Genomic DNA, 56,560 nt, shown 5'->3' with positions numbered 1-56,560 from the left:
CGCTCCTCGGCCATCGCGCCGAACACGTACAGGAACAACAGGTTCCCCAGCAGGTGCAGCCAGCTGCCGTGCACGAACAGCGCGGTGAACGGCGTGGTCAGCGCATGCGCCGACCCCTCCCACAGCTCGGCGGGGATCACCCCCCACCGCTCGAAGTACCGCGCCTGCGCGGCGAGCAGTTCGTCCTCGCTCCCGTAGGCCGCGCCGCCGAACCCGGAGAGCGGGCTGATCAGGAAGATCACCCCGCAGACGGCGATCAGTCCGTACGTGACCGGAGCGCCGCTGGATGCCGCCGCGTCCCGGATCCGCCCGGCCGTGGTCCGCCAGTCGGCCTGCCGCCAATCGATCATGTACAGAGCATGACGTACCGGCGGAGAACGGGACGGAGCGCCTCGCCGTGCCGATGCCTATACGCGAGGCCGTAGGGTTACGCCAGGACTTCCGCAGTTCGACGGCGCACCGCGAGATCCTTGACGTAGACAGGTGGAGTCGCGGCGGCGCGCCCGGCGCGGGCTCCTGGAAACGACGAAAGAGGACGCAAACGATGACGACGGTTCCCCTGCCGACCGACTCGACCCGCTGGCGCTGCACCCTGTGCGGCAACCTCACGCGCTTCGACGTGACCCGTTCCTCCAAGGTCGTGGAGTACGTGCACCTCGACCTGGCCGGTGAGTCGAGTGTCGAGGAGCGGGAGGTCGTCAGTGAGACCATCGAGTCGGTCCGCTGTCGTTGGTGCAACGCGGTGGACCAGATCGAACTGGTGGACAGGCCGGGTGCCGCTTCCTGAGGGAGCGCACCCATCACACATCTATGGGGTGACGGACGGTGGATCAGCCGACCAGCGGCGCCGGACCGGCCGATGAGGCCGACGGCGGTGCGGAGGTGCTCGGCCGTCCGCTGCCCGAGGGTGTCCGGCGGCGGGTGATCGCGCTGGTCTCGGACGCCTTCGGTGGCCTGACCGTCTCCGAACTGCCCGCCCAGCTACGGCAGTACGCCCGGTTCACCCCGACCCGGCGGGCGAAGTTCGCGGGGAACGCGATGGCCGCCGCGCTGGAGAGCGACGCCCTCTTCCGGCAGCGCATCGGAGAGCGGCTCGGCCAGTCCCAGCCCGAGCTGACCGGCGCGCTGGAGGCGGGTTCGCCGCCCGCCGCCGCCGATCCCCTCGATGTGGCCGCGGCCGCCTATGTGCTGCGCCCGGTCGGCTGGGTCAAGCTGGTCGAGTCGGCCGGCGAGGAGGTCCAGCGCGCCGACGCGGAACGGGCCGACGAGGAGACCCGGCGCGAACTGGAGCACCTGCGCGAGGAGCTGGAGCGGGCCCGCGCCCATACCCGCGCCGAGACCGAGCGGCTGCGCACCGAGCTGGAGGCGGCCCGCAAGGAGGCCGAGTCGCTGCACCGCAAGCTGCGCAGCGCCCTGAGCGAGGTGAAGCGCGGCGAGGCCGCCCTGCGCCGCGGCGCCGCCGAGGCCGACGCCGTACGCGCCGAGTCGGCCGCCCAGCTCTCCGCCGCGGAGAGCGAGTCGCGCCGTCTCAAGGGGCGGCTGGGGGAGGCCGAGGCGGCCCTGGAGGCGAGCCGCCGGGCCGCCCGCGAGGGCCGGTCGGTGGAGGACATGCGGCTGAGGCTGCTGCTGGACACCGTGCTGGACGCGGCCTCGGGGCTGCGGCGGGAGCTGGCGCTCCCCCCGGCGACGACGCACCCCGCCGACACCGTGGACGCGGTGGAGCCCGGCCGGATGTCGCCCAAGGACATTGCCGCCAGGGCCCTTTCGGAGACCGATCCGGCGCTGCTCGACCAGCTGCTGGCGCTGCCGCAGGCCCACCTCATCGTGGACGGCTACAACGTCACCAAGACCGGCTATCCCCAGATGCCGCTGGAGAAGCAGCGGTTGAGGCTGCTGGGCGGGCTCTCGGTGCTCGCGGCGCAGACCGGCGCCGAGATGACCTGTGTCTTCGACGGGGCCGAGCTGGCCGCCCCGGTGCTGCTGGCCCCGCCGCGGGGCGTACGGGTGCTGTTCAGCAAGGCCGGGGTCACGGCGGACGAGCTGATCCGTCAACTGGCCCGCGCGGAACCGCCGGGGCGGCCCGTGGTGGTCGTCTCGACCGACCGGGAGGTGGCGGACGGCGTGGCCAAGGCCGGTGCGCGACCGGTCGCGTCCGTCTTGCTCCTCAAGCGCCTTTCGCGCGTCTAGCGGGATATGCGCGACATGTGTGGCATGCCGGATTTCTGGGAACGTACCGTCAAGTCGCCGCTACACGCGGTGGGGTGAGAGTAAAGAAGTGCCTGGTGTGACGAGAAAAATCCTGTGAGGATTTGAACTGATCACAAGATGGTCACTAGGGTCAGGCCTCGAACCTTCGCACGGTTGATCACCCATTGGGGGTGACGGCGAAGGAACCGCCGAGTCCGTCATGTGCACGGAGCCGGGGAATCTTTCCCCCACAGCCCGGTAGGCGGCTCTGAGGAAGAAGGAGCTCGCCTTCGTGGCGTCCCACCGTCGTCCCAAGCAGCCGAGCCGCACCCGCGTGACCGTGCTCACCGCGACCGCCGCCGCGGCCGTGGCCCTGACCTCCCAGGCCGCTCACGCCGACCCCAAGCCGAGCAAGAGCGAAGTCAAGGCGAAGGTCGACAAGCTCTACCACGAGGCCGAGGCCGCCACCGAGAAGTACAACGGGGCCAAGGAGCAGCAGGACAACCTGAAGAAGGAAGTCGACGCGCTCCAGGACAAGGTCGCCCGCGGTCAGGCCGAGCTCAACACGCTGCGCACCGAACTCGGTTCGATCGCCACCGCGCAGTACCGCTCCGGTGGCATCGACCCCTCCGTGGCCCTCTTCCTCGCCTCGGACCCGGACAGCTTCCTCGACCAGGCCTCCGCGCTCGACCAGCTGACGGTCAAGCAGACGGAGTCGCTGCAGAAGATCCAGTCCAAGCAGCGCACCCTCGCCCAGCAGCGCAAGGAAGCCCAGGACAAGCTCGGCGACCTCGCCGACGTCCGCAAGGCGCTCGGCGAGAACAAGAAGAAGTACCAGGGCAAACTGGCCGACGCCCAGCAGCTGCTCAACACGCTGACCCAGGCCGAGCGCGCCAAGATGCAGCAGGACGAGCAGCGTGCCAGCCGCGCAGCCAGCGACCGGGTCGAACTCGGCAACGAGGCCCCCGCGTCCGGCCGCGGAGCCGCCGCCCTGGCCGCCGCCGCCACGCAGATCGGCAAGCCGTACGTCTCCGGCGGCTCGGGCCCCAACTCCTACGACTGCTCCGGGCTGACCCAGTGGGCGTTCGCCCAGGCCGGCGTCTCCATCACCAGGACCACGTTCACCCAGCACAACGACGGCACGAAGATCGGCCGCAGCCAGCTCAAGCCGGGCGACCTGGTCTTCTTCAACAACCTGGCGCACGTCGGCTTCTACGCCGGCAACAACCAGATCCTGCACGCCCCGAAGCCGGGCACCGTCGTCCGCTACGAGTCGATGGACTACATGGGCACCTTCCAGTTCGGCGTCCGTATCTGACGTCACGGCATGCCCGCGGCACACCCGAACGAGGGAATCGCCGCGCACCACACTGACGCCCCGCCCCGCCGGAGACCAAGGTCACCGGCGGGGCGGCGGCGTTGGACCCCTCCGCCGCCACCGGCGCGGTCTTTTGCCGGTGCGTAGTCGCCCGATTACTGTCTGGCTGCCGCGCAGCTCCCGGTCTCCGTCCGCCCGTCCCGGGCGGCAGGGGCTGCGCACTACCGCGTCAGCGGAAGGGAGTGCGGCTACCTGTGGTGTCCCATCGCCGTTCCACACAGTCCGGCTTCACCAGAGGCGTCCGGGTCACGGTCATCTCGGCGGCCGCCGCCACCGCGGCCGCGACGCTGGCCGGAGCCCCGGCGAGCGCCGACCCGAAGGACACCCGGGAGAGCGCCAAGGCCGCCGTCGACCGCCTCTACGGAGAGGCCGAGCAGGCCACCGAGCGCTTCAACGAGGCCGGGGAGCACGTGGACCGGCTGCGCGGCGAGGTGGGCCGCTCCCAGGACGCCACGGCCCGGGGCCAGGAGCGCGTCAACCGGATGCGCGACGCGCTCGGCGCGATGGCGGGCGCGCAGTACCGTACCGGCGCCATCGACCCGGCGCTCGCCCTGCTGCTCTCCGCCGACCCGGACACCTACCTGGAGCGGGCCGCCGCCCTCGACCGGGCCGGCGCCCGTCAGGCGATGACCCTGGACAAGCTGCGGCACGCCCAGCGCAAGCTCGCCCAGACCCGCGCGGAGACCACCCGCGCCCTCACCGAGCTGGAGCGCAACCGGGACGCCGTCACCCGCCACAAGCGTGCCGTCGAGGGAAAGCTCCGCGAGGCCCGCCGGCTGCTGGACTCGCTGCCGCCCGAGGAACGCGCCGGCTTCGACCGGGCCTCCCGCTCCGGCCGCGAAGGACTGCCCGACCTCTCCGGGGTCGCCCCCGGCTCGGCCCGCGCGATGTCCGCCGTGGCCGCCGCCCACCAGGCGCTCGGGAGACCCTACGTCTGGGGCGCCAACGGGCCCTCCGGATTCGACTGTTCCGGCCTGATGCAGTGGGCCTACGCCCAGGCCGGGGTGAGCCTGCCCCGCACCTCCCAGGCCCAGCGCTACGCGGGCCGCATGGTGCCCCTCTCCCAGGCCCGGCCCGGTGACCTGGTCGCCTACCGGGCGGACGCCAGCCACATCGGCATGTACGTCGGCAACGGCCAGGTCATCCACGCCCCCTACCCCGGCGCCCCGGTCCGCTACGATCCGGTCGGCATGATGCCCGTCTCCTCCGTCACCCGGATCTGACCGTACGATCGGCAGGGTGGCCGTACGAGGACGTGAAGCGCGCGGGGGAGGCCCCCGGGGACGGCGGCGTGCGGCGGGCGTGCTGCTCGCCGCGCTCCTGACCGCGTCCGCCTGCACGGCCCCCGCCGACCCGGACACCTTCCTCACCACCGGCGCCCTCGACGCCGCCCTGGAGCGCCGCGCGGCGGCCGTCCTCGCCCACGACCCGGCGGGCTACCTCGACGGCCTCGCGCCGGACGCCGCGAAGCTGCGGGCCGCCCAGCGCACCGAGCTGGACCGGCTCGCCGACGTGCCCCTGAAGTCCTGGACCTACGACGTCAAGGACATCACCGAGCAGGACGGGCAGTGGGCCACCGCCGACGTGGAGCTGCGCTACCGCATCGCCGGGTACGACACCGCCCCGGTCGCCACCCGCCGCGTCCTGGAGCTGATGCGCGACGGCGAGCGCTGGTACATCACAGAGGACCGGCCCGCCAAGGGCTCCTCCGGGCAGCTGTGGCAGCAGGGGGACGTCGAGGTCGTCGAGGGCGAGCACAGCATCGTCCTGGGCGTCGGACGGTCGAAGAACGAGCTGCGCCAGGTCGCCGACACGGTGGACCTCGCCGTACCGGCTGTCTCGGACGCCTGGCCGAGGCCCTGGAACCGCCGGGTGGTGGTCCTCGTCCCGGACTCCGTCGAGGACATGGCGGGGCTGCTGGGCTCGCCGGAGGCCAGCTACCGGGGCATCGCCGCCGTCACCACCGGCGAGGTCGGCGGCACCGGAAAGAGCCCGGCCATCGCCGACCGGGTGATCGTCAACCCGCAGGCGTACGCCACCCTGGGCAGCTTCGGACAGCGGATCGTCCTGACCCATGAGACGACCCATGTCGCCACCCGGACCAGCACCTCCACGGCCACCCCGGTCTGGCTCTCCGAGGGCTTCGCCGACTGGACCGCCTACCGGGGCGAGGACCGGGCCGCCGACACGATCGCCCCCGAGCTGGCCGAGGCCGTCCGCACCGGCATGACCCCCGCCGAACTCCCCGCCGACCCGGACTTCGGCTTCGACGGCGACCCCGCGAAGCTCGCGGGGGCCTACGAGGGCGGCTGGCTGGCCTGCGAGCTGATCGCGGAGCGCTGGGGCAAGGAGAAGCTGATCGCCTTCTACGAGGCCGTGGGCGCGCACGACGGACGGGACGGGGCGGTGGAGCAGGCGATGGACGCGGTGCTCGACACCACCCCCGAGCAGTTCACCGCCGACTGGCGCGACTACCTCGCCACCCGGCTCGGCTGACCCGCACCCGCCAGGAGCGCCCGGTCCCCGGCCGGCGCCCCGCCCCGCGCCCCCGGCACCGTCGACCGCCACAGCCGCCGCGCCGCGATCAGCGAGGCCGCCACCAGCAGCCCGTTCCGTACGAGAAGGAGCGTCACGCCCCACGCGTCGCTCGCCACCACATGGCCGAAGCCGACCGGGAACTCCAGCAGCGTCACCCCCGCCGCCACCAGCACCAGCACGGCCGGAAGCGTCATCGCCGCCCCGCGGAACACCAGGCACACCGCCGCGAGCCCGACCAGCCACACCACGTACTGCGGGCTGATCACCCGACTGGTGACCGTGAACAGCAGCACCGCCGTGAACGCCGCCTCGGCCGGGGAGTGCGCGGCGAACGTCCGGGCCCGCAGCCGCCACAGCAGCAGCCAGCCCAGCGCCAGGACGCCGAGCCCCAGCGCCAGCGTCGACACCAGCCCCACGTGCGGGCCGAGGAACTCCAGCGAGCCGTAGCGCAGCTCCACCCGCCCCTCCCAGCCGAACTGCCGCGCCACGTGGAAGACCAGCGCCCCCAGCGACTCGACCTCGGTGCCCCGGTCCCGCTGGAAGGCCAGGAACGCGAACGCCCCCGGCATCCACAGCGCGAACGCCGCCGCGAGCCCCGCCCCCGTCAGCGCCGCCGACGCCCACGCGGCCCGCGTCGGACGCCCCTTGCGCACCCCGACCAGCAGCAGCGCGGGCCACCCCTTCAGCAGCGCCCCGCAGCCCGCCAGCGCCCCCAGCGCACGAGGCCGGCGCACCCCCGCCAGCAGCGCGGCCACCGCGACCGCCGTCACCATCAGGTCGTAGCGGGCGTAGACCGTCGGACCCAGCAGCGGCACCCCCGCGATCCACACCCACGCACCCGCTGCCCTTATCCCCGGCCACCGCCCCGCGAACAGCAGCAGCCCCAGCACCAGCGCGTCGCAGAGCAGCACCAGCACGAAGAACGCGGTCGCGTACTCCAGGAACGGCAGCAGGGCGGGGGAGAGGATCGCCAGCGCCGCCCCGGGCGGGTACTGCCAGGTGACGTCGTCCAGCGGATACGTGCCGGTCAGCAGCGTCTCGTACCAGCTCCGGTAGATCACCGACACGTCCACGGTGACGTCCGGGCCGGGCACCGTGAACACCTTGAACACACAGGCCAGCAGCCATGCCCGGGTCAGCGCCCACAGGGCGTACGGCCACGGCCCCGCTCCGGTGGGTGTTCGTCCCGTCATCGCCGTCCTCGTCGTCGCTCGTATCCGGCCGGGTTCCAGGCGGCTCATGATGCCGCCGGGAGAGCGCGTCAGCGGTGAAGCGCGGCCGTTCGGTACTGTCGGCGGCGATGGACAAGACCTTGATCGTGACCAACGACTTCCCGCCCCGCCCCGGTGGCATCCAGGCGTTCCTGCACAACATGGCGCTGCGCCTGGATCCCGACCGGGTCGTCGTCTACGCCTCCACCTGGAAGCGCGGCGAGGAGGGCGCGGCGGCCACCGCCGCCTTCGACGCCGAGCAGCCGTTCCCCGTGGTCCGCGACCGGACGACGATGCTGCTGCCGACCCCGAGCGTCACCCGCCGGGCCACCGGTCTGCTGCGCGAACACGGCTGCACCTCCGTCTGGTTCGGCGCCGCCGCCCCGCTCGGCCTGATGGCCCCCGCGCTGCGCCGCGCGGGCGCCCGGCGGCTCGTCGCCACCACCCACGGCCACGAGGCCGGCTGGGCGCAACTGCCCGCCTCCCGACAGCTGCTGCGCCGGATCGGCGACGGCACGGACACGATCACCTATCTCGGTGAGTACACCCGCTCCCGGATCGCCGGGGCCCTCACCCCCGAGGCCGCCGGGCGCATGGTCCAACTGCCGCCCGGCGTCGACGAGAAGACCTTCCACCCGGCGTCCGGCGGGGACCGGGTCCGGGCCCGCCTCGGGCTCTCCGACCGCCCGGTGGTCGTCTGCGTCTCCCGGCTGGTGCCGCGCAAGGGCCAGGACACGCTGATCCTGGCCATGCCCGCGATCCTCGCCCAGATCCCGGACGCGGTGCTGCTGATCGTCGGCGGCGGGCCGTACGCCAAGGACCTGGAGCGGCTCGCGGCGGAGACCGGGGTCCAGGACTCGGTGCGCTTCACCGGTCCGGTGCCCTGGGCCGAGCTGCCCGCGCACTACGGGGCCGGGGACGTCTTCGCGATGCCCTGCCGCACCCGGCGGCGCGGGCTCGACGTGGAGGGCCTCGGGATCGTCTACCTGGAGGCGTCCGCGACCGGGCTGCCCGTGGTGGCCGGCGACTCGGGCGGTGCCCCGGACGCGGTGCTCGACGGCGAGACTGGGTGGGTGGTGCGCGGCGGCAGCGCCGAGGAGTCGGCGGACCGGATCGTGACGCTGCTCGGGGACCCGGAGCTGCGGCAGCGGATGGGGGAGCGCGGCCGGGCCTGGGTCGAGGAGAAGTGGCGCTGGGACCTGCTGGCGGAGAAGCTCAAGACCCTGCTGTGAACACGCCGTACGACGGAGGGGCCCGCACCGGGAATCGGTGCGGGCCCCTCCACGTAACAGCGCTCAGGCGCGGTAGATCGACTCCACCTCGTCCGCGAAGTCCTTCGCCACCACGTTCCGCTTCAGCTTCAGCGACGGCGTGATGTGGCCCGCCTCCTCGGTGAACTGGGCGGGCAGGATACGGAACTTGCGCACCGACTCGGCCTTGGAGACCGCCGCGTTGCCGTCGTCCACCGCCCGCTGCACCTCGGCCAGCAGCTCCGCGTCCTCGCGCAGCGACAGGGCCGTAGAGCCGGCCGGCTTGCCGTGCTCCTCGGCCCAGCGGCTCAGGAACTCCTCGTCCAGCGTGACCAGCGCGCCGACGAACGGGCGGCCGTCGCCGACCACCATGCACTCCGCGACCAGGGCGTGCGCGCGGATGCGGTCCTCGATCACCGCCGGGGCGACGTTCTTGCCGCCCGCCGTCACGATGATCTCCTTCTTGCGGCCGGTGATCGCGAGGTAGCCGTCCTCGTCGAGCGTGCCGATGTCCCCGGTGTGGAACCAGCCGTCGGCCAGCGCCTCGGCCGAGGCCGACTCGTTCTTCCAGTAACCGGTGAACAGGTGCTCGCCGTGCAGCAGCACCTCGCCGTCGTCCGCGATCCGCACGACCGAACCGGGCAGCGGCTGGCCGACCGTGCCGATCTTCTGCCGGTCCCACGGGTTGAACGCGGTGGCCGCGCACGTCTCGGTCAGGCCGTAGCCCTCCAGGACCGTGAAGCCGATGCCCCTGTAGAAGTGGCCGAGCCGCTCGCCCAGCGGAGCGCCGCCGGAGATCGCGAACTCGCCCCGGCCGCCGAGCACCGCGCGCAGCTTCCCGAAGACCAGCTTGTCGAAGAGCTTGTGCTTGAGCCTCAGCCCCAGCGAGGGACCTCCCGGGGCGCTCAGCGCCCGGCTGTAGGCGATCGCCGTGTCGGCGGCCCGGTCGAAGATCTTGCCCTTGCCGTCCGCCTGCGCCTTGGCGCGGGCCGCGTTGTAGACCTTCTCGAAGACCCGGGGCACGCCCAGGATCAGCGTCGGCCGGAACGAGGCCAGCTCGTCGGTGAGGTTCTTGATGTCGGGGACGCAGCCGAGCTTGATCGGGGCCATCACCGAGGCCACCTCGACCAGCCGGCCGAAGACGTGCGCGGCGGGCAGGAACAGCAGCACCGAGCACTCGCCGGTACGGAAGAGGGGCTTCAGCCGCTCCACCACGTTGCCGCACTCCGCGAAGAAGCTGCGGTGGGTCAGCACACAGCCCTTGGGGCGGCCCGTGGTGCCCGAGGTGTAGACGATCGTCGCCGGGTCGTCCGCCTTGGCGCTGTGCGTCCGCAGGTCCATGGTCTCGTCCGAGACCTCGGCCCCGGCCTCGCCCAGTGCCTCCACCGCGCCCGCGTCGATCTGCCAGACATGCGCGAGATCCGGCAGCGCGTCCCGTACGGAGGCCACGGACGCGGCGTGCGCGTCGCTCTCCACGAGCACCGCCACCGCCCCGGAGTCGCCGAGGATCCACTGCACCTGCTCGGCGGAGCTGGTCTCGTACACCGGCACGGTCACCGCGCCCGCGCTCCAGATCGCGAAGTCCAGCAGCACCCACTCGAAACGGGTGCGCGACATCAGGGCGACCCGGTCACCGGGCTGCACGCCCGAGGCGATCAGACCTTTGGCGGCGGCTCTCACCTCGGCCAGGAACTGCGTGGCGCTGACGTCCGTCCAGACGCCGGCCACCTTGCGGCTCATCACCGCGACGTCGGGATGCTGAGCGGCATTGCGGCGGATGAGATCCGTCAGGTTGCCGTCCGTCGGGACCTCGTACAGGGCCGGAAGGCTGAACTCGCGCAAGACTGCTGCTCCTCATCGGGCTCCGGTGCCACGGCTCTGTGTGACGCACCGGCTGCGGTCCAAGAATGGCGGGTGCTCAGTGGGGTGAGCACGACTGGACTGCCCGGACGTTACCCACCGGTACTCGGTTCCGGATAGGGGGTTCCGGCCAGATGTCTTATGCATCACACATATAAATGGCCCTTTCGCGCACAGTAGTCCACTGCCGTCCCGACGTGGAAGTAACCGCAGGTCCGGACGGTCTACCCAGCGACGGAAGCGGCACCCTAGGGTGTTCCCATGCGAGTCAGCGAACCGGACAGCCGGGCCCGGGCCGGGGGATCGACCCGGATCCACGTGGTCAGCGACGTGCACGGCAACACCGAGGCCCTGGCCCGCGCGGGGAACGGCGCCGACGCCCTGATCTGCCTCGGTGACCTGGTGCTCTTCCTCGACTACGCCGACCACTCGCGCGGCATCTTCCCCGACCTGTTCGGCAAGGAGAACGCCGACCGCATCGTCGCCCTGCGCACCGCCCGCCGCTACGACGAGGCCCGCGCCTTCGGCCGCGAGCTGTGGGCGGGCCGCGACCGCAACACGGAGATCCTCGGCGCGGTGCGCAAGCAGTACGCCGAACTCTTCGCGGCCTTCCCCACCCCGACGTACGCCACCTACGGCAACGTCGACGTCCCCGACCTCTGGCCCGAGTACGCCCGCCCCGGCACCACCGTGCTCGACGGCGAACGCGTCGAGATCGGCGGCCGGGTCTTCGGCTTCGTCGGCGGCGGCCTCAAGACCCCGATGAACACCCCGTACGAGATCAGCGACGAGGAGTACGCCGCCAAGGTCGAGGCGCTCGGCCCGGTCGACGTCCTCTGCTCGCACATCCCGCCCGAGGTCCCCGAGCTGACGTACGACACCGTCGCCCGCCGCTTCGAACGAGGCAGCCGCGCCCTGCTGGAGGCGATCCGCGCCACCCGCCCCCGGTACGCGCTTTTCGGCCATGTTCACCAGCCGTTGGTCCGCCGGATGCGCATCGGGACCACCGAGTGCGTCAACGTCGGCCACTTCGCGTCGACCGGAACGCCCTGGGCGCTGAGCTGGTGACCCGGGCGGCCGGGGCGTGGACCGGAGCGCCCCGGGCACGCGATAGCCTGCACAGCGGCAGGCTCCTGCCGAACGCGACCGGTTACACCGCACTGGAGGGCCACGGCGATGGCTGAACACACCAGCTCGAGCATCACGATCGAGGCGGCGCCGGCCGACGTCATGGGCGTGATCGCCGACTTCGCCCGCTACCCGGAGTGGACCGGCGAGGTCAAGGAGGCCGAGGTCCTCTCCACCGACGACCAGGGCCGCGCCGAGCAGGTCCGCCTCGTCCTGGACGCCGGAGCGATCAAGGACGACCATGTCCTCTCCTACACCTGGACCGGCGAGAACGAGGTCAGCTGGAGCCTCGTCAAGTCCCAGATGCTGCGCTCCCTCGACGGCACGTACGCCCTCGCCCCGCTCGGCGGCGGCGAGCGCACCGAGGTCACCTACCGGCTCGCCGTCGACGTCAAGATCCCGCTGCTCGGCATGATCAAGCGCAAGGCCGAGAAGGTCATCATCGACCGCGCCCTCGCCGGTCTGAAGAAGCGCGTCGAGTCCGCACCGGGGAACTGAGGGCCGTGCGTACGGTCCTGGTCACCGGCCTCGGCGGCGCGGGCCGCAGCACCGTCGCCGCGGCCACCGCACTGGCCTCGGCCGCGAGCGGCAGCCGTACGCTGCTGGTCTCCGCCGAGGCCGTACCCGGCTTCCCGGCCGCCCCGGAACCGACCCGGGTCGCCGACGGCCTCGACCACGCCCGCATCGACTCCGGCGAGCACTTCCGCGCCGAACTCACCGAGCTCCAGAAGCGCGCCTCCGGCGTCCTGGACCTGCTCGGCGCGGGCCGGCTCGACGGCGAGGAGCTCACCGAACTCCCCGGCTCCCCGCAGCTCGCCCTCCTGCACACCCTGCGCCGGGCCGCCGAGGGCGACTGGTCCGGCTACGACACGCTCGTCGTCGACCTGCCGCCGCTCACCGAGGCCCTGGCCCTGCTCGCCCTGCCGGAACAGCTGCGCCGCTACCTGCGCCGGCTGCTCCCCGCCGAACGCCAGGCCGCCCGCGCCCTGCGTCCGGTCCTCGCCCAGCTCGCCGGGGTCCCGATGCCCGCGCAGTGGCTGTACGAGGCCGCCGCCCGCAAGGACGCCGAGCTGGCCGCCGTCCAGGCCCTGATCGAGGACGAGGCCACCACGCTCCGCCTGGTCGCGGAGCCGGGCCCCGCCGCCGAGGACGCCCTGCGCGCCGGCCGCACCGGCCTCGCCCTGCACGGACTCAGCGCCGACCTGCTGGTCGCCTCCCGCGTGCTGCCCCGGCACTCCTGCGACCCCTGGTTCGCCGCGCTCGCCGCCCAGCAGGAGAAGTGCCTGGACCACTGGCGCCAGGACGTGGCCGGGGACGTCCCCGTGCATGAGGCCGCCCACCTGGGCCGCGACCCGCAGGGCCCCGACGACCTGGCCGCGCTGGAGATACCCGCCCCCGACGACCGGACGCCCGGCCGGGCCGGCGACCCCTGGTGGACCGAGGAGGACCCGGACGCCGAGGACGGGACCCTCACGTTCACCTGGTGCCTGCCGCTGCCCGGGGCCGCCAAGGAGGACCTGCGCCTGGTCCGCCGGGGCGACGAACTGCTCCTGACCGTCGGCCCCTTCCACCGGATCGTGCGGATCGCCTCCGCGCTGCGCCGCTGCACCGTCTCCGGCGCGGCCCTGGCCGACGGGGTGCTGCGGGTGCGGTTCACACCGGATCCGGCCCTGTGGCCGCGCACCTCCTGAACGGGCTGCGGCCATTCGGGTAACGTCGGTAGTACGTGTACCGCAGGCCGACCGTCGGCCGCCCCGCGTCGCAGGAGTCCGCCATGAGTGAAGCCACCGATCGTCCCGTCGACGGCGACCCGTGGGCCGACGCCTGCGCGGAGGACCTCGCGGCCGAGAAGGCCCGTCGCCGGGCGCAGCACGGCCCCCAGCCCGGATCCGCCGCCGAGGAACTGCGCAAGCTGGTCGACGCCGTCGCCGACAAGGTCTCCTCACTCCAGTCCCCGCTGCTGGGCGTCGCCGCCCAGGGCGCGGTCCAGCAGGCCATCCGCCAGGCGAAGTCCGCCGTCGAACCGGTCATCGAACGCAACCCGCAGTTCTTCGACCACCTCGCCGCCGCGGGCAATGAACTGCTGGCCGCCTATCGCTCCGCGGTCGAGGGCCAGGAGAGCCGCTGGACCCGCACCACCGAGGGCGCGTCGGGCGGCGCGAGTCCCGCCGACCCCACGGAGAAGGTCGCCGACGACCCGTCCGACCCCCGGGACGAGGGCCCCTCCGGGACCGAACGCATCGACCTGGACTGACCGGACGACCGGCCGGTACCCGCCGGACACATCGGCCGGGACCGACCGGCCCCGGCCGGGCCGGGCCACGCCTCGGGTACGGTTGCCCCTAGCGGGGCTCGACCGAAACTGAGGGATTCATGGGACTCACCATCGGCGTCGATATCGGCGGCACGAAGATCGCGGCTGGAGTGGTCGACGAAGAGGGCCGGATCCTCTCGACGTTCAAGGTGGCGACCCCGCCGACGGCCGAAGGCATCGTCGACGCGATCTGCGCGGCCGTGTCCGGCGCGAGCGAGGGACACGAGGTGGAGGCCGTCGGCATCGGCGCCGCCGGTTACGTCGACGACAAGCGCGCCACCGTGCTGTTCGCACCGAACATCAACTGGCGTCACGAGCCGCTCAAGGACAAGGTCGAGCAGCGCGTCGGCCTGCCCGTCGTCGTCGAGAACGACGCCAACGCCGCGGCCTGGGGCGAGTATCGCTTCGGGGCCGGCCAGGGGCACGACGACGTCATCTGCATCACGCTCGGCACCGGCCTCGGCGGCGGCATCATCATCGGCAACAAGCTGCGGCGCGGACGCTTCGGCGTGGCCGCCGAGTTCGGCCACATCCGGGTCGTCCCGGACGGTCTGCTGTGCGGCTGCGGCAGCCAGGGCTGCTGGGAGCAGTACGCCTCCGGCCGCGCGCTCGTCCGGTACGCGAAGCAGCGTGCCAACGCCACCCCCGAGAACGCCGCCGTACTGCTCGGCCTCGGCGACGGCTCGGTGGACGGCATCGAGGGCAAGCACATCAGCGAGGCCGCCCGCCAGGGCGACCCGGTGGCCGTCGACTCGTTCCGCGAGCTGGCCCGCTGGGCAGGCGCCGGACTGGCCGACCTCGCCTCGCTGTTCGACCCGTCCGCGTTCATCGTCGGCGGCGGCGTGTCGGACGAGGGCGAGCTCGTCCTCGACCCGATCCGCAAGTCGTTCCGGCGCTGGCTGATCGGCGGCGAATGGCGCCCGCACGCCCAGGTGCTGGCCGCCCAACTCGGCGGCAAGGCCGGGCTCGTGGGAGCGGCCGACCTGGCCCGCCAGGGCTGAGTACCGCTTCGTACGACGCACGGACGCCCGCCGTCGCCCTCCGGGGCCGCGGCGGGCGTCCGTCGTATCGTGGCCCGCATGGTCCTGACGCCACTGCCCGTCTCCCGTACCGAGCCGGACGGTTCAGCCGTCATCAGAGTGCTGAGCTACAACGTCCGGTCGATGCACGACGACACCGCCGCGCTGGCCCGCGTCATCCGCGCCTGCGCGCCCGACCTGGTCCTCGTCCAGGAGGCCCCGCGCTTCTTCCGCTGGCGCAAGGCCGCGGCCAGGCTCGCGAAGAGCAGCAACCTGGTGGTGCTGAGCGGCGGGGCCACCGCCGCCGGACCGCTGCTGCTGTGCTCGCTGCGGGTGACCGTCGAGCGCACCGAGGACATCCTGCTGCCGCTCACCCCCGGCCTGCACCGCAGGGGCTTCGCCACCGCCGTGGTGCGGATCGCCGGGGCCAGGATCGGGGTGCTGAGCTGCCATCTGAGCCTTCAGCGCGACGAGCGCCTCGCCCAGGCGGATCTGCTGCTGGAGCGGCTGGCGGCGATGGGCGTCGAGCACGCCGTGGCGGGCGGCGACCTCAACGACGTACCGACCGGGAAGGCGTTCCGGCACCTGGCCGGGACCCTCCAGGACTGCCGGGCCGTCGCTCCGTGGGGCGGCGAGCTGACGTTCCCCCCGGACGAACCGCGCAAGCGCATCGACGCGGTCTTCGCGACCCCCGGCGTCGAGGTGCTCGGCTGCGGCGTCCCGACCGGTCTTGACGGTGTGAGCGAGGAAGACCTGAGGGCGGCCACGGACCATCTGCCGGTCCTGGCCGCCCTCAGAATCCCCGCGGGCCGAGGGCTGTCCCGCCGGGAACAGCGGGACAGCCCTTACACGACCGCGCCGCGCCCCGGGTCGCCGTAGGTGTCGTCATCGTCGTCGTGCGGCATCCGGGCCACCAGGGTGGCGAAGCCGCCGATGAAGCCGCCGACGCAGAGCGTGGTGAGCCACCACGTCATCTCCCACTGGAGCAGCACCGCGAGGAGCATCAGGACCGGCCCGCCGATCACCGCGAGCCAGGCGAACTTCGCCGTGACGTCGGCCTCCGGCAGCGGCGGCGGCTCCGGGGGCACGAAATGGCCCTCGTCCCCGTCGTCCGGCTCGCCCTCGCCGTCGTCCTTGGACTCGGGCAGCTCGTAGTCGCGCGGGCCGGCGACGCCGGGCGCGAAGACCACGGAGCTGCCGAGCGGCTTCTTCTCCGGCGGCTTCGGGGGTGTCTTGCCGGACCCCTTGTCCGCCGGATCACCGGCGGAGCCGTCCTTTGGCCCCACCACATTGCGCTGGTCGTCCTCCAGCAGGGCCAGGTCCTCGATCGCCTTGAATGGCTTGGCTCCCGGCGGGTCCGGCGGCTCCTCCCCGTACCCCTCGACGATCGCGGCCCACGCCGCCTCCTCGTCGATCGCCCGCTCCTGCTCCGCTCCCTCCGTCCCCGTCGGCTTCGTCCCCTCCGGGACGGCCGCGGGCTCCGTGGGGCGCGGTTCGCGCTCCTCGTCGCTGCCTGTGCGTTCCGCGTCGTGCTCAGCCACCGGACGTGCTCCCCTTCATCCCGACGCTCGGTGCGAGACGGCCGATGAACCGGTAGCTCTCATCGAAGATCCGCTCCGCATCATGGTCCAACGTCGCCACGTGGTAGCTCTGTTCCAACAGGATCTCCGAGACGTCCGTGGAGGAGATCCGGCTCAGGATCCGCGCGCTGTCCGCGGGCGGCACGACATGGTCCTGCGGGCTGTGCAGCAGGACCACCGGCTGGGTCACCTGGGGCAGCTCCCCGTCGACCAGCCGGAAGAACTTCCGCACCGAGTGCGCGGCGTGCAGCGGCACCTTGTCGTAGCCGACCTCGTGCGAACCCGGGAGCGCGATGTCGTCGGCCAGGCCCTTGGTCGTCCGCACCAGATGACGGGCCACCGGCAGCGCGTACGCGGAGAGGCCGTGCACCTTGTTGGCCGGGTTGACCAGCACCAGGCCACTGATCGCGTCCCCGTGCTTGGCCGCGAGCCGCAGGCTCAGCGCTCCGCCCATGGACAGACCGAAGACGAAGACCTGCCCGCACTTCTCCCGCAGGACCCGCAGCTCCCGGTCCACCTCCGCGTACCAGTCCTGCCAGCCGGTGACCGCCATGTCCTCCCAGCGCGTGCCGTGGCCCGGCAGCAGCGGCAGCGAGACCGTCAGCCCGCGCTCGGCGAGATAGTCCGCCCAGGGGCGCAGCGACTGCGGCGATCCGGTGAAGCCATGACAGAGGAGGACGCCGACCTCTCCGCCCTCGTGGCGGAACGGCTCGGCTCCAGGGAGGACCGGCACCAGGGTCTCCTGTTCGTGGGACGGGGCGGGCGGGCACCTGGGGGAGTGCTTGACGGATGACTTCACCGTACGCGACCGGACCGACACCGACCAGGGCCGTCACGCCCCCCGGGGCCGCCCCGCACGGCCCGCCCGGGGAGCCGGTCCTCCCATGCCGGGCAAAGGCCGCGACGACCTCACAGGTTAAGGTCTCCACCACAGCACACAGGAGGCACAAGAGTTGATCTACGGCGCAATGAAGTTCTCCATCGGCGGGTCCCTGAAGCTCGCCTTCCGGCCGTGGGTGGAGGGCCTGGAGAACATCCCCGAGCGCGGTCCGGCGATCCTCGCGAGCAACCACCTGTCGTTCTCCGACTCGTTCTTCCTGCCGGCCGTGCTGGACCGCAAGGTCACGTTCATCGCCAAGGCCGAGTACTTCACCGCCCCCGGGGTCAAGGGCAAGCTCACCGCCGCCTTCTTCAAGGGCGTCGGCCAGCTCCCCGTCGACCGCTCCGGAGCCCGCGGCGCGGGCGAGGCGGCGATCAAGGCGGGCATCCAGGTCGTCGAGAGCGGCGGCCTCTTCGGCATCTACCCCGAGGGCACCCGCTCGCCCGACGGCCGGCTCTACCGGGGCAAGCCCGGCGGTCTGGCCCGGGTCGCGCTGGCCACCGGAGCACCCGTGATCCCGGTCGCCATGATCGACACCGAGAAGATCCAGCCGCCCGGCAAGGTGGTGCCCAAGCTGATGCGCCCCGGCATCCGGATCGGCAAGCCGCTGGACTTCAGCCGCTACCAGGGCATGGACGGCGACCGCTTCATCCTGCGCTCGGTGACCGACGAGGTCATGTACGAGATCATGAAGCTCTCCGGCCAGGAGTACGTGGACGTCTACGCCACCGCCGCCAAGCGCCAGATCGCCGACGAGGCGAAGGCCAGGGCGGAGGAGGCCAAGCGTGACCGGAAGCAGGCCGCCGCGGGCGACGAGAACGGAACGGAACGGTCCGACGCGTAACCGCGTCGTTCACCGTCCGGGGGGTGTGGGGCCATGGCCAAGCGTGAACGGGTCGTACGGATGTCGGTCGAGCTGCCGCTGTGGCGTGCGCTGACGGGTTACCGCGTCCTGACGATGATCTACGCGGTGCTGCTCGCGATCTTCGGGAAGGACAACGTCGGCCAGCAGAGGTTCGAGCGGCCCTGGGTGGCCGTCGCCTATCTGGCGTTCCTCTTCGTCTGGACGCTCGCCACGCTGCCGAAGGTCCGCTCGGCGGCGAGCTGCACCAAACGCTTCCTCGTTGCGGACCTGGTCGTCGCACTGACCGGCATCCTGCTCACCCCGCTCGCCGACTTCGACTCGCAGTCGTTCGACGGCCCGACGCTGCCGTCGATCTGGACGGCCGGATCGGTCCTCGCCTTCGCGATCAAGGGCGGCTGGCGGTGGGCGGCCTTCGCCTCCACCTTCGTCGCCGTCGCCAACATCATCCAGCGCGGCGAGCCCAGCCGGGACACCTACCACAACGTCCTGCTGGTCTGGGTCGCCTCCATCGCCATCGGGTACGTCGTCGAGGTCGCCCGCGCCAGTGAACGCACCCTGGCCCGCGCCCTGGAGATCGAGGCCACCACCCGCGAACGCGAACGGCTCGCCCGCGACATCCACGACAGCGTGCTCCAGGTCCTCGCCATGGTCCAGCGCCGGGGCACCGCGATCGGCGGCGAGGCAGCCGAGCTGGGCCGGATGGCCGGGGAGCAGGAAGTCGCCCTGCGCACCCTGGTCTCCAGCGGCCTGGTCCCACCGACCCGGGTCTCCGAGGACGCCGCCGAAGGAGCCGTGGTCCGCACGGTCGACGTGGACGACGACGAGGGCCCCGGCGACGGGGCCGCCTGCGACCTGCGCGCCCTGCTCGCCCCGCACGCCGGATCCCGCACGAGCTTCGCGGAGCCGGGCGCCCCGGTGCTGCTCCCCGCCGAGTCGGCCCGGGAGCTGGCCGCCGCCGTCAGCGCCGCCCTGGACAACGTACGGGTGCACGCGGGCCCGGACGCCCAGGCGTGGATCCTGGTCGAGGACGAGCCGGACGAGGTGATCGTCACCGTCCGGGACGACGGCCCCGGCATCCCGGAAGGACGGCTCGCCCAGGCCGAGGGGGAGGGGCGGCTCGGGGTCGCGCTGTCCATCCGGGGCCGGCTGCGCGACCTGGGCGGCACGGCAGAGCTGATCTCGGTGCCCGGACAGGGCTGCGAGGTCGAGTTGAAGGTTCCGAAAGCACCGAAGGTTTCCCGGGGGAAGGCAGGATCGGCCCGATGAGTACGCAGAACGCAGCACAGGACGAGCAGGGGGCCTCAGGCCGGCCCATCAGGGTCATGGTCGTCGACGACCACCCCATGTGGCGCGACGCGGTCGCCCGCGACCTGGCCGAATCCGGCTTCGACGTCGTCGCGACCGCGGGGGACGGCCCGCAGGCGGTCCGCCGGGCCAAGGCCGTGACCCCGGACGTCCTGGTCCTCGACCTGAACCTCCCCGGCATGCCCGGCGTCCAGGTCTGCAAGGAGCTCGTCGGCTCCCACCCGGGCCTGCGGGTCCTCGTCCTCTCCGCGAGCGGCGAGCACGCGGACGTCCTGGAGGCGGTGAAGTCCGGGGCCACCGGCTATCTGCTGAAGTCGGCCTCCACCCAGGAGCTGACCGACGCCGTCCGCTCCACCGCGGCCGGCGACCCGGTCTTCACCCCGGGCCTCGCGGGGCTGGTCCTCGGCGAGTACCGCAGGCTCGCCTCCGACCCCGTACCCGTGGCGTCGAACGAGCCCAAGGCCCCGCAGCTCACCGACCGGGAGACCGAGGTGCTGCGGCTGGTCGCCAAGGGACTCTCGTACAAGCAGATCGCCGAGCGCCTGGTCATCTCGCACCGCACCGTGCAGAACCATGTGCAGAACACCCTCGGCAAGCTGCAGTTGCACAACCGCGTGGAGCTCGTGCGGTACGCCATCGAACGGGGCCTCGACGACGTCTGACCGGCGAGTCCGGGGGCGGAGCCGTATATTCGCGATATCCGGCCCCGCCCGCGGAAACAGATCGGGAGTACCCGTGGAAATCCTGGCCTTCGGTGTGCAGTCCGACGAGAAGCCCCTGATCGAGAAGGCCTTCGAGGGGCTGCACGAGGTCCGCTGCCTGGACGTCTTCCTGAACCGGGACACCGCCCCCATCGCGGCCGGCTACGAGATCGTCTCCACCAGCGTCAACGCCGACCTCGGCTCCCAGGTGCTTCAGACGCTCGCCGCCGGCGGCACACAGATGATCGCCCAGCGCTCCACCGGCTTCAACAACATCGACCTGGAGGTCGCCGAGCGCCTCGCCCTGCGCGTCGCCCGGGTCTCGTACTACTCCCCGTACTCGGTCGCCGAATTCGCCTGGACGCTCGCCATGGCCGTCAACCGGCGCATCATCCGCGCCGCGAGCCGCACCCGGGACTTCGACTTCCGTCTGGACGGGCTGCTGGGCCGGGACATGCGCGGCCGGACCGTCGGGGTGCTCGGCACCGGGAAGATCGGCGAGGCGTTCACCCGGATCGCCCACGGCTTCGGCATGAAACTGCTCGGCTGGGACGTGGCGGAGAACCCGGCCTGCGTCGAGCTGGGCATGGAGTACGTCGACAAGGAGCGGCTGTTCGCCGAGGCCGACCTGATCAGCCTCCATGTGCCGCTGCTGCCCAGCACCCACCACATCATCGACGAGGCCGCCCTCAAGGCGATGAAGGACGACGCGATCCTCGTCAACTCCAGCCGGGGCGGCCTCATCGACACCGCCGCCCTGGTCACCGAGTTGCGCGCGGGCCGCTTCCTCGGCGTCGGACTCGACGTGTACGAGGCGGAGGCCGGGCTGTTCTTCCTCGACAAGTCCCTGGAGGGCATCGACGACGACACCCTCGCCCGTCTGGTGACCTTCCCCAACGTCGTCGTCACCTCCCACCAGGCGTACTACACCGAGGACGCGGTGGGCCAGATCATCGACGCGACCGTCAAGAACGTCACCGACTACCTGGCCCGCCGCCCCAGCGAGAACGTGCTCGTGCCGAGGACGTGAGGCCGCCCCCTCAGCTCGGCACCACCGGCAGCCCCGCCAGCAGCTCCGTCACGATCACCGAGCCCCGCACCGTCAGCACCGACTCCGGGTGGAACTGCACCGAGGCGAAACCGGGACCGCGCAGCGCGTGCAGCTCGTCGCTGTCCTCGTCGCGGCTCACCTCGATCCCGTGCGCGGCCAGCTCGACGGCGGCCGGACCGTCGCACCGCCCGGTGAAGCTGTTGTAGAAGCCCACCGTCTCCGGCCGCCCGAACAGCTCGATCCGGGTCTGCGCCCCCTGGTACGGCACGGCCTTGCGCACGATTTCGAGGCCCAGCTCCGCCGCGATCAGCTCGTGCCCGAGGCAGACCCCCAGCAGCCCGTGCCGGTGGTCCCGCACCAGCTCGGCGGTGATCTCACGGAGCAGCCGCATCTTCGGATCGGTGAGATCGCCAGGATCGCCCGGACCGGGACCCAGCACCACGGGCCCCCGGTGCGCCCGGACCACCTCGCGCAGCCCCGGCTCGTCGAAACGGTGCACCGAGACCTCCAGCCCCGACGCCCGCAGCAGATGGGCCAGCATCGCGGTGAACGTGTCCTCGCCGTCCACCACCAGCGCATGCCCCGAAAGATCCCGGGTGCGCTCCTGCATCCGCAGCCAGAACGGCGCGAGTCCGCCGCGCCGGTCGTCCAGCGCCGCCTGCACCCGGGGGTCCGACGCCAGCCGGGGGCGGTCCGCCTCCGCCCCGGGCCGGCCCGGCCGCACCCCCAGCGCGGCCAGCACCCCGGCCGCCTTGGCATGCGTCTCGGCGACCTCGCTCTCCGGGTCCGAGTGGCGTACGAGGGTGGCCCCGACGGGCACCTTCAACGAGCCGTCCGGGGCGATGTCGGCCGTACGGATCAGGATCGGCGAGTCCAGGGTCTGCGCCCCGTTCGCGTCCCGGCCCAGCAGGGCCAGCGCGCCCGCGTAGTATCCGCGGCCCCCGGACTCGTACCGCTCGATGACCCGGCACGCGTTCTGCACCGGGGAGCCCGTCACCGTCGCCGCGAACATCGTCTCGCGCAGCACCTCGCGCACATCCAGCGAGGACCGGCCGCGCAGCTCGTACTCGGTGTGCGCGAGGTGCGCCATCTCCTTGAGCCGGGGCCCGACCACCACCCCGCCCATGTCGCCCACCGTGCACATCATCTTCAGCTCCTCGTCGACCACCATGGACAGCTCCTCGCTCTCCTTGCGGTCCCCGAGGAACGCCAGCAGGCCTGTCGCGGTGGGCCCCTCGGCCGGGTAGCGGTACGTCCCGCTGATCGGGTTCATCACGACCGTCCCGCCGGACATCCGTACGTGCACCTCCGGGCTCGCCCCCACCAAGGTCCGGTCCCCGGTATGCACCACGAACGTCCAGTACGCGCCCCGCTCGCCCGCCAGCAGCCGCCGGAACAGCGCCAGCGCGTCCGCCCGCCCGAACCCGGGGATCTCGCCCCGGAACGTCCGCCGGATCACGAAGTTCGCGCCCTCGCCCTGCCCGATCTCGTCGCGGATCACCCGCCGCACGATGTCCGCGTACTCCCCGTCCGGCACGTCGAAGCCGCGGTCCTCCACCCGCACGTCATGGGCGGGCAGCGCCGCCAGCAGCTCCGCGAGCTCCAGCTCGTGCGTCTCGTCGGCGACCAGCACGCTCAGCGGGGTGCCGTCGTCGCGCACGTCGAAGCCGCGCTCGGCGATCTGCCGGAACGGCACCAGGGCCAGCGCCGGCGCCGCGCCCACCGGCAGGTCGGCCAGCCGGTCCACCTCCCGCACCCCGCCGATCAGCAGTTCGACGTGATCGTGGTCACGGCCGGGCGTGCGCCGGCGCAGCAGGGCGAACGGCGGGGCGTCGTCGGCCAGCAGCCGGCGGACGAGACCGGAGGCGGAGCGGGATGCGGTCTGCGACATGGGAGCAGGTTCCTTCCAAACGGTCCGTACGGGAATCCGTACGGGTTCACAGGGGGAGGAACGGCTCCGCAACGCAGAAAGGCCGCCCCTCGGGCGGCCTTCGCGAAGTGTCAGCGCGATGAATCAGCGGGCCGCCGGATGAGCGGTCCACCACCAGTTCTGGATCGAGATCTCGATCAGTCGCGTCGACATGCTCCGACCCTAGCGGACCGGTCAGGGCATCGGAGCGCGTGTCTCATCTGTTGAGCGCACGGCTGGACGCCCCTTCCGACCCCGTAATGTTGTGCTCGTGACCGTGAACGCCAATACCTCCGTCGCCGGTGGCAACACCTGGCGAGACCTTCCCGCGGCGCAGCAGCCCGAGTACCCCGACTCCGAGGCCCTGCGCGATGTACTCGCGGACCTCGCGTCGTATCCGCCGCTCGTCTTCGCCGGCGAGTGCGACCAGCTGCGCGCCCGCCTGGGAGCCGTCGCCAAGGGCGAGGCGTTCCTGCTGCAGGGCGGCGACTGCGCCGAGGCCTTCGACGCCGTGTCCGCCGACCACATCCGGGCCAAGCTGAAGACGCTGCTCCAGATGAGCGCCGTCCTGACCTACGCGGCCTCCGTGCCCGTGGTGAAGGTCGGCCGCATCGCGGGCCAGTACTCCAAGCCGCGCTCCAAGTCGACCGAGACCCGCGACGGCGTGACCCTGCCGACCTACCGCGGCGACTCGGTGAACGGCTTCGCCTTCACCGAGGAGGCCCGGATCCCGGACCCCGCGCGGCTGAAGCAGATGTATCACGCGTCCTCCTCCACGCTGAACCTGGTGCGCGCCTTCACCACCGGCGGTTACGCCGACCTGCGCCAGGTCCACGCCTGGAACCAGGACTTCGTGAAGTCGTCCCCCTCCGGGCAGCGCTACGAGGCGCTGGCCCGCGAGATCGACAACGCGCTGAACTTCATGAAGGCGTGCGGCACCGACCCGGCCGAGTTCAAGGCGGTCGAGTTCTACGCCTCGCACGAGGCGCTGCTGCTGGACTACGAGTCGGCGCTGACCCGTACGGACTCGCGCACCGGCGAGCTGTACGACACCTCCGCCCACATGGTCTGGATCGGTGAGCGCACCCGCCAGATGGACGGCGCGCACATCGAGTTCGCCGCCAGGATCCGCAACCCGATCGGCATCAAGCTCGGCCCGACGACCACCGTCGACGAGGCGCTCGGCTACATCGACCGCCTCGACCCCGAGCGCGAGCCGGGCCGGCTGACCTTCGTCGTCCGGATGGGCGCCGACAAGGTCCGCGACAAGCTCCCCGAGCTGGTCGAGAAGGTCACCGCGTCGGGCGCGACCGTCGCCTGGGTGACCGACCCGATGCACGGCAACACCTTCGAGGCCGCCTCCGGCCACAAGACGCGCCGCTTCGACGACGTCCTGGACGAGGTCAAGGGCTTCTTCGAGGTCCACAAGGGCCTCGGCACCCACCCGGGCGGCATCCACGTGGAGCTGACCGGCGACGACGTCACCGAGTGCGTGGGCGGCGGCCACGAGATCTTCGTGGACGACCTGCACCAGCGCTACGAGACGGCCTGCGACCCCCGGCTCAACCGCAGCCAGTCCCTCGACCTGGCCTTCCTCGTCGCCGAGATGTACCGCGACCAGTAGTCCGGCAGCCCGGGAGAATTCCCGGCAGTCGCACCTGTGGGGCACGGATCCATGTGATCCGTGCCCCACAGTCGTATCCGGGCTTTTACGCCGACCGGGCGGCGGGTAAGGTTAGGTTAGCCTCACCGTGGAAATCGGAGCGGCGACCGTGACCGACCCGCAGGGAGGTGAACCGCATGTACGTCTGTTCCTGCTTCGGCATCACGGAAGCCCAGGTCAAGAAGCATGCGGACGCCGGAGCCTGCACACCCCGGCAGATCGCGTCGGCCTGCAAGGCCGGGACGGACTGCGGCGGATGTGTGCGCCGCATCCAGGCTCTGCTGGGCCGGGGCGACTGCCCCCGCCGCGAGCTGCTCGACCAGCGGCAGGAGCCCGCGACCGCCTCCCTCACGCACCCGGCCGCCGCGACCGTCGCGGCCTCTGCCGCGGCGGCGGCCGCCCTCGGAGCGATCCGGGACGTGACGCTCTCCGACGCCGCCTGACCGGCCCGCGATCCCCGGGAACAGTCCCGGCCCCCGCGAACAGCCCCGGTCAGCTCTCCGGCTGCTCGATCAGCTGGGCGATGTAGAGCGGCTCACCGAGCTTCTCGACCAGCTCCAGCTGGGTGTCGAGATAGTCGATGTGGTGCTCCTCGTCCTCCAGGATGGACTCGAAGATGTTCGCGGACGTGATGTCGCCCTTGCCGCGCATCACCTCGATGCCGCGCTTGAGGCGGTCGATCGCCTCCACCTCCACCTGGCGGTCCGCCTGGAACATCTCGGTGACCGTCTGGCCCACCCGCACATGGAAGAGCCGCTGGTAGTTCGGCAGCCCGTCGAGGAACAGGATCCGGTCGGTGAGGATCTCGGCGTGCTTCATCTCGTCGAAGGACTCGGCCCGGGTGTACTTGGCGAGCTTCGTCCACCCGAAGTTGTCCTGCATCTTGGCGTGCAGGAAGTACTGATTGATGGCAGTCAGTTCGGCGGTCAGCTGCTCATTGAGAAACTCAAGGACCTCGGGGTCGCCCTGCATGGCAAAGGCTCCTTCCAACCGGTGATCGATCTGGCGAGTTGGCCAGATCCTCGCACCGCGCCCAGCGGCCGTCCAGTAAGTGCACGCTTAGTACGAGTTGCCCGGATGGGATCCTTCCCTGGTCATGACCACCCCTGCCTGTCTGTCACCATGGAGGCATGGGTCAGCCGGAAAGCCGGGAAAACCGCGAGACAGAGCAGTCCGAGCTTCCGCCGGGACAGCGACTGCAGCGCGGATGGCCGGTCACCCATTACGGGCCCGTTCCCAAGTTCAAGCCCGACCGCTGGGAGTTCCGGGTCTTCGGGGCCACCGCCGACGGCGACAAGCACTGCTGGAACCACCAGGACTTCTCGGCGCTGCCGTTCTCCTCGGTCGTCGCCGATCTGCACTGCGTGACGAAGTTCAGCATGATCGGCGCCGAATGGGGCGGGATCCCCGCCCGTACGGTCCTCGAACTGGCGCCGCCCGCACCCGACGCCACCCATGTGATGGTCTGGGCCGAATACGGCTTCTCGTCGAACCTGCGCCTCGACGACTTCGCCTCCGAGCGCACCCTCTTCGCCACCCACAAGGACGGCGAACTGCTCACCGCCGAGCACGGCTTCCCGCTCCGCCTCGTCGTCCCGCACCTGTACGCCTGGAAGGGCCCGAAATGGGTCCGGGGCATCGAGTACATGACGGCGGACCGGCGCGGCTTCTGGGAGGAGCGGGGCTACCACAACATCGGCGACCCCTGGGGCGAGCAGCGCTACTCCTACCAGGAGGAGCCCGGCGACGGCCCCGAGCTCTAGGGCCTAGGTCGTCTCCCGCGAAGAGCCTTCAGCCGGGCCACGTCCGCCGCGTGCCCCTCCTTGCCGCCGGGCGTCTCGATGATCAGCGGCACGCCTTCGGTCGCCGGATGCGTGAACAGCTCCCGGAAGGGCTCCGCCCCGATGTGACCGGCGCCGATGTTCTCGTGCCGGTCCTTGTGGGCGCCGACGACGTCCTTGGAGTCATTGGCGTGGATCAGCTTGAGCCGCCCCGCGCCGACCGTGTCCACCAGCAGGTCGAGCGTCTGCCGCATCCCCGAGGGGCCGGTCAGATCGTGCCCTGCGGCGTAGATGTGGCACGTGTCCAGGCAGATGCCCAGCTTCGGGTGGGAGTCCAGCGCCTCGAAGTACGGACCGAAGTCCCAGGTCCGCGAGCAGAGCGAGAAGCCCTGGCCGGCCGTCGACTCCAGCAGCAGATCCGGGGAGTCGTCGTGGGTCAGCTCGTCCAGCAGCGGGCGCATGTGCTCGCGCACCTGGGCCAGCGCCTCGGCGCGCGGCCGGCCGCCGGTCGCCGAACCGGTGTGCACCACCACGCCCAGCGCGCCGATCTCCCGGGCCCTCCGCAGCGAGTGGCGCAGTGACTCCACGGACTTCTCGACCGTCGCTTCGGTGTGCGAGCCGAAGTTGATCAGATACGGGGCGTGCACGTACGCCGGGATCGAGGCGGCCTCGCACGCGGCGCGGAACAGCTCGTCCTGGGCCGGATTCCCGGTCGGCGTCGCCCAGCCGCGTGGGTTGGCCACGAAGACCTGCACGGTCTCCGCCGCCAGCTCACGGGCGTACTCCAGGCCGACCTTGGCGAGACCGCCGGCCACCGGGACGTGTCCGCCCACGGGGTTGCGCAGGGAGTGCATCCGGTTCTAGAGCCCCTTTGTCCTGATAGTGATCGTGGACCCCTCCGGGGCCCGTTCGGAGCCGTCCACGGACTGGCTCGCGATCGTGTCGCTGAAGGAGAGGAACGGCCGGTCCACCTTCACGGTGAAGCCCGCCTCCTCCAGGGTGCTGCGGGCCTCGTCCACGTCCCGGCCGGTGACGTCCGGGACGACCAGCATCCGGGGGCCCTTGGAGACGGTCAGCTCGACCGTGTCGCCCTCGGCGGCCTCGACGCCCTCGCCGGGCGACTGCTCGGCGACGTCGCCCTGGGCCTCGGGGGAGTTGATCCGCGCGAGCAGCACGTCGGCCTTCAGCCCCTGGGCCTCCAGCTCGGCGGTGGCGGCCTCGATCGAGAGCCCGGTGACGTCCGGGACGTCGACGGGCGCGCCCTTGCTGACGACGAGCGCCACGGCCGTGTCCGGGTTGCGGTCGGCGCCCGCGCGGGGATCCGTGCGGATCACCTCGCCGCGGGCGACGTCCTCGCTGAACTCCCTGGTCACCATCCCGGGGACCAGGCCCACCTTCTTCAGGGCGCGCCGGGCGTCCGCGAGGGAACCCTCCGCGACATCGGGCACCCGCACGATCTCCGGACCCCGCGAGACGACGAGCTTCACCGAGCCGTTGCCCCGGATCCGGTCGCCCGATGCGGGGTCGCTGTTCACGACCGAGCCCCGCTCGACGGTGTCGCTGAAGACCCGCTCCACACCCTTGAGCCCGAGCCCCTTGTCGGAGAGCCGCTTCTCGGCGGCCTGCTGGGTCTGGCCCAGCAGCGAGGGGACCTGGGTGAACTGCCCGGAGTTGATGTACCAGACGCCCGTCCCTATGCCCAGCGTCAGCAGTACGGCGGTGAGCACCATGACCAGCTTGCGGTGCGGCCCGCCGAACGGACCGCGACGAACGGTCCCGCGCCGGGGAGCGGCGGGCCCTTCGGGCGGCATCTCCAGCCGGCTGGTGCGGTGCACGCCGTCGCCGTCGACCGGGAGGGCCCGCGGGATCACACTCGTACGGTCGTCCGTGCCGTCGTGGGCGTCCGACAGCGCCCCCGGCGGTACGGCGTCGAGCTCGGCGTCGGTCAGCGCGGCACGGGCCTCACGGGACTCGGCCAGCAGCAGCACCGCGTCGTGCGGGCGCACCTCGGGATTGCGGGCGGTCGCGCTCGCCACCAGGCTGTCCAGCGCGACCGGGAGCCCCGGCACGACGGCGGACGGGGCCGGGACGTCGGAGTTGAGATGCCGGTAGATGACCTGGGCGGCGTTCTCGCCGGTGTGGGGCTTGGCGCCGGTCAGCATCTCGTAGAGCACGACCCCGCACGCGTACACGTCGCTGCGGGTGTCGGCGGTGCCGTGCTCGATCTGCTCGGGGGCCAGATACGACACGGTGCCCAGCAGGGAGCCGGTGGTGTCGGTGGCCGTGCCGACCGCTCTGACCAGGCCGAAGTCGGCGACCTTCACCCGGCCGTCGTCCCCTATCAGGACGTTTTCCGGCTTCATGTCGCGGTGCACGAACCCCGCGCGGTGCGCGGCGCCGAGCGCGGCGAGGACCGGCTCCAGGATGTCCAGCGCCGCCCGGGGCTGCAGAGCCCCGCGCTCGCGCAGCACGTCGCGCAGGGTGCAGCCCGCCACGTACTCCATCGCGAGATAGACATACGCGCCCTGGGCGCCCTGGTCGAAGACCGCGACGACATTGGGGTGCGCCAGGCGGGCCACCGACTTGGCCTCACGGATGAAGCGCTCGACGAACGAGACGTCGGTGGCGAGCGCCGGGTGCATCACCTTGAGGGCGAGCACCCGGTCCAGGCGGGTGTCCACGGCCCGGTAGACCGTGGCCATCCCGCCGACGGCGATGCGCGCCTCAATGCGATACCGGCCGTCGAGCAGCTGCCCGACGAGAGGGTCCTGGAGGGTCATGTCCACCCCGAGAGTCTACGAGCCGTGACCGACACCCCGGACGGGCCCGGGTCCTCCCGGGGCCGTTCTGCAGCCGATCCGTGACAGGGACACGCACTGCGGCCGCGTGCCCGGCCCGCCCGGGGCAGTTCAAGCCCCGCCGGCGACCAGTTCAAGCCCCTCCGGCGATTGAGGAGCGGGGTTCGGGGCGGCGCCCCGATCGCGTACGGCCCTCAGAACGCGGGCCGCTCCGGATCCAGCGCCGCCCGCCCTTCCACAGGCGAGGACGCCTCGGCGAAGTGGCGGCGCGGAATCCGGCCCGCCCGGTACGCGAGCCGCCCGCCCTCCACCGCATGACGCATCGCCCCGGCCATCAGCTCCGGCTCCTGGGCCCGGGTCACCGCCGAGGCGAGCATCACGGCGGCGCATCCCAGCTCCATCGCCTGCGCCGCGTCCGAGGCGGTCCCGGCCCCCGCGTCGAGGATCACCGGCACCCCGGCCCGCTCGACGATCAGCTCGAAGTTGTGCGGGTTGCGGATGCCGAGCCCGGAGCCGATGGGGGAGCCGAGCGGCATGATCGCCGCGCACCCCACGTCCTCCAGCTTCCGGGCCAGGACCGGGTCGTCGTTGGTGTAGGGCAGCACGGTGAACCCGTCGTCGACCAGGACCTCCGCCGCGTCCAGCAGCTCGATCGGATCGGGCAGCAGGGTCCGCTCGTCGGCCACCACCTCCAGCTTCACCCAGTCGGTGCCGAGCGCTTCCCTGGCCAGCCGGGCGGTCAGCACCGCCTCGCCCGCGGTGAAGCAGCCCGCCGTGTTCGGCAGGACCTGGATGGAGAGCCGCTCCAGCACCGAGAGCACCGAGCCCCGCACGGTCGGGTCCAGCCGGCGCATCGCGACCGTGGTCAGCTCGGTGCCGGAGGCGATCAGCGAGCGCTCCAGCACCTCCAGGCTCGGGGCTCCGCCGGTGCCCATGATCAGCCGGGAGCCGAAGGTGGCGGGTCCCAGCGTGAAGACGTCGTCCGACATGGTCAGCCTCCCTGGACGGCGGTCAGGACCTCGACGCGGTCGCCCTCGCCGAGTGTGGTGGCGGCCCACTGGCCGCGTGGTACGACGCTCTCGTTGACGGCGGCGGCGACCCCGGAGCGGGCCGGGGTCAGCGTGGCGACGAGGGCGTCCAGGCCCGTCCCGGCGGGAACGGCACGGACTTCCCCGTTCACCGAGACGGAGACGGTGGCGGCGGATTCCGGTACGGCGGGCTGCTGGGTCATACGGGCTGCTCCTGGAGTACGGGGGCGGCGGGTTCGAAACGGCCGGGGGCGAAGGGGCGGGCCGTCTCGGGCAGCTCGCCGGTGGTCAGGGCGTCGGCCATCGCGTCCCCGGTGACGGGCGTCAGCAGGACGCCGTTGCGGTGGTGGCCGGTGGCGAGCAGCAGACCGGGCAGAGCGGTCGGGCCGAGCAGCGGGGCGTTGTCGGGCGACGCGGGACGCAGGCCGGCCCGGGTCTCGGTGAGGGGCAGCTCGGTGATGCCGGGCACCAGCTCGTGGGCGTCGCGCAGCAGCTCGTACACCCCGCCTGCGGTGACCGTGGTGTCCCAGCCCATCTCCTCGCTGGTGGCGCCGACGACCAGCTCGCCGTTCTCGCGCGGCACGAGGTAGAGGTGGCCGCCCCGGACCACGGCGCGCACGGTGCGGCTGAGGAAGGGGGCGTACGCCCGGGGCACGGTGAGCCGGAGGACCTGGCCCTTGACCGGGCGGACCGGCGGTACGAGCTCCGGCGGGAGCCCGGCGAGCCGGCCGCTGAGACTGCCCGCCGCGAGCACGACCTGATCGGCCGCGAACTCCGTACCGTCGCCGAGCAACGCCCCGGCGGCCCGGCCCCCGGCGACGGTGAGCCGCTCGGCCGTCGTCCGGCGGAACGCGACCCCGGCCCGTTCGCACGCGGTCAGCAGCGCGGCGGCGAGGCGTCGGGGATCCACCTGGTGGTCGCCGTCGACCCGGAGGCCGCCCCGGACGCCCGGGGCCAGCATCGGCTCCAGGCGGCGGCACTCACGGCCGCTCAGCCAGACCGACTCCAGGCCCGAACGCTCCTGGAGGGCGTGCAGTTCGCGCAGATGCGCGCGGTCGTCGGAGTCCAGCGCGACGGCGAGCGTGCCGCAGGCGCGGAAGCCGGTGTCCCGGCCGCTCGCCTCCTCCAGTTCGGCCACGAACGAGGGATAGCGGGCGGCGGAGGCGAGGTTGAGCCCGAGCAGCATCTGCTCGCCGTAGTGCAGTTCGGTGACGGCGGCCAGCATGCCCGCCGCGACCTGAGCGGCGCCGCCGCCCGGTTCGGGGTCGGCGACCGTGACGCGCAGCCCCCGCTGGGCGGCCCGCCACGCCGTGACCAGGCCGATGATTCCGCCCCCGATGACGAGGACGTCGGATCCGGAGGTGTTCCCCGAGACGCGCATGAGTGTCCAGCCCCTCCCTTCGCCGGCATGACCCGGAGCAGGTTCGTACGGTCGGAGGCCGTCCAGCCTCCCTCTCAGCCCGGTGCGTCCGGGCTCCCGCGAGTGTTCTACCTTGGCCAGCCTAGACCCCCTCGCCCGCGGCCAGTAAGGGAGCGCCCACCATGGCCCGTTCGCTCGACGGACTCGTCCTGTCGCCCGTCGCCGACCAGGCCCCCGGCCAGGTGGGCACCCGCACCCGCTTCACGTACCACGAGCTGGACGGCCGGATCTGGGCCGAGTACGCGGGCGGCGACGTGGTCCGCGGCCATCTCGTCGGCACCCGCGACGGGGACGCGCTGGACTTCCGTTACGTGCAGCTCAAGCTGGACGGAACGACCTCGTCCGGGCACTGCCTCTCCACGGTCGTCGACCTCGCCGACGGCCGGGTGCGGCTGGAGGAGCGGTGGTCCTGGGAGTCCCAGGAGGGCAGCGGCACCAGCGTGGTGGAAGAGCTCCCCTCGTGAGCTTCTTTCCCGCACCCCCCTGTCTGACGACCCGTCAGTTGATTAAGGTGGACGGGTGAGCGAGCAGACGGAACAGCGGGCGGCGCGGACACGGCACGTCGTGGTCGTCGGAGCGGGTATGGCGGGCGTGCAGAGCGCCGTGGCCCTGCGCGAGGCGGGCTTCACCGGGCCCGTCACCCTCATCGGCGCCGAACCCCACCAGCCCTACGACCGTCCGCCGTTGTCCAAGGCCGTACTGCTGGGCAAGGCCGAGGACTCCGCCTTCGACATCGACTTCGAGGCGCTGGACATCACCCTGCGCCTCGGCCTGGACGTCACCGCCCTGCGCGCCGCCGACCATGTGCTGGGCACCGCCGACGGGCCGGTCCCCTACGACGCCCTGGTCCTCGCGACCGGTGCGGAGCCCATGACCCTGCCCGGCGCCGAGGGCGTGCCCGGCGTCCATCTGCTGCGCACCCTCGACGACGCCGCCCGGCTGCGGCCCGTCCTGGACCGGCAGCACGACGTGGTCGTCGTCGGGGCGGGCTGGATCGGCGCGGAGTTCGCCACCGCCGCCCGCGCCGCGGGATGCGCGGTCACCGTCGTCGAGGCCGCCGCCCGTCCGCTCGCGGGCGCCCTGCCCGCGGAGGTGGCCGCCCCGATGGCCGCCTGGTACGCCGACAGCGGCGCCGAACTCCTCACCGGGGCCCGGGTCGACCACGTCGAGGAGGGGGCCGTCGTCCTCGCGGACGGCCGGGTGCTGCCCGCCGGGGCCGTGGTCGTCGGCATCGGCGCGCGCCCCGCCACCCGCTGGCTGGCCGGCTCCGGGGTCGCGCTCGGCCCGGACGGCTCGGTCACCGCCGACAGCGCGCTGCGCACCTCGCTGCCCGACGTGTACGCGGTCGGGGACTGCGCCTCCTTCCCCTCGGCCCGCTACGGGACACGCCTGCTGGTCCACCACTGGGACAACGCCCTCCAGGGCCCGCGCACGGCCGCCGCCGCGATCATGGCCGCCCTGGACGGGGGGCCGCTCCCCGTCTACGACCCCGTCCCGTACTTCTGGTCCGAGCAGTTCGGCCGCTTCGTGCAGTACGCCGGCCACCACGCGGGCGCCGACACCCTGGTGTGGCGCGGCGACGGGGCGGACGCGGCCTGGTCGGTGTGCTGGCTGCGCGACGGCGCCCTGGTGGCCGTGCTCGCCGTGGGCCGCCCGCGGGACCTCGCCCAGGGCCGCAGGCTCATCGAGTCGGGGGCCGTCCTCGACCCGGAGAAGGTGGCCGACCCCGGCGTACCGCTGAAGTCCGCCGCCCTGTGACGGGCCCGGGACCCGCCGGGCCGACCCCCGTACGGTCGGGCCCGGCTACCGGCTGTCGGTCCTGGATGGCACGCTTGTCCCTGTGACCGAGATTGACGCAAAGACCGATGCTCTCGTCCCCGCCTGGCTCCACCTTCCCGACATCGCGGAAATGCTCGATGTCCAGGTGACGCGCGTACGGCAGCTGGTCAGGGATGGCCAGCTCATCGCCGTACGCCGTGGTGAGAACCGGGCTCTCCAGGTGCCCGCCGCCTTCATCGACGGCGACAAGGTGGTCAAGGGCCTCTCCGGCACCCTGACCCTCCTGAGGGACGACGGCTATTCCGACGAAGAGATGCTGGAGTGGCTCTTCACTCCCGACCCGACCCTGCCCGGCACCCCCGCGCAGGCGCTGAGCGAGAATCGCGGTACGGAGGTGAAGCGCCGAGCCCAGGCGCTCGCCGTCTGACCGACACGACAGGAAGCGGAGCACGGGCCGCCCGGCGCGGCCCGTGCACCGTCACGACCACGGGGGAGTCCGCCCATGTCCACGCCTCGCGAGCAGCTGTCCGACGCCCGGCTCTACCTGTGCACGGACGCCCGCAAGCTCCAGGGTGACCTCCCCGCCTTCCTGGACGCCGTGCTCGCCGCCGGCGTCGACATCGTCCAGCTCCGGGACAAGGGCATGGAGGCCGCCGAGGAGCTGGAGCATCTCGCCGTCCTCGCCGACGCCTGCCGCCGGCACGGCAAGCTCCTCGCGGTGAACGACCGCGCCGACGTCGCCCACGCCGCCGGCGCCGACGTACTCCATCTCGGACAGGGCGACCTGCCGGTCCCCGCCGCCCGGGCGATCATCGGCGCCGACCGGCTGATCGGCCGCTCCACGCACGCCGAGGCCGAGGTCGACGCGGCCGTCGCCCAGGACGGTGTGGACTACTTCTGCACCGGCCCCTGCTGGCCCACCCCCACCAAGCCCGGCCGCCACGCCCCCGGCCTCGACCTCGTGCGCTACGCCGCCTCCCTCGGCACGGCACGGCCCTGGTTCGCGATCGGCGGGATCGACGCGGGCAATCTGGACCAGGTGCTGGACGCCGGAGCGCGCCGTGCCGTCGTCGTCCGGGCCATCACCGAGGCCGACGACCCGGCCGCCGCCACCGCCGATCTGGCCCGCCGCGTCCGGGCGCGCGCGCTCTGATTCATCCCGCGTGCCGATGTGGGACATTTCGGGTACGTGTCCGAGGGATGGACAACAGTCCGGCAAAACGAGACAAAATCAGCCGCTCTGGTTGGGGGAGCGTCCACCCCCTGGTTAACCTCCCCTTATGGCCCTTGGCACACCCTCCACCAGGACGGATCACGCGCGTACCGTGCGTGACCTGCTAGCGACCGGCAAGACGTCGTACTCCTTCGAGTTCTGGGCGCCCAAGACGGAAAAAGGTGAGCGGAACCTCTGGAACGCGCTCCGTCGCGTCGAGGCGGTCCGTCCGAGCTTCGTCTCCGTGACGTACGGCGCCGGCGGCTCCACCCGTGCCGGGACGGTCCGGGCCACCCAGCAGATCGCCGCCGACTCCACCCTCACCCCGGTCGCCCACCTGACCGCGGTGAACCACTCCGTCGCCGAGCTCCGCAATATGGTCGGGCAGTACGCCGACGCGGGCATCAGGAACATTCTCGCGGTCCGCGGCGACCCGCCGGGCGACCCGATGGGCGAGTGGGTGGAGCACCCGCAGGGGGTGAAGTACGCCGCCGACCTCGTCCGTCTCATCAAGGAATCGGGCGACTTCTGCGTCGGTGTGGCGGCATTTCCCGAAATGCACCCCCGGTCGTCCGACTGGGAGACGGACATCGGTCATTTCGTGGACAAGTGCCGGGCGGGCGCGGATTATGCGATCACCCAGATGTTCTTCCGCCCGGAGGACTATCTCCGGATGCGTGACCGTGTGGTCGCCGCGGGTTGCGAAACGCCGGTGATCCCCGAGGTCATGCCCCTTACCAGCGTCAAGCAACTGGAAAAGTTCTCCCAGCTCAGCAACGCGACCGTGCCCGCGTCGTTGAAAGAGCGCATCCTCGCAGCCAAGGACGATCCGGCCGCTGTACGCTCCATTGGCATCGAGTTCGCAACGGAGTTCTGCGCGGAGCTGCTGTCCGAGGGTGTGCCCGGACTGCACTTCATCACGCTCAACAACTCGACGGCTACGCTCGAAATCTACGAAAAACTCGGACTGCACAAGCAGTCGTGACCGGTCGTACCCGCCGCCGACGCGGCTACGGCCGAAGGAGGGGGCGGGCGTGGGCTGGACGGTCCTCTACATCGCTTTCGGTCTGGTGGCCCTGTGGCTGCTCGGCGAGGTGCTGCTGCAGTACAAGGCACGACTGCGCTGGCGGCTCCTCGCCTTCGCCGGCTTCCTCGGCGTGGTGGTCGGGGTGCTGCTGGCCTCCGTTCCGGTCATCGTCGTCGGGACGATCGCCTTCGCCACCGGCCAGACCTTCGTGACGCTGTCCTTCCGGCGCGGCTTCTCCACCGGCTGGGCCATAGGCGGCAGCCCGGGGGAGAGTCGCCGGCGCAGGGGCGGCGGCGAGGGCGCCGCCGTGAAGCAACCCACGCTGGAGGTCTCGGACCTGGAGGTCGCCGCCCCCGGGTACGACCAGCCCCCGGCCGCCCCGCCCGCGCAGCCGGTCTACGAACCGCAGCCCCTGCCCGACGACACCGGCCAGTACGGCGTGTACGGGAACACGGGCTACGACGCGAACGGCAACGCCCGCCAGGACCACGGCCACGAGGCCGACCCCTCGGCCCAGCCGCAGTACGCCGCGTACGACCCGTACACCGGCTACGAACAGCCCCCGGCCCAGGACCCCTACGCCGGTACGTACGACTACGGCACCGACCGGCAGAGCTACGCCGCCTACTCCGACCCTTACATCGGCACCACCAACGGAGCCCCCTCCTACGGCGGTTACGACGCCTACGGCCAGGGCGGCGGTGACGGCTACGACAGCCAGGGCGGGCAGCAGAGCTACCCCGACCCCCACGCCCAGGGCTATGTCGCGGACACCCCGCCCGGCGGCGTCTGGGTCCCGCAACAGCGCGACACCGAGCAGTACCCCCCGATGGAGCCGGAGCAGCCCGCGGCGCCCGCCCCGTACGCCAACGGCAACGGCTACGACACCGGCCAGAACGAGCAGTACCGCTACTGAGGCCGCGCCGCTGCCGGGGGAAGGGCCCGTCGGCAGCGGCACACGCCCAGGCCCCTCCCGCTCAGCGGGAGCCGCGGAAGTTGTCGCCCTCCACGACGAGCCCGGCCACCAGCGTCCCCGACATCCCGGCGTGCGCCAGCCCGCCGCCCGGGTGCGACCAGCCGCCCGCGAGATACAGCCCCGGCAGCCGCGTGAGGTTGCCCGGGTGCAGATACGCGCCGCCGGCCCCGGCCAGCGCGGGCGGCGGCACCGCACCGCCCTCGGCCCCCGTTTCGGCCTCGGTCTCCGCGGGCGTGCGGACCTCGGTGTGCAGGATCCGCTCCCGCAGCCCGGGAACGGCCGCCGCCGCCCGCTCCACCAGGACGTCGGCGAACCGCTGCCGCACCCCGGCGTCCCGCCAGTCGACCGGCCCCTGCGGAGCCACCGTCGCGGTCAGCGTCACCGCCTCGTGCTCCGCGTCCGGGCGGGTCGCCGGATCGTCGGGGCGCAGCACCGTGACCGTGGGGCCCGCGGCGACCCGGCCCCCGAACACCGCCTCCTGCTCAGCCGCCCCGTCGGCGCCGTGGACCACCGTCCGGTGCACCGCGTCCGTATCCCGGGCCCCGCGCAGCGACAGCAGCACCGTGAACCGGCCCGCCGCGCCCGCGCCGGAGCCCGGCCGGACCCTCACATCGCCCCCGCCCCCCACCTGCTGACCCGGCACCAGACCCGGGCGCGGCCGGATGCCGAGCACCACCCGGTCGGCCTCGGCCACCTCACCGTCCGCCAGCTCCACGCCCGCCGCCCGGCCGTCCTTCTCGACGACCCGGACCACCTCGGCCCCGAAGACGAACGTCACCCTGCGGGCCACGCACCGCTCGTACACCGCCCGCGCCAGCTCGCGCATCCCGCCCATCACGTACCAGCTGCCGAAGGTCTGCTCCATGTACGGCAGCAGCGCGGCGCTCGCGGGGGCGGTGCGCGGGTCGAGGCCGTGGGACAGCGCGTACCCGTCGAGCAGGGCGGCGAGCCGTGTGTCCGCCAGCTCCCACGCGCCGATCTCCGCGACCGTTCCCGCCTGCCGGGAGCCGCGCAGCAGCCGTCGCTGCCGCACCGCCGGATACGGATCGCGCCCCAGCACCTGGTGGTCCGCCCGCAGGGGTTCCTCCAGGAGAGGCCGCCGCGACCGGTCCCAGGCGTCCCGGGCGCGGTCCATGAAGTCGCTCCAGCGAGCCCCGGCGCCCGTGCCGAGTGCGTCGTCCAGAGCGGTGGCCACCCCGGCCCGGGAGGCGTTGGGCAGGGACACGGCCGTGCCGTCCGCGAAGAGATGGCGGCTCGCCGGATCGACCTGGGTCAGCGTCACCGACCGCTCCAGCGACTCCTTGCCGGTCTTCACGAAGAGGTCCCGCTGGACGGCGGGGAGGTGCAGCAGCCCGGGCCCGGTGTCGAAGACGAAGCCCTCGTGCTCATGACGGCCGACCGAGCCGCCGTAGCTCGCGGACCGCTCGTAGACCGTCACCTTCTCGCCCGCCACGGCGAGCCGGGCGGCCGCCGCCATCGCGCCCGTCCCGGCGCCGATCACTGCAATTCGTGCCATGCCGGTGACTTTATCGACCGGCGCCGAAAGATCAGCCGGGAGGCCAGGGCCCGCCCGTTCCCGCCAGGCGTTTCTCCTCGCGGCGCTGGGCCCGGCGGCGCAGGAAGCGGCGGATCCGCGAGGCGAGGAAGAGCACGGTGACGATGCCGAGCACCAGCAGCACGGCCGCGATCACGGCGGCCGCCACCGGGTTGAATATGGCGAAGGTGATGACTCCGGCGACCCCGAGGTCCTCGGCGACGCTCATCCCGATGTTGCTGAAGGGCTCCGGGGAGGTGTTGACGGCCATCCGCGTGCCCGCCTTCACCAGATGGCTCATCAGCGCCGTGGACCCGCCGATCGCGCCGGCCGCCAGCTCCGGCAGCGAACCGCTCTCCCCGGCCAGCAGCGCGGCCACCACGGCCCCGGCGACGGGCCGGATCACGGTGTGCGCCGTGTCCCAGACCGAGTCGACGTAGGGGATCTTGTCCGCCACCGCCTCGCAGAGGAACAGGACTCCGGCCACGATCAGGACGTCGGTGCGCTGCAGGGCGGCGGGCACCTCGTCGGACACGCCGGTCGCGCCGAACAGTCCGAGCAGCAGGACCACCGCATACGCGTTGATTCCGCTTGCCCAGCCGCTTGTGAACACCAGGGGGATTACCGACACGCAGGCGATCGTAACGACCCCGCGCCGGACCCGGGTGGGGTGCGGCGCGGAGCCCTGAGTATCCGTACTCAGGGACGTAGATGAGTAGCAGCGCGGATAGGCCCCCACCTGCGAGGACGGCAGAGTGATGACCACGGAAGGGGCGCTGGGCCAGGACCGCCGGCACGGGGCGGCGGAACGGTGCGGTTCCCCCGACGCAACGGGGGTGCACGACGGAGGCCCGGGGACCACGGGGGACATACGGGGTCACGGGGAACGGGTTTCCGGAAGCACGGAAGACGCCGGTCCGGTGAGGTTCGCGGGGGATGCGAACTCCAGCGGCCGGCGTCTTCGGCTTTCCCGGTACATCTCCGGACCGGGACCGGTACGTCCCCGGACCCGGACCCGGACCCGTCCCCGGACCCGGAGTGCCCGGCGGGTCTCAGTGCCCGCTGACCCGCCCGTGCAGCAGCAGGGACAGCGCCGAGTGGACCTCGTCGATCGAGCGCTCCGGCTGGAACGCCTGCCAGTCCAGTGCCGCCACCAGCACCATCCCGACCAGCGCGGCGGCCGTCAGCGGGATGTCGATCTCCTCGCTCAGCTCACCGCTGTCCACCGCCTCCCGCAGCACGTCCTCGACGACCGCGACGGCCTCCTGACGTACCACCAGCAGCGTGGACTGCCAGGCGCGGTTGGTGCGCCACAGCTCGGCCACGTACAGCTGGGTGAAGGCCGGGTAGCGGTCGATGAAGGCGAGACCGGCCCGGATCATCGCGTCCAGCGCCTCGACCCGGGTGCCACCACGTTCCGCGGACTCCTCGGCGGCGGCCCGCAGCGAGGCCGTGAGCAGCCCCACACCGTGCCGGAGCAGCTCCTCGAACAGCTCGGTCTTGCTCTTGAAGTTGTAATAGACCGTGCCCTTGGCGACCCCGGCCCGCTCGGCGATCTCGTCGACGGTGGTCGCCGAGAAGCCCTTCTCGGCGATGAGCGTCACCGCCGCCTCGTAGAGCTTCTGCCGGGTGGCCTGGCGGCGCGTGGTGCCACTGCTTTCCATGGGGCCGATTCTTCCAGGCCCCGCCGCGCTCGCGGGCGCGGCTCCGGGCGCGCTCACAGGCTCAGCTCCGGGTGCAGCCGGCTCAGGCTCCACACCTGCTTGCGGCGGGCGGTGAACGCGGTCAGGGCCAGCGCGCCGACGGTGAACGCCCCCAGCACCGCGCAGCCCAGCCACACCGGGCCGAGGGGGCCGCCCGTGATCAGCCTGCGCAGCCCCTCGACGACGTACGTCATGGGGAGGTACGGGTGGATCGCGCCGAAGAAGCCGGGGCTGGTCTGGACGGGGTACGTGCCCCCGGCCGAGGTCAGCTGGAGCATCAGCACCACCAGCACCAGGATTCGCCCGGCCGCCCCGAAGCAGGCGTTCAGCCACTGCACGATCGCGGCGAAGCAGCAGGTCACCAGGGCCAGGAAGCCGATCGTTCCGGCGGCGTGGGTCATCTGGAGGCCGAGGCCCCAGTGCAGGACGGCCATCAGGGCGCCGACCTGGAGCGTGCCGATGGCGGCGACCGGGAGCCAGCCGGCGAGCGCGATCCGCCAGGAGGAGGCCCCGGCGGCGAGCGCCCGCTTGTTGAGCGGCTGGATCAGCATGTACGCCACCATCGCGCCGACCCACAGGGACAGCGGGATGAAGTACGGGGCGAATCCGGTGCCGTAGTTGGGGGCCTCGTGCAGCGACTTGGAGGCCAGCTGGACGGGGTCGGCCATGACGTCGGTCCGCGCGTCGCGGTCCTTCTTGCCGTAGTCCGGGATCCTGTCGACGCCGTCGTTGAGGCCCTGGGCCAGCTCGGCCGAGCCGTCGCCGAGCCGGAAGAGCCCGCCGTCCAGGTTCTCCGCGCCGGTCTTCAGCTTGCCGACGCCGGTGTCCAGGTCGCCGGCGCCGGTCTGCGCGCCGCCGAGTCCGGTGTGCAGCGACTGCGCGCCCTTGGCGACCTTGTGGGCGCCGGTGTTCAGTTCGTTGACCTTGGCCACGGCCGATGCCAGGTCGTCGTCCAGCGTCGGCGCGCGCTTCGCGAGGTCGTCGGCCTGCTTCTGGAAGGCGGTCAGCTGGGTGCTCAGCTTCTTCAGGTCGCCGTTCTGGTTCGTGACCAGGGTGTTCACATCGGCGGCGATCTTCGCGACGTCGACGGCGGCGACCTTCGCGCGCTCCAGCGGGGGGCAGACAGCGGCGTCGGGCTCCTCGGCCTCCTCGCACCGGGTGCGGTGGATCCCGGTCAGCTCGTCGGCCGCCTCCTTGGCGCCGACGGCGGCGCTGGGCGCGCTCTTCACCAACAGGTCGAGGTTGTGCCGTACGGCCCCGGAGGTGTCGGCGACCAGGCGGGCCGTGTCGCGGATGGACTTCCCGTTGTCCTGGAAGAAGGGGCGTACGTCACCGGCGATCCCGTTGACCTTGTCGGCCAGGACCTGGGTGCCGCCGGCGACCTGGGCGGAGCCCGTGGCGAGATCGCGCGAGCCCTGGTTCAGCTTCACGATGCCGTCGGAGAGCTTCTTGCTGCCCGCCTTGGAGTCCTTGAGACCGTCCGCGAGGTCCTTGGAACCCTTCTTCGCCTTCGAGATGCCGCCCTTGAGGTCGTCGGCGCCCTTGGCCGCATCGGCGGTCTTGTCGTGCAGATCGGAGAAGTTGATGAAGATGCGGTCCAGGAAGGACCGGGAGGCGTTCGTGGAGGCGGCGTTGCGCACCTCTCCGAAGACCGTCCTGGAGATCTGCCCGACGATGTAGTTGTTCGCGTCGTTCGTCCGCACCTGGAGCGCGCCGGTCTCGGGGGAGTCCCCGCCGCTGGACGCGATCTTCCTGCTGAAGTCCGACGGCATCGTCAGCGAGAGGTAGTACGTACCCTCCTCGACGCCCTTCTCGGCCTCGGCGGAGCTCACCTCGTGCCAGTCGAACACCTTGGAGTCGAGCAGCTTCTCGCTGATCTCGTCCCCGGCCGCGACGCGCTTCCCGTCGCTGGTGGCCCCCTTGTCGTCGTTGACCAGGGCGACGGGCAGCTTGTCGAGCTTCCCGTACGGGTCCCAGAAGGAGCACAGGTACAGGGCGCCGTAGAGCAGGGGCAGGAGCAGCAGGGCCACCAGCGCGGCGGCCGGCAGCTTCCCCCGCCCGAACCGCTTCAGCTCAAGCGCGGCCAGCTTCGGCGAACGCATCGGCCGTCTCCTCATCGGTGGTGGTTGCGGGGGCGGTGCGAACGACCAGGGTGTCCTCGGGGGCCTCGCTGCACACGGCGAGCACGGTCGTCCCCGCGTCGGCCACGGAGCGCAGCAGCGCCCAGGCCCGGTCGCGTTCGGCGTCCGAGAGCTTGAGGTCGGTGTCGTCGACGGCGAGCAGCCGCGGCTCGCCGATCAGCGCCAGCGCGACGGACAGCCGCAGCGCCTCCAGCCGCTCCAGGTCCCTTACGGAGGTGCGCCCCGACTTGGGCAGCGTGGCGAGGTCGAGGCCGGCGGTCTCCAGAGCCTTGTCGATCCGGGCCCCGGCGGCGGCCCGGCGTTCGGCGCGCGGACGCAGGAGGGTGCGCAGCGAGGCGCCGTAGCGGCCCTGGAGGAGGGCGCGCTCGTTCAGGTGCTCGGCGACCGTGAAGGCCGGGTCCAGCTCACTGACCCCCGGGACGGGCCCCAGGGCGGCGATCCCGCGGACGGCGGCGGCCTGCTTGGGCAGCCGCAGACCACCGGTCCGCGCGTGGCCCCCGGTGGTGCGCATCCGGCCGGTCAGGGCGAGCAGCAGGCAGGTGCGGCCCGATCCCGACGGTCCCTCGATGGCCACCAGCGCGCCTGGCTCGGCACTGAACGTCACGTTCCGGAAGACCCGGCCGCGCGGTCCTTCCAGTCCCAAGTCCTCGGCGGCGACAGCCGCGCCGTGCGGGCTCTCCACAGACCCTCCCCTTATGTACTGACCAGTCAGTGCAAAAAGGTAGTCCGAACTCGCGCTCGAAGCAAAACGGCAGGTCAGGGCCGCATCGAGACCGATTGTCAGTGGGGCCCGCCACCATGGACACAGGCGGCCACGAAGCCGTCACACGACGACAGGAGGTTCGTCATGGCCAGCTCGTCCGCAGCCGCCGCCCCGCGGCGCCGCGCAGGCAGCCCTGCCCCCTCACTGACCGGTCCGGCCGGCGATGTCCACCCCGTGCTGCGCCGCAGCACGGCGCCGCCCGCCGCTCTCGAACTGCTCGCCAAGGCCCGCTCCGGCCTGGACGAGGCCGCCGTGCTCCACGAGCCGAACGAGCGGTACGCCACCGCACACCTCGCCGCCCTGCGCACCGCGGCGGCCGTGCTGGCCGCCCGGGGCCGCCCCGAGACGAACAAGCGCCGCCGCGAACGCATCCGCAGTGCCTGGGAGGTCCTCCCGGAGATAGCACCGGAACTGACCGAATGGAGCGCCCTCTTCGCCGCGGGCGCCCTGCGCCGGGCCCGTGCGGAGGCCGGCATGCCGGGGGCCGCCAGCGGGCGCGACGCCGACGACCTGCTGCGCGACGCGGCCATGTTCCTGCGCCTGGTGGAACGGCTCCTGGTCCTCCAGCCGGTGCTGCCACAACCACGCCCGGAGCGGCCGGGCGGCGGGTGACCCGAGGCCGGGCGCCGGACCGGCGCACGACGGGCGACCGCGCCGGTCCGACGCCGGGCCCGGGACGGCGGTGCGAGGCAATAGGGTGGTGACCGCTCACATCACCACCGCACTGTTCACGCTCCGCCGTCCCCGGCGGCACGTTGCCGAGGAGTCATCTGCCGTGTCGGACCAGCTGCGCCCCCGCGCCTCCCTCCGTACCGCCGTGGTCTGGGAGGTCCTCAAGGACGCTCTGGACCGTCAGGTCAAGGCGACCGGCAAGGACGCCCTGGATGTTCTGGACACCGGTGGCGGCACCGGCAACTTCGCGGTGCCCGCGGCCCGGCTCGGCCACCGGGTCACCGTCGTCGACCCCAGCCCCAACGCGCTCTTCGCGCTGGAGCGCCGCGCGGCCGAAGCCGGGGTCGCCGACCGGGTCCGGGGGGTCCAGGGCGACATCCTCGGCCTGTTCGACGTCGTGGAGCGCGACGGCTTCGACGCGGTGCTCTGCCACGGCGTCCTGGAATACGTCGACGAGCCCGCCGAGGGCGTGCGCAACGCGGTCGAGGCGCTGCGGCCCTCCGGCGCGCTCAGCCTGCTGGCCGCCGGCCTGGGCGGAGCCGTCCTGGCCCGCGCGCTCGCCGGCCACTTCACCGAGGCCCGGCAGGCGCTCACCGACCCGGCCGGCCGCTGGGGCGAGGGCGACCCGGTGCCCCGCAGGTTCACCGCCGAGCAGCTCTCCGACCTGGTCTCCGCGGCCGGTCTGGAGATCGCCGCGGTGCACGGAGTCCGGGTCTTCGCCGACCTTGTGCCGGGCGCCCTGGTGGACACCGAGCCCGGCGCCATGGAGGCGCTCCTCAAGCTCGAAGCGGCCGTCGCCGAGCAGCCCGCTTTCCACTCCGTCGCCACCCAGCTCCACGTTCTGGGCGAGAAGCGCCGCTGATCAGCAACGCAGCTGCGGACCGAGTGGGACTCAGGACCCCCGTACGGGGCGTACGCCCCGTATGATCGGGTGACACCATCCGGCATGGCGGATCGGTCGTCGGGGAATCTACGCCTCAACAACCGAGCCGACATAGCGGTCCGGACTGGCTGAGCGCTAGAGGGCGGGTTTCACGGGGGCGAATCCCTGCCTATCCTGGAAGGGCCGCATACCGGTCGCCCCCGCGGCCGACGACGAGGAGGATCCCGTGCCGCTCTCGGAGCACGAGCAGCGCATGCTCGAGCAGATGGAGCGAGCGCTGTACGCCGAAGATCCCAAGTTCGCGACAGCGCTCGAGGGAAGCGGACTGCGTACGTATACCCGGAAAAGGGTCTATCAGGCGGTCGCTGGCTTCCTGGTGGGTATCGCGCTCCTCATGGCCGGAATGGTCGCCCAGCAGATCTGGATCAGCGTGGTGGGGTTCCTCGTCATGCTCGGCTGTGCCGTGCTCGCGGTCACCGGATGGCGCAAGGCGCCCAAGCCCGGTGAACAACAGCCGGCTGCCGCAGGCAGCGGGGACAGCGGCGCGAGCCGCCGACCGAGACAACGCCGGTCGATGATGAACCGCATCGAGCAGCGGTGGCAGCGCCGCCGCGACGAACAGGGCCAGTAGACGCCTCGGCCCTGGTCTTCCGCACAGGGCCGGTCACTGGCACGACGTATGACACCGATGGGTGAGGGGCGGCCGCATTTCTGCGGCCGCCCCTCAGCCGTTGCCCGGCGTTGCCCATGGCCCGACCGCGACGCCGTCGGCCGTAACGCCGATGCCCGACAGCGCCGAGCCTCCGGTCCCGACCCCTTCCCGGGGTCCGGACCGGAGGCTCTGTCGTGCGTCGCCCCCCGACCGCCTCAGCTGTGCTGACGCGTCAGGCGGCGCAGCCGGGCCGTCCAGCGACCGGCTCCCGGGCGGCCCGCCCACCGCTCCGCCAGTGCCGTCCGGCGCTCCGCGACGGCCCACACCACCCGGACGGACGATCGGGGCAGGAGCGTTGCCCGCAGTCGGGCGCCCCGGCCGGCCGATGCCCGCAGACCCGCCCGTACCGTCAGCGCGTCCTCGGCCAGCCCGGCCGAGGGACGCGGCTCGGGGGCGTACAGCACCTGCTCCACCGAGCCCGCGATCCGGTGCACGGCCTCGGCCGCCGTGGTGTCGAGCCGGCCCAGCCGCACGATCCTGGCCGCCGCCTTCCGTGGCGTCAGCGACTCGTCCGGAGCGATGCCGTGGTCCCAGGCCTCGTCGGAGATCTCCCGCCAGGCCGCCAGCGTCCGCGCGGCGGCGTCCGCCGGCGCCCGGCCCCCGGAGCCCAGCCGGCGGTTCCGCGCCCGGGTCCGCCACAACAGCGGCGACAACGGCAGGACCAGCACCAGGACCGCCGCGAGGACCACCAGCAGCACCGTCCCGGCCGGGGTGCCCCGGTCGGTCGGCAGCGCCGCTCCCGGCTCCTGCGAGGGACCGCACCCGCCTTCCTGGCGCAACTGCGGCGGGCAGCTGTCCTCGGCGGAGGGCGCCGCGGACGGTTCGGCGGAGGTGTCCGCGGAGGGCTGGGCCACGTCGCTCGCGCTGTCCGTGGGAACCTCGGGCCGGGTCCACGAGGGAGTGCTGCCCCGGCTGGGGGTGGGCTCGAAGCGGGTCCACCCGACCCCCTCGAAATACAGCTCGGGCCAGGCGTGCGCGTCGCGCAGCCCGACCGAGATCGCCCCGTCCGCCTTCATGGTGCCCGGGGTGAAGCCCACCGCTACCCGGGCCGGGATGCCCAGCGTCCGGGCCATCGCTGCCATCGAGAAGGAGAAGTGGATGCAGAAGCCCTCCCGGTCGCGGAGGAACCGGGCGATGGCGGACGATCCCGTCCCCGAGGTGACCGTCGTGTCGTACGTGAAGCCGCCGTCGGACGCGAACCAGTCCTGGAGCTTCACGGCCTGCTCGTAGGCGTTGGACGCGCCTTCGGTGACCTGCTCGGCGGTCTCGGCGACCACGCCCGGCAGCGAGCCGGGAACCTGGGTGTACTCGCGGACCAGCTCCTCCGGCGGCGGCCCTGCGGCCGCGAGCTGGGCCGCCGTGGGCTCGACGACCAGACTGCCGACCTCGTACTGCGCGCCGCGCGTGGTCTGCCCGTCGTCGCCGACCAGGGTGCGGCCCTCGGGCTCGTACCGCCAGCGGCCGCCGACGCGGACCTCGCTGGCCGGGTAGGGGAGCGGCAGGTAGGTCTGCTGGTAGGAGCGCGATGCGGAGATGTTCGTCCGGACCTCGGTCACGGAGACGTCCCGGCCCAGCCCGGTGGGCTGGGGGAGGCGGTCGGGAACGTCCGTCAGCCGGCGGGTGGAGGATCGCCACTCGCTGCCGTTGAACTCGTCCAGGGCCAGGATCCGGAGATAGAGGCTCTGCGGGTTCTCGATGTTGCTGCGGTACGTCATCACCTCCCGGTTGTCCGGCTGGTTGAGGTTGTTCTGGAGCGAGACCAGCGGGTTCACCGCGGAGATGGTGCCGCCGCCGCTGCCCCTGCCGTTCCCCGGACCCTTGCCCCCCAGCAGGCCGCTGTCCAGGGCGGGCAGGGCCAGCGGGGCCACCAGGGCGATGCCGAGCGCCAGCACACCGATCCGCCGCCCGGTGCGGACGGGGGAGGAGCCGCCGCCCACACCGGCAAGACCGTCGGCCAGACCGCCCGAATTCCGCGCGGCGCCGCCGAAGACGCGGCCCCACTGGGAGAGCCGGTCCCGGCCCTCCGCCAGCAGGAGCAGCAGATAGCCGGAGGCCGCCAGCAGGAACCACAGCCAGCTCGCCCCGCCGTCGGAGAGACCGGCCGCGACCGAATACAGGGCGAGGAGGGGCAGTCCGGCCGGGGCCGCGCTGCGGAAGGTCACCGCCAGGGCGTCCACCGCAAGACCGATCAGGACCACCCCGCCGACCACCATCAGCTTGATGCCGTCGGTCATCGGTGCCGGGATGGCGTACGTGCCGACGTCCTCCCCGCCCGCCACCAGCAGCTCGCCGAGCCGCATGAGGGCCTCCGGTCCGGGCAGCACCCCGAACAGGGCGTGGTCCCGGACGAACACCAGCGTCAGCAGCAGCAGAGTGACCAGCGTCTGGACGCCGATGGTCAGCGTCCTGGCCAGCGGCACCCGGCGCGCGAGGGCGCCCACCCCGCTCTGGACGCCGAGCAGCACCGCCGCCTGCACCAGCCACCCGACCCCGTCCACCAGCGGGATCAGCGCCCCCGCCGCCAGCAGTGTCGCCGCATAGGCGCACAGCGCCAGCCTGGCCCGCCCGCTCATGACCATCCCCCCGTGAAACCTGTCGCGCCGCCGCTCGGGGCCGACGGCGAATCCGTGCGCATCCCGCCCGCCAGCTGCCACAGCGCGGGCAGTTCGGCACCCGGCTCCACGGGCACCGCGATCCAGCCCGACTCGCGCAGCCGTCGCAGCCGCTCCTCGGCCCGTCCCGCCTCGTCCTCGTCGCCGGCCCAGGCGGCGCTGTCCAGGACGAAGGCGACCCCGGCCCCGGCCCGCTGCCGCATCCGGGCCGCGACCGCGGCCTGTTCCTCGTCCAGATCGCCGAAGAAGGCGATGAGCAGTCCATCGTTGCCGCCGCGCAGCACGTCATGGGCGCGCGAGAGGCCCCCGCCGTCGGAATGGCCGACGACCGCGAGCGTGTCGAGCATCAGACCGGCCGAGTCCGCGGACTCCTGGGTCGAGCCCGCGAAACCGCCCGACCCCTCGCCGGGCACCGCGTTCCCGTCGTCCGTGAGCAGCCGTACGGCGAAGCCGCGCTCCAGCATGTGCACGAGCGCGGAGGCCGCCCCGGAGACCGCCCATTCGAACGCCGAGTCGGGCCCGGCGCCCTGGTAACCGATGTCCCGGGTGTCCAGCAGGACCGTGCATCTGGCCCGTTGCGGCTGCTCCTCACGGCGCACCATCAGCTCGCCGTGGCGTGCGGTGGAGCGCCAGTGGACCCGGCGCAGGTCGTCGCCGTGCCGGTAGCCGCGCGGAATGATGTCGTCCTCACCGGCCAGCGCGAGGGACCGCTGCCGCCCGTCGCCGTACCCGGAGGCCTCGCCCGCCAGCCGCAGCACCGGCAGCGGCACCGTGCGCGGGACGACGACGAGGGTGTCGTAAGCGCTGAAGGAGCGGGACAGCTCGCACATCCCGAACGGGTCGCTGAGCCGCAGCTGCAGCGGGCCCAGCGGATAGCGGCCGCGCAGGTCGGAGCGGACCCGGTAGGACACCTCGCGCCGGCCGCCCGCCTCCACCCGGTCCAGGACGAAGCGGGGGCGCGGGCCGAGGACGTACGGGACGCGGTCCTGGAGCATCAGCAGACCGGTGGGCAGCCGGGAGACGTTCTCCATCCGCAGGTGCACCCGGGCCTCCGCGCCGGCGGGCACGCGGGACGGCGAGAGCCGTCGGGTGCCCGTCACCCGGTAACGGGTGCGGTAGAGGACGGTCACGCAGACCAGGGGCAGCACGGCCAGCAGCAGCCCGACCCGCAGCAGATCGCCCTGGCCCAGGACGTACGCGCAGACGGCGGCGGCAAGACCGGCGGCCAGGAACGAGCGTCCCCGGGTGGTCAGCCCGCCCAGGGCCGCCCGGAGGCCGCCCTTCCTGTCGCCGTCCTCCACGGCGCCGGGCTCGCCGGCCGCCATCACAGCCGCCGTGCCCCGGGCTGCTGCTGGTGGTACAGCGGGCGGCCCGGCTCCTGCCCGCCCGGTGCGGGCGGCGCGGTGCCGCCGGCCGAGGTCGGTACGGGGGTGCGCTGGATGATCTCCAGGACCACCTGCTCCGCCGTGCGGCGGTTCAGCTGGGCCTGGGCGGTGGGCAGCAGCCGGTGCGCGAGCACCGGCGTGGCCAGCGCCTGGACGTCGTCCGGCAGGGCGTAGTCCCGCCCGCTGAGCGCGGCGGACGCCTTCGCGGCGCGCAGCAGGTGCAGCGTCGCGCGCGGGGAGGCGCCGAGCCTGAGGTCGGGGTGGCTCCGGGTGGCCCCGACGAGCTCCACGGCGTAGCGCCGCACGGCGTCGGCGACATGCACCGTACGGACGGCGTCGATCAGTTTCACGATGTCGTGGGCGTGGGCCACCGGCTGGAGGTCGTCCAGCGGGGAGAGGCCCCCGTGCACGTCGAGCATCTGGAGCTCGGCCTCCGGGCTGGGGTAGCCGATGGAGACCCGGGCCATGAAGCGGTCGCGCTGGGCCTCGGGCAGCGGGTAGGTGCCCTCCATCTCGACCGGATTCTGGGTGGCCACCACCATGAACGGGTCGGGCAGCTCGTACGAGTGCCCGTCGATGGTGACCTGGCGCTCCTCCATCGACTCCAGCAGCGCCGACTGCGTCTTCGGAGAGGCGCGGTTGATCTCGTCGCCGATCACGATCTGGGCGAAGATCGCGCCCGGCTTGAACTCGAAGTCCCGCCGCTGCTGGTCGAAGATCGACACACCGGTGATGTCCGAGGGCAGCAGGTCCGGCGTGAACTGGATCCGTCGCACCGAACAGTCGATGGACCGCGCCAGCGCCTTGGCCAGCATGGTCTTGCCGACACCGGGGACGTCCTCGATGAGGAGATGCCCCTCGGCGAGGAGCACGGTCAGTGATAGCCGTACGACCTCGGGCTTGCCCTCGATCACACCCTCCACCGACCTGCGCACCCGCTCTGCGGTGGTGGTCAGATCCGTGAGGCTCGCTCGATCGTCATAGGTCGTCACCCGGCCCTCCTCGGCCCTTTTTGTGCAGGGGCCGTCGCGCGTACCCACGCGGCCCACCCCGAAAAATCGGACACTCCGCCGGAGGACCCGGGGATGTCACACCCGCATTCTTGTTGCCGTTACCGCTTCGTGTCACTCGCCTGTGGATAAGTGGGTGTGAAAAGTCAGCGTCTGTCGCGATTTCGGCACCGCGGGGCGCGGTGATGCGTGCGTGAGGTGCGGCGGAGGGCCGGGAAACGAGGTGAATGCGTTCAGGAAGCGGAGTGGATCTCGCGCAGCAGACCGGTGGTGACGTCGAAGACGAACCCGCGCACGTCGTCGGTGTGCAGGAGGAACGGCGAGGTGCGCACCCGCTGCATCGACTGGCGCACGTCCTGGTCGGCGTCCGTATAGGCCTCAACCGCCCAGACCGGACGCTGGCCCACCTCGCGCTCCAGCTCCTGGCGGAAGTCCTCGGTGAGGGACTCCAGGCCGCAGTTGGTGTGGTGGATGAGGACCACGCTGCGGGTGCCGAGCGCCCGCTGGCTGATGGTCAGCGAGCGGATCACGTCGTCGGTGACCACGCCGCCCGCGTTACGGATGGTGTGGCAGTCGCCGAGTTCCAGGCCGAGCGCCGCGTGCAGGTCGAGACGGGCGTCCATGCAGGCGACCACGGCCACCTGGAGGACGGGGCGCGCGTCCATGCCCGGATCGCGGAAGTCCTTGGCGTACCCGGCGTTCAGTTCGACGAGCCGGTCGGTGACCTGGCCCCCCTCGTGGACCGCCGCGGCGGTGGACGTCATGGACTCGGCGGGGGAGTGAGCGGAAGTCGACATGGATACGACGTTAGCCTTCCCACCTGGCCCGAGCGTGCTGTGAGGGCGGACAAAAAACGTCAACTCGGCTTGTTGTGAGCTAACCCACAGGACTCACAGGGATGCACCCATTCGGGTGGGTTGGCCGCATCCGGACGGGTGGCGCGACTCGCTGCCCGGTTCGTTGATCGCGAATCGATCGAATGGCAGGGTGGACTAAAGTAACGCGAAGTCACCACCCACCTCCGTACCCACTGCCCCATCGCACCCCCCGTACCTCCTGCATATTCCGTATTTCCCCCGTGATGTGCGGCGTACGTGCGACCCGGCCCTCTCCCGCTCTCGGTCGGCCGACGCCTCTTCCCCGGCGCCGGCGGACCTCCCCTTCAGAGCGGGCGGGGACCAGGACGTACGTGCCGGCCGCGCGGGACAGAGCCTGAGAGGGCGCATTGAGCCAGACCCGACACGTCCCGGTGATGCTCCAGAGGTGTCTGGACCTGTTGGCCCCGGCTCTCCAGGACCCGGCCCACCCGGAGCCCGTGGTCGTCGACTGCACCCTCGGCCTCGGCGGCCACAGCGAGGCGCTGCTCGCCTCCTTCCCCACCGCCCGGCTGATCGCCCTGGACCGCGACAAGGAGGCGCTCCGCCTCTCCGGCGAACGGCTCGCCCCCTACGGCGACCGCGCCACCCTCGTCCACGCCGTCTACGACGAGCTCCCCGAGGTCCTCGCGCGGCTCGGGATCCCCAAGGTCCAGGGCGTGCTGTTCGACCTCGGCGTCTCCTCCATGCAACTGGACGAGGCCGACCGCGGATTCGCGTACGCCCAGGACGCCCCGCTCGACATGCGGATGGACCAGAGCACCGGCATGGGCGCCGCCGAGGTGCTCAACACCTATCCGCCCGGCGAACTGGTCCGGATCCTGCGCGCGTACGGCGAGGAGAAGCAGGCCAAGCGGATCGTCTCCGCCGTCGTGCGCGAGCGCGAGAAGGAGCCGTTCAGCAACAGCGCCCGGCTCGTCGAGCTGATCCGCGACGCGCTGCCGCAGGCCGCCAAGCGCACCGGCGGCAACCCCGCGAAGCGGACCTTCCAGGCCCTGCGCATCGAGGTCAACGGCGAGCTGAGCGTCCTGGAGCGGGCCATTCCGGCCGCCGTCCAGTGCCTCGACGTCGGCGGCCGCATCGCCGTGCTGTCCTACCACTCGCTGGAGGACCGGCTGGTCAAGCAGGTCTTCGCGGCCGGCGCCGCCAACACCGCGCCCCCCGGACTGCCCGTCGTCCCCGAGCGCTACCAGCCCCGGCTGAAGCAGCTCACCCGGGGCGCCGAGCTGCCCACCGAGGAGGAGGTCGCCGAGAACCGGCGCGCCGCCCCCGCCCGGCTGCGCGGCGCCCAGCGCATCCGCGCGGAGGAGCGATGAGCGCCCGGCGTCGCCCGACGCGAAGCGGTCGCCCGACGCCGGGCGGCAGGGGAGCCGTGCGGTGAGCAAACCGGCCGCACCGCTGAAGGGGCGGGCCGCGCGGCTCGCCCGGCTGATGCCGTCCACCGGGCCCAGCACCGCGGCCCGCACCCCCTTCGTGCTGCTGGTGGTCCTGCTCCTGGGCGGCGGGCTCATCACCCTGCTCCTGCTGAACTCCGCGCTCAACGAGGGATCGTTCAGGCTCAGCGAGCTGAAGCGGGACACCACCGAGCTCACCGACGAGCAGCAGGCCCTCCAGCGCGACGTCGACAGCCGTTCCCAGCCCGACGCCCTGGAACGCCGGGCCCGGGAGCTGGGCATGGTCCCCGGCGGCAGCCCCGCCTTCCTGGACCCGGACGGCACGGTCCGCGGCAACCCCACCGAGGCCACCGCCCCGCCGCCGAGCCCGAGCCCCACACCGAGCCCCCGCGCCTCGGCAGGCGCCGCACCGGACCCCGACGCCACCGCCACCGGGGCCTCCGGCTCCGCTTCGCCCTCCGGATCCGCACCCGCGGCCGAATCCGACTCCGCGACCGCCCCCGCGGCGGAGAGCACCCCGCCCCCGACGAGCCCCGGCAGGTGACGCAGTGCCGCCCAAGGAACCGCCGCGCCGCCGCGTACCCGGACCGGCCCGCCCCCGTAGCGGGGGATCGGGATCCGGCCGCTCCGGCGCACGCCCACCCACCCGCCGCCCCCGTCCCGCAGCGGGGCGCACCACCGCGCGCGGAGGCACACCGCGCTCCCTGCGGCTCGGCAGCCCCCGCCCCCGGCTGCGGCTCGTCAGCCTCGGGCTGACGCTGGTCATGCTGGCCTTCGTGGCCCGTCTGCTCCAGGTCCAGGCCGTCGACGCCAGCGCGTACGCGGCCAAGGCCGAGAAGAACCGCTACCTGGAGTACACGGTCGCCGCCGAGCGCGGCGAGATCACCGACCGCAAGGGCGTCGCACTCGCCACCAGCGTGGACGCGCACAACATCACGGCCGACCCGAAGATGTTCACGCCCGAAGACAGCAAGGCCCCCGATGCGCCCCAGCAGGCCGCGGCCCTGCTCGCCCCGATCCTCGGCAAGGACGTCGACGAGCTCGTCGAGAAGCTCTCCGAGCCGGGGGCCCGCTACACCGTCCTCGCCTACCGGCAGACCCCCCAGGTCTGGAAGCAGATCAAGGACCTCAAGTCCGTCTTCGCCGAGAAGGCGTACGAGGACAAGCTGAAGGGCGGCCCGGGAGCCAACGTCCTGGCCGGCGTCCTCCAGGTGCCGACCACCAAGCGCGTCTACCCCAACGGGGACCTCGCCGCCGGGATACTGGGATTCGTCAGCGCCGACGGCAAGGGCGGCGGCGGCCTCGAATCGCAGCTGAACAAGGAACTCGCGGGCGAGGACGGCAAGATCCGCTACGCCCAGGCCGGCGGCCGTCGGGTTCCCACCGCGGGCGGCAGCGAGATCCCGGCCGTGCCCGGCTCCGACATCGAGCTGACCATCGACCGCGACATCCAGTGGGCCGCCCAGAAGGCCATCAGCGACCAGGTCGAGAAGTCCAAGGCCGACCGCGGCTACGTCATCGTGCAGAACACGCGGACCGGCGAGCTGCTGGCCATGGCCAACGCCCCCGGCTACGACCCCAACGACCTCTCCCAGGTGACCTCCGCCTCCCTCGGCAACGCCGCCCTCCAGGACGTGTACGAGCCCGGCTCCACCAGCAAGGTCATGTCCATGGCCGCCGTACTGGAGGAGAAGGCCGCCACGCCCGGCACCCACGTCACCGTCCCCAACCGGCTGCACCGCGGCGACCGGCTCTTCAAGGACGACGTGGACCACCCCACCTGGTACCTCACGCTCAACGGGGTCCTCGCCAAGTCCAGCAACATCGGCACCATCCTGGCGACCGGTCAGCTCGGCAAGACCCAGGCGGAGTCCAACCAGGTCCTCTACTCCTACCTGCGCAAGTTCGGCCTCGGCTCCAAGACCGGGCTCGGCTACCCCGGGGAGTCGCCGGGCCTGCTGGCCCACCCCAAGGACTGGTCGACCTCGCAGCAGTACACGATTCCGTTCGGTCAGGGCCTCTCGCTCAACGCCGTCCAGGCCGCCTCGGTCTACTCCACCATCGCCAACGGGGGCGTACGGATCGCCCCCACCCTCGTCCGCGGCGCCAAGGGCTCCGACGGGCGCTTCGCCCCGGCCGAGGCCCCCGAGGAGAACCGGGTGGTCAGCGAGAAGACCGCCAAGACCCTGGCGACGATGCTGGAGTCCGTCGTCGACGACCGGGAAGGGACCGGCACCAAGGCCGCCATCCCCGGCTACCGGGTCGCGGGCAAGACCGGCACCGCCAACCGCGTCGACCCCGTCCGCGGCGTCTACAAGGGCTACACCGCCTCCTTCGCGGGCTTCGCCCCCGCCGACAACCCGCAGATCACCGTCTACTGCGCGATCCAGAACCCCACCAAGGGCAGTTACTTCGGCGGCCAGATCTGCGGCCCGATCTACAAGCAGGTCATGGAGTTCGCGCTCAAGACGCTCCAGACCCCACCGTCCGGCAGCGAGCCGCCCCGGCTGCCGGTGTCCTTCAAGCCCGGCGAGTGAACACGGGGATGCGCGAGCATCCCCTTCAAGGGAACCCTCAGTGACAACCATCACCCCCGATCCCGGGAACCGGAACGAGAACCGCCGGAACCAGGGTCCCTCGCTTCGCGAGACTCCGCACCGGCCCGGTACGCTCACCGCCGTGCCCCACGCTGATCAGTCCCAAACCTCTCAGAAGGACGCGCCTGTGACCTACCCGGGAGCGCCCCGACCGGACCGGCTCCGGCCCACCCCGCTCGGCGAGCTGGCAGACCGGCTCGGCGTCGAAGCGGCCGGGTCCGGTGAGATCACCGGCATCACGCACGACTCGCGGGCCGTGCGCCCGGGCGACGTGTACGCGGCCCTGCCCGGCGCCCGTTTCCACGGCGCCGACTTCGCGGCCCAGGCCGCGGGCCTCGGCGCCGCCGCCGTCCTCACCGACCCCGCCGGCGCCGAACGCGCCGCCGCCACCGGCCTGCCGGTGCTGGTCATCGAGGACCCGCGCGCCGTCATGGGCGAGCTGGCCGCCGACATCTACGGGCGGCCCGGCATCGGCCTTCTCCAGCTCGGCATCACCGGAACCTCCGGCAAGACCACCACCGCGTACCTCGTCGAGGGCGGACTGCGCGCCGCCGGACGCCCCACCGGGCTGATCGGCACCGTCGAGATGCGGATCGGCGACGAACGCATCAAGTCCGAGCGCACCACCCCCGAAGCCACCGACCTCCAGGCCCTGTTCGCCGTCATGCGCGAACGCGGCGTCGAGGCCGTCGCGATGGAGGTCTCCAGCCACGCCCTGGTGCTCGGCCGCGTCGACGGCTGCGTCTTCGACGTCGCCGTCTTCAACAACCTCAGCCCGGAGCACATGGAGTTCCACTCCGGCATGGAGGACTACTTCCAGGCCAAGGCCCAGCTGTTCACCCCCGAGCGCAGCCACCGCGGCGTCGTGAACTACGACGACGAGTACGGCCGCAGGCTCCTGACCGAGTCCGGGGTGCCGGTCACCAGCTTCTCCGCCGAGGGCCACCCGGACGCCGACTGGCACGCCGAGGACGTCGAGGTCGGCCCGCAGGACAGCACCTTCACCGCCGTCGGCCCGAAGGGCGAGCGGATCACCGCCCGCGCCCCGCTGCCCGGCCCGTTCAACGTCGCCAACACCCTCGCCGCGATCGTCACGCTGGCCGTCGCGGGCGTCGACCCGCAGACCGCCGCCGACGGCATCGCGGCCGTCCCCGGGGTCCCCGGCCGACTGGAGCGGGTGGACGCCGGACAGCCCTACCTCGCCGTCGTCGACTACGCGCACAAGACCGACGCCGTCGAGTCCGTACTGCGTTCCCTGCGCAAGGTCACCGAGGGCAAGGTGCACATCGTCCTCGGCTGCGGCGGCGACCGCGACACCACCAAGCGCGGCCCGATGGGCGCGGCAGCCGCCCGGCTCGCCGACACCGCCGTGCTGACCTCCGACAACCCCCGCTCCGAGGACCCCCTCGCGATCCTCG

The 56,560-nt window shown here is 72.4% G+C and carries 54 protein-coding genes and 1 riboswitch (2 of these 55 only partly in view); of the genes, 32 read left to right on the top strand and 22 right to left on the bottom strand.

Annotated elements, in window-relative coordinates; genetic code table 11:
• Positions 1-350: the beginning of a rhomboid family intramembrane serine protease gene (locus IE272_RS01785; RefSeq protein ID WP_073958922.1), read on the bottom strand. The gene continues 400 nt to the left of window position 1, outside the view; only the first 350 of its 750 coding nucleotides appear in the window; it begins with the start codon at positions 348-350; the stop codon falls past the left edge of the window.
• A gap of 194 nt (positions 351-544) precedes the next feature.
• On the opposite strand from IE272_RS01785, the gene IE272_RS01780 reads away from it, so the two are divergent.
• From IE272_RS01780 to IE272_RS01760, 5 genes are all read left to right on the top strand, one after another.
• Positions 545-787, top strand: coding sequence for a hypothetical protein (locus IE272_RS01780; RefSeq protein ID WP_003969643.1), 243 nt, complete (start codon positions 545-547; stop codon positions 785-787).
• Positions 788-825: 38 nt separating this feature from the next.
• The gene (locus tag IE272_RS01775) at positions 826-2,187 is read left to right on the top strand and encodes an NYN domain-containing protein (protein WP_007451249.1); all 1,362 of its coding nucleotides are present in this window, start codon (positions 826-828) and stop codon (positions 2,185-2,187) included.
• A gap of 292 nt (positions 2,188-2,479) precedes the next feature.
• Complete coding sequence (locus IE272_RS01770; protein WP_050358020.1) at positions 2,480-3,505, top strand: C40 family peptidase; 1,026 nt, start codon at positions 2,480-2,482, stop codon at positions 3,503-3,505.
• A 254-nt stretch (positions 3,506-3,759) separates the two neighbouring features.
• Positions 3,760-4,788: a C40 family peptidase gene (locus IE272_RS01765; RefSeq protein WP_050358021.1), complete on the top strand. Its 1,029-nt coding sequence runs from the start codon at positions 3,760-3,762 to the stop codon at positions 4,786-4,788.
• Positions 4,789-4,804: 16 nt separating this feature from the next.
• Complete coding sequence (locus IE272_RS01760) at positions 4,805-6,061, top strand: hypothetical protein (RefSeq protein WP_190006101.1); 1,257 nt, start codon at positions 4,805-4,807, stop codon at positions 6,059-6,061.
• Here IE272_RS01760 and IE272_RS01755 read toward each other — a convergent pair.
• A complete protein-coding gene (locus IE272_RS01755) occupies positions 6,037-7,296 on the bottom strand; it encodes a glycosyltransferase 87 family protein (protein WP_190006100.1) in 1,260 nt (419 codons plus the stop codon). The two genes, IE272_RS01760 and IE272_RS01755, sit on opposite strands and share 25 nt — an antisense overlap.
• A gap of 107 nt (positions 7,297-7,403) precedes the next feature.
• Here IE272_RS01755 and IE272_RS01750 point away from each other — a divergent pair, with 107 nt between their 5' ends.
• A complete protein-coding gene (locus IE272_RS01750; protein WP_190006099.1) occupies positions 7,404-8,546 on the top strand; it encodes a glycosyltransferase family 4 protein in 1,143 nt (380 codons plus the stop codon).
• A 63-nt stretch (positions 8,547-8,609) separates the two neighbouring features.
• Here IE272_RS01750 and IE272_RS01745 read toward each other — a convergent pair whose 3' ends face one another.
• Positions 8,610-10,406 carry an AMP-dependent synthetase/ligase gene (locus tag IE272_RS01745; protein WP_050358023.1) on the bottom strand — a complete coding sequence of 599 codons (1,797 nt, stop codon included), beginning with the start codon at positions 10,404-10,406 and terminating at the stop codon, positions 8,610-8,612.
• 279 nt (positions 10,407-10,685) lie between these two features.
• On the opposite strand from IE272_RS01745, the gene IE272_RS01740 reads away from it, so the two are divergent.
• The 6 genes from IE272_RS01740 to IE272_RS01715 all read left to right on the top strand — a co-directional run bounded on the left by IE272_RS01740 (position 10,686) and on the right by IE272_RS01715 (position 15,764).
• The gene (locus IE272_RS01740) at positions 10,686-11,492 is read left to right on the top strand and encodes a metallophosphoesterase family protein (protein ID WP_050358024.1); all 807 of its coding nucleotides are present in this window, start codon (positions 10,686-10,688) and stop codon (positions 11,490-11,492) included.
• Positions 11,493-11,600: 108 nt separating this feature from the next.
• On the top strand, positions 11,601-12,050 hold the full coding sequence (locus IE272_RS01735; RefSeq protein ID WP_007451267.1) for an SRPBCC family protein: 450 nt from the start codon (positions 11,601-11,603) through the stop codon (positions 12,048-12,050).
• A gap of 5 nt (positions 12,051-12,055) precedes the next feature.
• On the top strand, positions 12,056-13,243 hold the full coding sequence (locus IE272_RS01730) for an ArsA family ATPase (protein ID WP_056706447.1): 1,188 nt from the start codon (positions 12,056-12,058) through the stop codon (positions 13,241-13,243).
• A gap of 83 nt (positions 13,244-13,326) precedes the next feature.
• Positions 13,327-13,806, top strand: a complete 480-nt coding sequence (locus tag IE272_RS01725) for a DUF5304 domain-containing protein (RefSeq protein ID WP_056706445.1) — start codon at positions 13,327-13,329, stop codon at positions 13,804-13,806.
• 119 nt (positions 13,807-13,925) lie between these two features.
• Positions 13,926-14,867 (top strand): ROK family glucokinase, encoded by a 942-nt coding sequence (locus tag IE272_RS01720; RefSeq protein WP_007451272.1) that lies wholly within the window; start codon positions 13,926-13,928, stop codon positions 14,865-14,867.
• 78 nt (positions 14,868-14,945) lie between these two features.
• Positions 14,946-15,764: an endonuclease/exonuclease/phosphatase family protein gene (locus IE272_RS01715; protein ID WP_190006098.1), complete on the top strand. Its 819-nt coding sequence runs from the start codon at positions 14,946-14,948 to the stop codon at positions 15,762-15,764.
• Here IE272_RS01715 and IE272_RS01710 read toward each other — a convergent pair.
• On the bottom strand, positions 15,731-16,426 hold the full coding sequence (locus tag IE272_RS01710) for a hypothetical protein (RefSeq protein ID WP_050358028.1): 696 nt from the start codon (positions 16,424-16,426) through the stop codon (positions 15,731-15,733). The two genes, IE272_RS01715 and IE272_RS01710, sit on opposite strands and share 34 nt — an antisense overlap.
• Positions 16,419-17,198, bottom strand: a complete 780-nt coding sequence (locus tag IE272_RS01705) for an alpha/beta hydrolase (RefSeq protein ID WP_050358029.1) — start codon at positions 17,196-17,198, stop codon at positions 16,419-16,421. The genes IE272_RS01710 and IE272_RS01705 overlap by 8 nt, the downstream gene beginning before the upstream one ends.
• A gap of 220 nt (positions 17,199-17,418) precedes the next feature.
• Here IE272_RS01705 and IE272_RS01700 point away from each other — a divergent pair, with 220 nt between their 5' ends.
• From IE272_RS01700 to IE272_RS01685, 4 genes are all read left to right on the top strand, one after another.
• Positions 17,419-18,189: a lysophospholipid acyltransferase family protein gene (locus IE272_RS01700; protein WP_050358030.1), complete on the top strand. Its 771-nt coding sequence runs from the start codon at positions 17,419-17,421 to the stop codon at positions 18,187-18,189.
• A 33-nt stretch (positions 18,190-18,222) separates the two neighbouring features.
• Positions 18,223-19,476, top strand: coding sequence for a MacS family sensor histidine kinase (macS, locus tag IE272_RS01695; RefSeq protein WP_050358031.1), 1,254 nt, complete (start codon positions 18,223-18,225; stop codon positions 19,474-19,476).
• Positions 19,473-20,177, top strand: coding sequence for a response regulator (locus IE272_RS01690; RefSeq protein ID WP_050358032.1), 705 nt, complete (start codon positions 19,473-19,475; stop codon positions 20,175-20,177). Before macS ends, IE272_RS01690 begins: the two co-directional genes overlap by 4 nt.
• A gap of 73 nt (positions 20,178-20,250) precedes the next feature.
• Complete coding sequence (locus IE272_RS01685; protein WP_050358033.1) at positions 20,251-21,246, top strand: 2-hydroxyacid dehydrogenase; 996 nt, start codon at positions 20,251-20,253, stop codon at positions 21,244-21,246.
• 10 nt (positions 21,247-21,256) lie between these two features.
• Here the strand turns inward: IE272_RS01685 and IE272_RS01680 are convergent, their stop codons facing one another.
• Complete coding sequence (locus tag IE272_RS01680; protein ID WP_050358034.1) at positions 21,257-23,158, bottom strand: anthranilate synthase family protein; 1,902 nt, start codon at positions 23,156-23,158, stop codon at positions 21,257-21,259.
• Between the two features lie 123 nt (positions 23,159-23,281).
• A complete protein-coding gene (locus IE272_RS39260) occupies positions 23,282-23,350 on the bottom strand; it encodes a trp operon leader peptide (protein ID WP_106431529.1) in 69 nt (22 codons plus the stop codon).
• Positions 23,351-23,453: 103 nt separating this feature from the next.
• On the opposite strand from IE272_RS39260, the gene IE272_RS01670 reads away from it, so the two are divergent.
• Entirely contained in the window at positions 23,454-24,800 is a 1,347-nt protein-coding gene (locus tag IE272_RS01670; protein ID WP_050358286.1) for a class II 3-deoxy-7-phosphoheptulonate synthase, read from the top strand.
• Between the two features lie 176 nt (positions 24,801-24,976).
• Positions 24,977-25,282, top strand: coding sequence for a (2Fe-2S)-binding protein (locus tag IE272_RS01665; protein ID WP_190006097.1), 306 nt, complete (start codon positions 24,977-24,979; stop codon positions 25,280-25,282).
• A gap of 49 nt (positions 25,283-25,331) precedes the next feature.
• Here the strand turns inward: IE272_RS01665 and bfr are convergent, their stop codons facing one another.
• Positions 25,332-25,811 carry a bacterioferritin gene (gene bfr, locus IE272_RS01660; RefSeq protein ID WP_007451289.1) on the bottom strand — a complete coding sequence of 160 codons (480 nt, stop codon included), beginning with the start codon at positions 25,809-25,811 and terminating at the stop codon, positions 25,332-25,334.
• A gap of 158 nt (positions 25,812-25,969) precedes the next feature.
• Between bfr and IE272_RS01655 the strand changes: the two genes are divergently transcribed.
• A complete protein-coding gene (locus IE272_RS01655; RefSeq protein ID WP_050358036.1) occupies positions 25,970-26,602 on the top strand; it encodes a sulfite oxidase-like oxidoreductase in 633 nt (210 codons plus the stop codon).
• Here the strand turns inward: IE272_RS01655 and IE272_RS01650 are convergent.
• The 5 genes from IE272_RS01650 to thiO all read right to left on the bottom strand — a co-directional run bounded on the left by IE272_RS01650 (position 26,599) and on the right by thiO (position 31,827).
• On the bottom strand, positions 26,599-27,474 hold the full coding sequence (locus IE272_RS01650) for a deoxyribonuclease IV (RefSeq protein ID WP_056706437.1): 876 nt from the start codon (positions 27,472-27,474) through the stop codon (positions 26,599-26,601). The two genes, IE272_RS01655 and IE272_RS01650, sit on opposite strands and share 4 nt — an antisense overlap.
• A 6-nt stretch (positions 27,475-27,480) precedes the next feature.
• Positions 27,481-29,406: a Stk1 family PASTA domain-containing Ser/Thr kinase gene (gene pknB / locus IE272_RS01645; RefSeq protein ID WP_050358038.1), complete on the bottom strand. Its 1,926-nt coding sequence runs from the start codon at positions 29,404-29,406 to the stop codon at positions 27,481-27,483.
• A 206-nt stretch (positions 29,407-29,612) separates the two neighbouring features.
• Complete coding sequence (locus IE272_RS01640) at positions 29,613-30,407, bottom strand: thiazole synthase (protein WP_190006096.1); 795 nt, start codon at positions 30,405-30,407, stop codon at positions 29,613-29,615.
• Positions 30,408-30,409: 2 nt separating this feature from the next.
• A complete protein-coding gene (gene thiS, locus IE272_RS01635; RefSeq protein ID WP_056706433.1) occupies positions 30,410-30,649 on the bottom strand; it encodes a sulfur carrier protein ThiS in 240 nt (79 codons plus the stop codon).
• Positions 30,646-31,827: a glycine oxidase ThiO gene (thiO, locus tag IE272_RS01630; RefSeq protein WP_050358041.1), complete on the bottom strand. Its 1,182-nt coding sequence runs from the start codon at positions 31,825-31,827 to the stop codon at positions 30,646-30,648. Before thiO ends, thiS begins: the two co-directional genes overlap by 4 nt.
• Positions 31,825-31,937, bottom strand: a riboswitch (TPP riboswitch). It overlaps the preceding gene by 3 nt.
• Positions 31,938-31,988: 51 nt before the next feature.
• On the opposite strand from thiO, the gene IE272_RS01625 reads away from it, so the two are divergent.
• From IE272_RS01625 to IE272_RS01600, 6 genes are all read left to right on the top strand, one after another.
• Entirely contained in the window at positions 31,989-32,330 is a 342-nt protein-coding gene (locus tag IE272_RS01625) for an avidin-fold protein (RefSeq protein ID WP_056706431.1), read from the top strand.
• A gap of 55 nt (positions 32,331-32,385) precedes the next feature.
• Positions 32,386-33,624 (top strand): NAD(P)/FAD-dependent oxidoreductase, encoded by a 1,239-nt coding sequence (locus IE272_RS01620; protein ID WP_190006095.1) that lies wholly within the window; start codon positions 32,386-32,388, stop codon positions 33,622-33,624.
• An 82-nt stretch (positions 33,625-33,706) separates the two neighbouring features.
• Positions 33,707-34,072 carry an Rv2175c family DNA-binding protein gene (locus IE272_RS01615; protein ID WP_007451303.1) on the top strand — a complete coding sequence of 122 codons (366 nt, stop codon included), beginning with the start codon at positions 33,707-33,709 and terminating at the stop codon, positions 34,070-34,072.
• 75 nt (positions 34,073-34,147) lie between these two features.
• Positions 34,148-34,798, top strand: a complete 651-nt coding sequence (gene thiE, locus IE272_RS01610) for a thiamine phosphate synthase (protein ID WP_190006094.1) — start codon at positions 34,148-34,150, stop codon at positions 34,796-34,798.
• Between the two features lie 127 nt (positions 34,799-34,925).
• Positions 34,926-35,843, top strand: coding sequence for a methylenetetrahydrofolate reductase [NAD(P)H] (metF, locus tag IE272_RS01605; RefSeq protein WP_073741928.1), 918 nt, complete (start codon positions 34,926-34,928; stop codon positions 35,841-35,843).
• Positions 35,844-35,892: 49 nt separating this feature from the next.
• Positions 35,893-36,801: a hypothetical protein gene (locus IE272_RS01600; RefSeq protein ID WP_190006093.1), complete on the top strand. Its 909-nt coding sequence runs from the start codon at positions 35,893-35,895 to the stop codon at positions 36,799-36,801.
• A 61-nt stretch (positions 36,802-36,862) separates the two neighbouring features.
• Here the strand turns inward: IE272_RS01600 and IE272_RS01595 are convergent, their stop codons facing one another.
• From IE272_RS01595 to IE272_RS01575, 5 genes are all read right to left on the bottom strand, one after another.
• Entirely contained in the window at positions 36,863-38,377 is a 1,515-nt protein-coding gene (locus IE272_RS01595; RefSeq protein WP_190006092.1) for a phytoene desaturase family protein, read from the bottom strand.
• Between the two features lie 31 nt (positions 38,378-38,408).
• Positions 38,409-39,026: a DUF4126 domain-containing protein gene (locus IE272_RS01590; protein ID WP_050358048.1), complete on the bottom strand. Its 618-nt coding sequence runs from the start codon at positions 39,024-39,026 to the stop codon at positions 38,409-38,411.
• Between the two features lie 421 nt (positions 39,027-39,447).
• Positions 39,448-40,059, bottom strand: coding sequence for a TetR/AcrR family transcriptional regulator (locus IE272_RS01585; RefSeq protein ID WP_007451319.1), 612 nt, complete (start codon positions 40,057-40,059; stop codon positions 39,448-39,450).
• Between the two features lie 53 nt (positions 40,060-40,112).
• A complete protein-coding gene (locus IE272_RS01580) occupies positions 40,113-42,200 on the bottom strand; it encodes a YhgE/Pip family protein (RefSeq protein WP_190006091.1) in 2,088 nt (695 codons plus the stop codon).
• The gene (locus tag IE272_RS01575) at positions 42,172-42,921 is read right to left on the bottom strand and encodes an ATP-binding cassette domain-containing protein (protein ID WP_190006090.1); all 750 of its coding nucleotides are present in this window, start codon (positions 42,919-42,921) and stop codon (positions 42,172-42,174) included. Before IE272_RS01575 ends, IE272_RS01580 begins: the two co-directional genes overlap by 29 nt.
• Positions 42,922-43,086: 165 nt before the next feature.
• On the opposite strand from IE272_RS01575, the gene IE272_RS01570 reads away from it, so the two are divergent.
• From IE272_RS01570 to IE272_RS01560, 3 genes are all read left to right on the top strand, one after another.
• On the top strand, positions 43,087-43,614 hold the full coding sequence (locus IE272_RS01570; RefSeq protein ID WP_032791792.1) for an SAV_6107 family HEPN domain-containing protein: 528 nt from the start codon (positions 43,087-43,089) through the stop codon (positions 43,612-43,614).
• Positions 43,615-43,777: 163 nt separating this feature from the next.
• Positions 43,778-44,536: a methyltransferase gene (locus IE272_RS01565; RefSeq protein WP_032791793.1), complete on the top strand. Its 759-nt coding sequence runs from the start codon at positions 43,778-43,780 to the stop codon at positions 44,534-44,536.
• A 247-nt stretch (positions 44,537-44,783) separates the two neighbouring features.
• Positions 44,784-45,188, top strand: coding sequence for an SCO2097 family morphological protein (locus IE272_RS01560; RefSeq protein WP_050358051.1), 405 nt, complete (start codon positions 44,784-44,786; stop codon positions 45,186-45,188).
• A gap of 236 nt (positions 45,189-45,424) precedes the next feature.
• On the opposite strand, the gene IE272_RS01555 is transcribed toward IE272_RS01560, so the two are convergent.
• The 4 genes from IE272_RS01555 to IE272_RS01540 form a co-directional block, all read right to left on the bottom strand.
• Positions 45,425-47,842 (bottom strand): transglutaminase TgpA family protein, encoded by a 2,418-nt coding sequence (locus tag IE272_RS01555; RefSeq protein ID WP_190006089.1) that lies wholly within the window; start codon positions 47,840-47,842, stop codon positions 45,425-45,427.
• Positions 47,839-49,206, bottom strand: a complete 1,368-nt coding sequence (locus tag IE272_RS01550; RefSeq protein ID WP_190006088.1) for a DUF58 domain-containing protein — start codon at positions 49,204-49,206, stop codon at positions 47,839-47,841. Before IE272_RS01550 ends, IE272_RS01555 begins: the two co-directional genes overlap by 4 nt.
• Positions 49,206-50,258 carry an AAA family ATPase gene (locus IE272_RS01545; RefSeq protein ID WP_032791796.1) on the bottom strand — a complete coding sequence of 351 codons (1,053 nt, stop codon included), beginning with the start codon at positions 50,256-50,258 and terminating at the stop codon, positions 49,206-49,208. Before IE272_RS01545 ends, IE272_RS01550 begins: the two co-directional genes overlap by 1 nt.
• A gap of 251 nt (positions 50,259-50,509) precedes the next feature.
• A complete protein-coding gene (locus IE272_RS01540) occupies positions 50,510-51,073 on the bottom strand; it encodes a beta-class carbonic anhydrase (RefSeq protein WP_050358053.1) in 564 nt (187 codons plus the stop codon).
• A gap of 428 nt (positions 51,074-51,501) precedes the next feature.
• On the opposite strand from IE272_RS01540, the gene rsmH reads away from it, so the two are divergent.
• The 4 genes from rsmH to IE272_RS01520 all read left to right on the top strand — a co-directional run.
• Positions 51,502-52,467, top strand: a complete 966-nt coding sequence (gene rsmH / locus IE272_RS01535; protein ID WP_050358054.1) for a 16S rRNA (cytosine(1402)-N(4))-methyltransferase RsmH — start codon at positions 51,502-51,504, stop codon at positions 52,465-52,467.
• A 61-nt stretch (positions 52,468-52,528) separates the two neighbouring features.
• Positions 52,529-53,089: a cell division protein FtsL gene (gene ftsL, locus IE272_RS01530; RefSeq protein ID WP_050358055.1), complete on the top strand. Its 561-nt coding sequence runs from the start codon at positions 52,529-52,531 to the stop codon at positions 53,087-53,089.
• Between the two features lie 4 nt (positions 53,090-53,093).
• Positions 53,094-55,082: a peptidoglycan D,D-transpeptidase FtsI family protein gene (locus tag IE272_RS01525; protein ID WP_050358056.1), complete on the top strand. Its 1,989-nt coding sequence runs from the start codon at positions 53,094-53,096 to the stop codon at positions 55,080-55,082.
• 40 nt (positions 55,083-55,122) lie between these two features.
• Positions 55,123-56,560, top strand: the 5' portion of a protein-coding gene (locus IE272_RS01520; RefSeq protein WP_078961207.1) for a UDP-N-acetylmuramoyl-L-alanyl-D-glutamate--2,6-diaminopimelate ligase. Its footprint extends 281 nt past the window's final position; only the first 1,438 of its 1,719 coding nucleotides appear in the window; its start codon is at positions 55,123-55,125; its stop codon lies beyond the right edge, outside the window.

This window comes from Streptomyces anulatus, assembly GCF_014650675.1.
Taxonomy (GTDB): Bacteria; Actinomycetota; Actinomycetes; order Streptomycetales; family Streptomycetaceae; genus Streptomyces; species Streptomyces anulatus.
This window is presented reverse-complemented; position numbering and strand designations above follow the sequence as displayed.

Coding starts and splice junctions, on each gene's coding strand:
- IE272_RS01780 (WP_003969643.1), top strand. CDS start 545: ATGACGACGGTTCCCCTGCCGACCGACTCGACCCGCTGGCGCTGCACC.
- IE272_RS01755 (WP_190006100.1), bottom strand. CDS start 7,296: ATGACGGGACGAACACCCACCGGAGCGGGGCCGTGGCCGTACGCCCTG.
- IE272_RS01750 (WP_190006099.1), top strand. CDS start 7,404: ATGGACAAGACCTTGATCGTGACCAACGACTTCCCGCCCCGCCCCGGT.
- IE272_RS01740 (WP_050358024.1), top strand. CDS start 10,686: ATGCGAGTCAGCGAACCGGACAGCCGGGCCCGGGCCGGGGGATCGACC.
- IE272_RS01735 (WP_007451267.1), top strand. CDS start 11,601: ATGGCTGAACACACCAGCTCGAGCATCACGATCGAGGCGGCGCCGGCC.
- IE272_RS01725 (WP_056706445.1), top strand. CDS start 13,327: ATGAGTGAAGCCACCGATCGTCCCGTCGACGGCGACCCGTGGGCCGAC.
- IE272_RS01720 (WP_007451272.1), top strand. CDS start 13,926: ATGGGACTCACCATCGGCGTCGATATCGGCGGCACGAAGATCGCGGCT.
- IE272_RS01715 (WP_190006098.1), top strand. CDS start 14,946: ATGGTCCTGACGCCACTGCCCGTCTCCCGTACCGAGCCGGACGGTTCA.
- macS (WP_050358031.1), top strand. CDS start 18,223: ATGGCCAAGCGTGAACGGGTCGTACGGATGTCGGTCGAGCTGCCGCTG.
- IE272_RS01690 (WP_050358032.1), top strand. CDS start 19,473: ATGAGTACGCAGAACGCAGCACAGGACGAGCAGGGGGCCTCAGGCCGG.
- IE272_RS01680 (WP_050358034.1), bottom strand. CDS start 23,158: ATGTCGCAGACCGCATCCCGCTCCGCCTCCGGTCTCGTCCGCCGGCTG.
- IE272_RS01665 (WP_190006097.1), top strand. CDS start 24,977: ATGTACGTCTGTTCCTGCTTCGGCATCACGGAAGCCCAGGTCAAGAAG.
- bfr (WP_007451289.1), bottom strand. CDS start 25,811: ATGCAGGGCGACCCCGAGGTCCTTGAGTTTCTCAATGAGCAGCTGACC.
- IE272_RS01655 (WP_050358036.1), top strand. CDS start 25,970: ATGGGTCAGCCGGAAAGCCGGGAAAACCGCGAGACAGAGCAGTCCGAG.
- IE272_RS01650 (WP_056706437.1), bottom strand. CDS start 27,474: ATGCACTCCCTGCGCAACCCCGTGGGCGGACACGTCCCGGTGGCCGGC.
- IE272_RS01640 (WP_190006096.1), bottom strand. CDS start 30,407: ATGTCGGACGACGTCTTCACGCTGGGACCCGCCACCTTCGGCTCCCGG.
- thiS (WP_056706433.1), bottom strand. CDS start 30,649: ATGACCCAGCAGCCCGCCGTACCGGAATCCGCCGCCACCGTCTCCGTC.
- thiO (WP_050358041.1), bottom strand. CDS start 31,827: ATGCGCGTCTCGGGGAACACCTCCGGATCCGACGTCCTCGTCATCGGG.
- IE272_RS01625 (WP_056706431.1), top strand. CDS start 31,989: ATGGCCCGTTCGCTCGACGGACTCGTCCTGTCGCCCGTCGCCGACCAG.
- thiE (WP_190006094.1), top strand. CDS start 34,148: ATGTCCACGCCTCGCGAGCAGCTGTCCGACGCCCGGCTCTACCTGTGC.
- metF (WP_073741928.1), top strand. CDS start 34,926: ATGGCCCTTGGCACACCCTCCACCAGGACGGATCACGCGCGTACCGTG.
- IE272_RS01595 (WP_190006092.1), bottom strand. CDS start 38,377: ATGGCACGAATTGCAGTGATCGGCGCCGGGACGGGCGCGATGGCGGCG.
- IE272_RS01585 (WP_007451319.1), bottom strand. CDS start 40,059: ATGGAAAGCAGTGGCACCACGCGCCGCCAGGCCACCCGGCAGAAGCTC.
- IE272_RS01580 (WP_190006091.1), bottom strand. CDS start 42,200: ATGCGTTCGCCGAAGCTGGCCGCGCTTGAGCTGAAGCGGTTCGGGCGG.
- IE272_RS01570 (WP_032791792.1), top strand. CDS start 43,087: ATGGCCAGCTCGTCCGCAGCCGCCGCCCCGCGGCGCCGCGCAGGCAGC.
- IE272_RS01555 (WP_190006089.1), bottom strand. CDS start 47,842: ATGAGCGGGCGGGCCAGGCTGGCGCTGTGCGCCTATGCGGCGACACTG.
- IE272_RS01550 (WP_190006088.1), bottom strand. CDS start 49,206: ATGGCGGCCGGCGAGCCCGGCGCCGTGGAGGACGGCGACAGGAAGGGC.
- IE272_RS01540 (WP_050358053.1), bottom strand. CDS start 51,073: ATGTCGACTTCCGCTCACTCCCCCGCCGAGTCCATGACGTCCACCGCC.